Source organism: Streptomyces sp. NBC_00704 (assembly GCF_036226605.1).
In the GTDB taxonomy this organism is placed as follows: domain Bacteria; phylum Actinomycetota; class Actinomycetes; order Streptomycetales; family Streptomycetaceae; genus Streptomyces.
Genome location: NZ_CP109000.1, coordinates 7,755,896 through 7,811,300, shown reverse-complemented (window position 1 = coordinate 7,811,300; position 55,405 = coordinate 7,755,896). Strand labels below are relative to the sequence as shown.

The 55,405-nt window shown below is 70.5% G+C and carries 53 protein-coding genes and 3 pseudogenes (2 of these 56 cut by a window edge); 22 read left to right on the top strand and 34 right to left on the bottom strand.

The window, feature by feature from the left end:
- Positions 1 to 261, bottom strand: the 5' portion of a protein-coding gene (locus tag OG802_RS33945) for a BTAD domain-containing putative transcriptional regulator (RefSeq protein WP_329416685.1). Its footprint begins 3,315 nt before the window's first position; 261 of the gene's 3,576 nt are visible here — the first part of the coding sequence; the start codon lies at positions 259 to 261; the stop codon falls past the left edge of the window.
- A 141-nt stretch (positions 262 to 402) separates the two neighbouring features.
- On the opposite strand from OG802_RS33945, the gene OG802_RS33940 reads away from it, so the two are divergent.
- On the top strand, positions 403 to 855 hold the full coding sequence (locus tag OG802_RS33940; protein ID WP_329416684.1) for a hypothetical protein: 453 nt from the start codon (positions 403 to 405) through the stop codon (positions 853 to 855).
- Between the two features lie 606 nt (positions 856 to 1,461).
- Positions 1,462 to 1,818: an SH3 domain-containing protein gene (locus OG802_RS33935; protein ID WP_329416683.1), complete on the top strand. Its 357-nt coding sequence runs from the start codon at positions 1,462 to 1,464 to the stop codon at positions 1,816 to 1,818.
- Positions 1,819 to 2,002: 184 nt separating this feature from the next.
- Here OG802_RS33935 and OG802_RS33930 read toward each other — a convergent pair whose 3' ends face one another.
- The gene (locus OG802_RS33930) at positions 2,003 to 3,013 is read right to left on the bottom strand and encodes a helix-turn-helix domain-containing protein (RefSeq protein WP_329416682.1); all 1,011 of its coding nucleotides are present in this window, start codon (positions 3,011 to 3,013) and stop codon (positions 2,003 to 2,005) included.
- 152 nt (positions 3,014 to 3,165) lie between these two features.
- Between OG802_RS33930 and OG802_RS33925 the strand changes: the two are divergent.
- From OG802_RS33925 to OG802_RS33905, 5 genes and pseudogenes are all read left to right on the top strand, one after another.
- Positions 3,166 to 3,510, top strand: a pseudogene (locus OG802_RS33925) (transposase); the annotation flags it as partial.
- A gap of 177 nt (positions 3,511 to 3,687) precedes the next feature.
- A complete protein-coding gene (locus OG802_RS33920; RefSeq protein ID WP_329416680.1) occupies positions 3,688 to 4,068 on the top strand; it encodes a hypothetical protein in 381 nt (126 codons plus the stop codon).
- A 730-nt stretch (positions 4,069 to 4,798) separates the two neighbouring features.
- Positions 4,799 to 4,940 (top strand): annotated as a pseudogene (locus tag OG802_RS33915) (IS982 family transposase); the annotation flags it as partial.
- 244 nt (positions 4,941 to 5,184) lie between these two features.
- The gene (locus OG802_RS33910) at positions 5,185 to 6,312 is read left to right on the top strand and encodes a serine hydrolase domain-containing protein (RefSeq protein ID WP_329416679.1); all 1,128 of its coding nucleotides are present in this window, start codon (positions 5,185 to 5,187) and stop codon (positions 6,310 to 6,312) included.
- Between the two features lie 174 nt (positions 6,313 to 6,486).
- On the top strand, positions 6,487 to 6,885 hold the full coding sequence (locus OG802_RS33905) for a hypothetical protein (RefSeq protein ID WP_329416678.1): 399 nt from the start codon (positions 6,487 to 6,489) through the stop codon (positions 6,883 to 6,885).
- 410 nt (positions 6,886 to 7,295) lie between these two features.
- Here the strand turns inward: OG802_RS33905 and OG802_RS33900 are convergent, their stop codons facing one another.
- The gene (locus OG802_RS33900; RefSeq protein WP_329416677.1) at positions 7,296 to 7,934 is read right to left on the bottom strand and encodes an HAD family hydrolase; all 639 of its coding nucleotides are present in this window, start codon (positions 7,932 to 7,934) and stop codon (positions 7,296 to 7,298) included.
- A gap of 1,117 nt (positions 7,935 to 9,051) precedes the next feature.
- Between OG802_RS33900 and OG802_RS33895 the strand changes: the two genes are divergently transcribed.
- From OG802_RS33895 to OG802_RS33885, 3 genes are all read left to right on the top strand, one after another.
- Positions 9,052 to 9,921, top strand: a complete 870-nt coding sequence (locus OG802_RS33895; protein WP_329416676.1) for a helix-turn-helix domain-containing protein — start codon at positions 9,052 to 9,054, stop codon at positions 9,919 to 9,921.
- Positions 9,918 to 10,664, top strand: coding sequence for a MarR family transcriptional regulator (locus OG802_RS33890; RefSeq protein ID WP_329416675.1), 747 nt, complete (start codon positions 9,918 to 9,920; stop codon positions 10,662 to 10,664). The genes OG802_RS33895 and OG802_RS33890 overlap by 4 nt, the downstream gene beginning before the upstream one ends.
- A gap of 83 nt (positions 10,665 to 10,747) precedes the next feature.
- A complete protein-coding gene (locus OG802_RS33885; protein WP_329416674.1) occupies positions 10,748 to 11,638 on the top strand; it encodes an NmrA family NAD(P)-binding protein in 891 nt (296 codons plus the stop codon).
- Between the two features lie 906 nt (positions 11,639 to 12,544).
- Here the strand turns inward: OG802_RS33885 and OG802_RS33880 are convergent.
- The 9 genes from OG802_RS33880 to OG802_RS33840 all read right to left on the bottom strand — a co-directional run bounded on the left by OG802_RS33880 (position 12,545) and on the right by OG802_RS33840 (position 19,115).
- Positions 12,545 to 13,270 carry a peptidylprolyl isomerase gene (locus tag OG802_RS33880; protein WP_329416672.1) on the bottom strand — a complete coding sequence of 242 codons (726 nt, stop codon included), beginning with the start codon at positions 13,268 to 13,270 and terminating at the stop codon, positions 12,545 to 12,547.
- 644 nt (positions 13,271 to 13,914) lie between these two features.
- Complete coding sequence (locus OG802_RS33875) at positions 13,915 to 14,265, bottom strand: ArsR/SmtB family transcription factor (RefSeq protein WP_329417617.1); 351 nt, start codon at positions 14,263 to 14,265, stop codon at positions 13,915 to 13,917.
- Between the two features lie 532 nt (positions 14,266 to 14,797).
- On the bottom strand, positions 14,798 to 15,208 hold the full coding sequence (locus OG802_RS33870; RefSeq protein ID WP_329416671.1) for an anti-sigma factor antagonist: 411 nt from the start codon (positions 15,206 to 15,208) through the stop codon (positions 14,798 to 14,800).
- 36 nt (positions 15,209 to 15,244) lie between these two features.
- A complete protein-coding gene (locus OG802_RS33865; protein ID WP_329416670.1) occupies positions 15,245 to 15,670 on the bottom strand; it encodes an ATP-binding protein in 426 nt (141 codons plus the stop codon).
- Positions 15,670 to 15,867, bottom strand: coding sequence for a hypothetical protein (locus tag OG802_RS33860; protein WP_329416668.1), 198 nt, complete (start codon positions 15,865 to 15,867; stop codon positions 15,670 to 15,672). Before OG802_RS33860 ends, OG802_RS33865 begins: the two co-directional genes overlap by 1 nt.
- Positions 15,864 to 17,594 carry a SulP family inorganic anion transporter gene (locus OG802_RS33855; protein ID WP_329416667.1) on the bottom strand — a complete coding sequence of 577 codons (1,731 nt, stop codon included), beginning with the start codon at positions 17,592 to 17,594 and terminating at the stop codon, positions 15,864 to 15,866. The genes OG802_RS33860 and OG802_RS33855 overlap by 4 nt, the downstream gene beginning before the upstream one ends.
- Positions 17,591 to 17,932, bottom strand: coding sequence for an ArsR/SmtB family transcription factor (locus tag OG802_RS33850; protein ID WP_329416666.1), 342 nt, complete (start codon positions 17,930 to 17,932; stop codon positions 17,591 to 17,593). Before OG802_RS33850 ends, OG802_RS33855 begins: the two co-directional genes overlap by 4 nt.
- Positions 17,933 to 18,102: 170 nt before the next feature.
- Positions 18,103 to 18,462 (bottom strand): zinc ribbon domain-containing protein YjdM, encoded by a 360-nt coding sequence (locus tag OG802_RS33845; protein WP_329416664.1) that lies wholly within the window; start codon positions 18,460 to 18,462, stop codon positions 18,103 to 18,105.
- Between the two features lie 122 nt (positions 18,463 to 18,584).
- A complete protein-coding gene (locus OG802_RS33840) occupies positions 18,585 to 19,115 on the bottom strand; it encodes a GNAT family N-acetyltransferase (protein WP_329416662.1) in 531 nt (176 codons plus the stop codon).
- A gap of 371 nt (positions 19,116 to 19,486) precedes the next feature.
- Between OG802_RS33840 and OG802_RS33835 the strand changes: the two genes are divergently transcribed.
- The 4 genes from OG802_RS33835 (at position 19,487) to OG802_RS33820 (ending at position 23,204) form a co-directional block, all read left to right on the top strand.
- A complete protein-coding gene (locus tag OG802_RS33835) occupies positions 19,487 to 19,993 on the top strand; it encodes a SigE family RNA polymerase sigma factor (protein WP_329416661.1) in 507 nt (168 codons plus the stop codon).
- 11 nt (positions 19,994 to 20,004) lie between these two features.
- Positions 20,005 to 20,535, top strand: coding sequence for a cellulase (locus tag OG802_RS33830; protein WP_329416660.1), 531 nt, complete (start codon positions 20,005 to 20,007; stop codon positions 20,533 to 20,535).
- 120 nt (positions 20,536 to 20,655) lie between these two features.
- Positions 20,656 to 21,879: a glycosyltransferase gene (locus tag OG802_RS33825; protein WP_443055419.1), complete on the top strand. Its 1,224-nt coding sequence runs from the start codon at positions 20,656 to 20,658 to the stop codon at positions 21,877 to 21,879.
- Positions 21,876 to 23,204: a hypothetical protein gene (locus tag OG802_RS33820; RefSeq protein ID WP_329416659.1), complete on the top strand. Its 1,329-nt coding sequence runs from the start codon at positions 21,876 to 21,878 to the stop codon at positions 23,202 to 23,204. The genes OG802_RS33825 and OG802_RS33820 overlap by 4 nt, the downstream gene beginning before the upstream one ends.
- Positions 23,205 to 23,274: 70 nt before the next feature.
- Here the strand turns inward: OG802_RS33820 and OG802_RS33815 are convergent, their stop codons facing one another.
- Together OG802_RS33815 and OG802_RS33810 are read right to left on the bottom strand one after the other, a co-directional pair.
- Entirely contained in the window at positions 23,275 to 23,613 is a 339-nt protein-coding gene (locus OG802_RS33815; RefSeq protein WP_329416658.1) for a thioredoxin family protein, read from the bottom strand.
- Between the two features lie 176 nt (positions 23,614 to 23,789).
- Positions 23,790 to 24,230, bottom strand: coding sequence for a hypothetical protein (locus OG802_RS33810; protein ID WP_329416656.1), 441 nt, complete (start codon positions 24,228 to 24,230; stop codon positions 23,790 to 23,792).
- A 139-nt stretch (positions 24,231 to 24,369) separates the two neighbouring features.
- Here OG802_RS33810 and OG802_RS33805 point away from each other — a divergent pair, with 139 nt between their 5' ends.
- From OG802_RS33805 to OG802_RS33795, 3 genes are all read left to right on the top strand, one after another.
- Entirely contained in the window at positions 24,370 to 25,038 is a 669-nt protein-coding gene (locus OG802_RS33805; RefSeq protein WP_329416655.1) for a Type 1 glutamine amidotransferase-like domain-containing protein, read from the top strand.
- 656 nt (positions 25,039 to 25,694) lie between these two features.
- On the top strand, positions 25,695 to 26,660 hold the full coding sequence (locus OG802_RS33800; RefSeq protein ID WP_329416654.1) for a hypothetical protein: 966 nt from the start codon (positions 25,695 to 25,697) through the stop codon (positions 26,658 to 26,660).
- A gap of 188 nt (positions 26,661 to 26,848) precedes the next feature.
- Positions 26,849 to 27,367 carry a GNAT family N-acetyltransferase gene (locus OG802_RS33795; RefSeq protein ID WP_329416652.1) on the top strand — a complete coding sequence of 173 codons (519 nt, stop codon included), beginning with the start codon at positions 26,849 to 26,851 and terminating at the stop codon, positions 27,365 to 27,367.
- A 60-nt stretch (positions 27,368 to 27,427) separates the two neighbouring features.
- Here the strand turns inward: OG802_RS33795 and OG802_RS33790 are convergent, their stop codons facing one another.
- Positions 27,428 to 27,571 carry a hypothetical protein gene (locus tag OG802_RS33790; protein WP_329416651.1) on the bottom strand — a complete coding sequence of 48 codons (144 nt, stop codon included), beginning with the start codon at positions 27,569 to 27,571 and terminating at the stop codon, positions 27,428 to 27,430.
- Between the two features lie 160 nt (positions 27,572 to 27,731).
- Between OG802_RS33790 and OG802_RS33785 the strand changes: the two genes are divergently transcribed.
- On the top strand, positions 27,732 to 28,079 hold the full coding sequence (locus OG802_RS33785; protein ID WP_329416650.1) for a deoxyxylulose-5-phosphate synthase: 348 nt from the start codon (positions 27,732 to 27,734) through the stop codon (positions 28,077 to 28,079).
- Between the two features lie 169 nt (positions 28,080 to 28,248).
- Here the strand turns inward: OG802_RS33785 and ypfJ are convergent, their stop codons facing one another.
- The 3 genes from ypfJ to OG802_RS33770 form a co-directional block, all read right to left on the bottom strand.
- The gene (gene ypfJ / locus OG802_RS33780; protein WP_329416649.1) at positions 28,249 to 29,139 is read right to left on the bottom strand and encodes a KPN_02809 family neutral zinc metallopeptidase; all 891 of its coding nucleotides are present in this window, start codon (positions 29,137 to 29,139) and stop codon (positions 28,249 to 28,251) included.
- Between the two features lie 248 nt (positions 29,140 to 29,387).
- Entirely contained in the window at positions 29,388 to 29,984 is a 597-nt protein-coding gene (locus OG802_RS33775) for an NADPH-dependent F420 reductase (RefSeq protein ID WP_329416648.1), read from the bottom strand.
- Positions 29,985 to 30,025: 41 nt separating this feature from the next.
- Positions 30,026 to 30,844, bottom strand: a complete 819-nt coding sequence (locus OG802_RS33770; RefSeq protein WP_329416647.1) for an inositol monophosphatase family protein — start codon at positions 30,842 to 30,844, stop codon at positions 30,026 to 30,028.
- Positions 30,845 to 30,983: 139 nt separating this feature from the next.
- On the opposite strand from OG802_RS33770, the gene OG802_RS33765 reads away from it, so the two are divergent.
- Complete coding sequence (locus OG802_RS33765; protein WP_329416646.1) at positions 30,984 to 31,877, top strand: LysR family transcriptional regulator; 894 nt, start codon at positions 30,984 to 30,986, stop codon at positions 31,875 to 31,877.
- A 136-nt stretch (positions 31,878 to 32,013) separates the two neighbouring features.
- Here the strand turns inward: OG802_RS33765 and OG802_RS33760 are convergent, their stop codons facing one another.
- Both OG802_RS33760 and OG802_RS33755 read right to left on the bottom strand, forming a co-directional pair.
- On the bottom strand, positions 32,014 to 32,604 hold the full coding sequence (locus tag OG802_RS33760; protein ID WP_329416645.1) for a MepB family protein: 591 nt from the start codon (positions 32,602 to 32,604) through the stop codon (positions 32,014 to 32,016).
- Positions 32,605 to 32,832: 228 nt separating this feature from the next.
- Positions 32,833 to 33,576 (bottom strand): SOS response-associated peptidase, encoded by a 744-nt coding sequence (locus OG802_RS33755; protein WP_329416644.1) that lies wholly within the window; start codon positions 33,574 to 33,576, stop codon positions 32,833 to 32,835.
- Between the two features lie 266 nt (positions 33,577 to 33,842).
- On the opposite strand from OG802_RS33755, the gene OG802_RS33750 reads away from it, so the two are divergent.
- Positions 33,843 to 34,901 carry a hypothetical protein gene (locus OG802_RS33750; RefSeq protein WP_329416643.1) on the top strand — a complete coding sequence of 353 codons (1,059 nt, stop codon included), beginning with the start codon at positions 33,843 to 33,845 and terminating at the stop codon, positions 34,899 to 34,901.
- Positions 34,902 to 35,114: 213 nt separating this feature from the next.
- On the opposite strand, the gene OG802_RS33745 is transcribed toward OG802_RS33750, so the two are convergent.
- From OG802_RS33745 to OG802_RS33705, 9 genes are all read right to left on the bottom strand, one after another.
- On the bottom strand, positions 35,115 to 36,005 hold the full coding sequence (locus OG802_RS33745) for an alpha/beta hydrolase (RefSeq protein WP_329416642.1): 891 nt from the start codon (positions 36,003 to 36,005) through the stop codon (positions 35,115 to 35,117).
- Positions 36,006 to 36,069: 64 nt separating this feature from the next.
- On the bottom strand, positions 36,070 to 37,356 hold the full coding sequence (locus OG802_RS33740) for an FAD-dependent monooxygenase (protein WP_329416641.1): 1,287 nt from the start codon (positions 37,354 to 37,356) through the stop codon (positions 36,070 to 36,072).
- A gap of 174 nt (positions 37,357 to 37,530) precedes the next feature.
- Positions 37,531 to 39,135 carry a M48 family metallopeptidase gene (locus tag OG802_RS33735; protein ID WP_443055418.1) on the bottom strand — a complete coding sequence of 535 codons (1,605 nt, stop codon included), beginning with the start codon at positions 39,133 to 39,135 and terminating at the stop codon, positions 37,531 to 37,533.
- A gap of 312 nt (positions 39,136 to 39,447) precedes the next feature.
- Complete coding sequence (locus OG802_RS33730; RefSeq protein ID WP_329416640.1) at positions 39,448 to 40,134, bottom strand: response regulator; 687 nt, start codon at positions 40,132 to 40,134, stop codon at positions 39,448 to 39,450.
- Complete coding sequence (locus OG802_RS33725; protein ID WP_329416639.1) at positions 40,131 to 41,531, bottom strand: sensor histidine kinase; 1,401 nt, start codon at positions 41,529 to 41,531, stop codon at positions 40,131 to 40,133. Before OG802_RS33725 ends, OG802_RS33730 begins: the two co-directional genes overlap by 4 nt.
- A 20-nt stretch (positions 41,532 to 41,551) precedes the next feature.
- Positions 41,552 to 43,528 (bottom strand): APC family permease, encoded by a 1,977-nt coding sequence (locus tag OG802_RS33720; RefSeq protein ID WP_329416638.1) that lies wholly within the window; start codon positions 43,526 to 43,528, stop codon positions 41,552 to 41,554.
- A 370-nt stretch (positions 43,529 to 43,898) separates the two neighbouring features.
- Positions 43,899 to 44,663 carry a DUF2637 domain-containing protein gene (locus OG802_RS33715; RefSeq protein WP_329416637.1) on the bottom strand — a complete coding sequence of 255 codons (765 nt, stop codon included), beginning with the start codon at positions 44,661 to 44,663 and terminating at the stop codon, positions 43,899 to 43,901.
- Positions 44,653 to 44,877: a hypothetical protein gene (locus OG802_RS33710; protein ID WP_329416636.1), complete on the bottom strand. Its 225-nt coding sequence runs from the start codon at positions 44,875 to 44,877 to the stop codon at positions 44,653 to 44,655. The genes OG802_RS33715 and OG802_RS33710 overlap by 11 nt, the downstream gene beginning before the upstream one ends.
- A gap of 537 nt (positions 44,878 to 45,414) precedes the next feature.
- Entirely contained in the window at positions 45,415 to 47,997 is a 2,583-nt protein-coding gene (locus tag OG802_RS33705) for an excinuclease ABC subunit UvrA (RefSeq protein WP_329416635.1), read from the bottom strand.
- Between the two features lie 417 nt (positions 47,998 to 48,414).
- Here OG802_RS33705 and OG802_RS33700 point away from each other — a divergent pair, with 417 nt between their 5' ends.
- Positions 48,415 to 48,783: a winged helix-turn-helix transcriptional regulator gene (locus OG802_RS33700; RefSeq protein ID WP_329416634.1), complete on the top strand. Its 369-nt coding sequence runs from the start codon at positions 48,415 to 48,417 to the stop codon at positions 48,781 to 48,783.
- Between the two features lie 108 nt (positions 48,784 to 48,891).
- Here the strand turns inward: OG802_RS33700 and OG802_RS33695 are convergent, their stop codons facing one another.
- Positions 48,892 to 49,287 carry a nuclear transport factor 2 family protein gene (locus OG802_RS33695; protein ID WP_329416633.1) on the bottom strand — a complete coding sequence of 132 codons (396 nt, stop codon included), beginning with the start codon at positions 49,285 to 49,287 and terminating at the stop codon, positions 48,892 to 48,894.
- Between the two features lie 1,255 nt (positions 49,288 to 50,542).
- Between OG802_RS33695 and OG802_RS33690 the strand changes: the two genes are divergently transcribed.
- Positions 50,543 to 52,489 carry an RICIN domain-containing protein gene (locus OG802_RS33690; RefSeq protein WP_329416632.1) on the top strand — a complete coding sequence of 649 codons (1,947 nt, stop codon included), beginning with the start codon at positions 50,543 to 50,545 and terminating at the stop codon, positions 52,487 to 52,489.
- 301 nt (positions 52,490 to 52,790) lie between these two features.
- Here OG802_RS33690 and OG802_RS33685 read toward each other — a convergent pair whose 3' ends face one another.
- The 4 genes and pseudogenes from OG802_RS33685 to OG802_RS33670 all read right to left on the bottom strand — a co-directional run.
- On the bottom strand, positions 52,791 to 53,354 hold the full coding sequence (locus OG802_RS33685; protein ID WP_329416631.1) for an AAA family ATPase: 564 nt from the start codon (positions 53,352 to 53,354) through the stop codon (positions 52,791 to 52,793).
- Positions 53,351 to 54,163, bottom strand: a complete 813-nt coding sequence (locus tag OG802_RS33680) for a DUF6042 family protein (protein WP_329416630.1) — start codon at positions 54,161 to 54,163, stop codon at positions 53,351 to 53,353. Before OG802_RS33680 ends, OG802_RS33685 begins: the two co-directional genes overlap by 4 nt.
- Before the next feature lie 355 nt (positions 54,164 to 54,518).
- Positions 54,519 to 54,806, bottom strand: a pseudogene (locus OG802_RS33675) (MFS transporter); the annotation flags it as partial.
- On the bottom strand, positions 54,803 to 55,405 hold the end of the coding sequence (locus OG802_RS33670) for an NAD(P)-binding domain-containing protein (RefSeq protein ID WP_329416629.1). The gene runs 819 nt beyond the window's last position; the window shows 603 of its 1,422 coding nt (coding positions 820-1,422); its start codon lies beyond the right edge, outside the window; its stop codon occupies positions 54,803 to 54,805. The pseudogene OG802_RS33675 and the gene OG802_RS33670, both read right to left, overlap by 4 nt.

Here is a 55,405-nt window from a genome sequence, read left to right as displayed (position 1 = left end):
GAACCGCCGGACGATGTCCACCTCCTCGAAGACGGCCAAGGCGCGCCGCAGGCGGGAGAGGTAGCCGTAGAGGGTGTTGCGGACCCGCTGCGGGTGACGGTCGGCCCAGACGCGCTCGACGAGCTGATCCACCGAGACCACCCGGTTGGCGTCCACCAGGAGCACGGCGAGGACGCACCGCTGCCGGGCGTGACCCAGATCGATCACCCGGCCGTCCGCATGCGCCTCGACACTGCCGAGCAACTTGAACTCAACCGTCACAGCCCGCCCCCGAATCTACCCTGGCCACCCTGGCATAGCACCTTCGACCAGCGAATTCAACGTTTGTCCAAGGTTCGCCGACGGTCGGTCGCGCACCTTGGTCCCGTCCACACAACCGGACCGACGAACCCAGGAGACACCATGCGCAATCGCACAGGAGCCGACGCAGTGACCAGCGCGAAGTGGGCCGTACGGACGGGCGCACTCGTCTCCGGCGTGGCCTTGGCCGCCGCGCTGGGCGGCATCGGCCCGGCCCAGGCGGCGACGCCCCGGTCCTCCGCCGGCGTCCAGTCCATCGACTACATCTCCGGCAAGGACGTCACCGTCGGAAGCTGCAAGGGCTGGATGAACCGCCGGTCCACCGACGGCTACGTCCAGGGACTCGTGCAGTCCTGGAACGGTGCGGACTGCATCATGTGGCTGGAGCGCAAGGTCATCGGCTCCTACGACTACACGTCGGTGTCCGACGGCTACGAGGTGGTCAACACCAGCGCCTCGACCGGCTTCCACTGGAACGGCGCCAACGCCGGCTCGCGGGTCTGCGTCCACAACAACAGCACCGGGGCCGGCGGCTGCGGCGCGACTGCCTGGTGATCTCCCGTCACGTCGTCGGGCCGCACGGAGCGGTTCCGGCAGCGGCGTGATCGCCAGCGGAGTCGGAGCCGGGCAGGCGTCTGCGGCAGCCTGCCCGGCTCGCGGGGTGATCACGGCGTCGGAGCCGTCTGACGCGACCTGAGCACCCAACTCATCGCCCGCCTCCGTGCCGGCCAGGGGGCCGCCCTCGTCCAGGACGCGCAACTGCCAGGCCACGTCGGGTGTCGCCGCGTCGGGCGTCGATTCGGTGGAGTAGCGCGGGACCGTCGCGCGATGAGGCAAGGCGTGTGCTCAACGGGCGGCTCCCACCGGGACTCCCGTGCCGCAGGGTCCCGTCATCCTCGTCGTCGTCCTGCCCGAAGACGAGGACGACGGTGTCCTGGGCCGCCATTCCGGCCAGGACCGAGCGGGCTGCCTCACGACGTCCACGACCGCTGGCTGGTGGCTGTTCGCTCGCGGGTGCAACCTCCGGCACGAGAGTTTCGACGACGGGCTTCCCCATGTCGCAGTTCTGTAATGGCAGTTGACGGACCTCGTCTGCGTGATCTTGACTTCGTAGGTCGACTCGCACAGCGTCACACGATGCTCAACGCAAACGGGGAAACCATGCGTGTACGTCGAGCCATGACGGCTCTCTCCCTGACCGCCTCCCTCGCTGTTCCGGGGCTGCTTCTCGCTGCCGCTCCGGCCGAGGCGGCCTCGGGCTGCTACATCACGGCGAGCTCGGCCAACATCCGTTCCAAGGCGTCGACCGGATCCACCAGCCTTGGCGTGGCCTACAAGAACAACAAGTGCACCGAGAAGAGTTCCACCTACGTCGGCGGCTACGCCTGGTACAAGGTCAGGATGACCACCGGCAACGCCAAGGGCAAGACCGGCTGGGTCCGGGACGACCTGATTCACGTACCCGAGGAGGACGTCCACACCTGCACCCCTGAGGACACGGCCTGCCACACGGGCTGACTGGCCGGCGCGAGAAGGGGCCCCGTCGCCGTGAGCGGCGGGGCCCCTCGCGTGGTCTCGCGGACAGCGCGACCCTCAGCGGTCAGTCTCGCGTTACGCAGCGAAAAGCTGCTGGGACTCGTGCCCGCAGCGGTGGCCGGACCGGTCGCCCCTTTCGAAGAGACGGGGCAAGCGCGCAGCGTCGTCACTCCGGCTTCCCCAGCCCCCGTGCGAGCTCCGCCTGTGCCTGTCCGCGGTACTCCATGGGCGACACCCCGTACGCGCTGCGGAAGGCGCGCGTGAAGTCGGAGGCACGGACCAGGCCCCAGCGGGTGGCGATGGTATGGATTGGTGTGGAGGCGAAGTTCGGATCCGCCAGGTCGCGGCGGGCGCCTTCGAGACGCCGGCCGCGGATCCAGGCCGCGACCGTCTCGCCGGGGCTCTCCTCCTTGAAGATCTGGTGCAGGTAGCTCAGTGAGATGTGGTGCGCGGCCGCGATCACGGGCGGGGCCAGCTCCGGGTCGTGCAGGTTCCGGCGGATGAACGCCTGGATGCGCGTCGTCAGAGCCCGTCGGCGGGTTTCCGGCGCCAGCGCGTCCTCCGCCTCCAGCACCTGGGCGAACCAGGCGGACAGCAGGTCGATCAGGACGGTGCCGAGACGGGGTGCGTCGGACGGCTGGAGGGCGTCGGCCTGCTGCTCCAGCCCCGTGAGGAACCCCGTCAGCAGGGCGCCCACCCCCTCACGCCCGGACAGCCGCCGCCCCAGCAGATGTTGGACACGGGCGGGCGGCAGCGGCACCAGCGCCTTGGGGAAGTCCACGCCCACCCCGGTGAGCGGCTGACGGCCCAGGCCGGCCGGCACGTGCACTTCGTACGGCCGCGAGGTGTCGCTCACCCACAGGTCGCTCGGACCGTATGCCTCGGCTCGCCCCACATGCTCGAAGCCCAAGTCGCCGCCGAGCACCAGCGACAGGTGGTACATCTCCGGATCGGACTGCCGCACCAGCTTCTCGGTACGCCTGAATCCCGTCGGCAGGTACGACGTCGGCCAGGCCAGCACCGGCCCCAACTCCAACAGCCTCTGCCGCGCCCAGAAGTCGTCGGCGAACTGGCTGCTCATGTGGCTGGGGGCGATCGCCTGGTGCATCAACTCGCGCCAGTACTCGAACCGATGCTCCTTGGGCACATCGTCGCTCCGGTAGACCGTTCCGATCATGCCGGGGCCGGTGTGAGGCGGAGTACGGGACGAAGCCCGCCCGGGCAGTGGGAAGGAGGGAGCACCGGGGGCTGATGATGTTCTTGGACGGGCGATTGCGCCGCGCCCGGTGAGGCCGCGGCACCGGCGTTCCACACGCACCACACGTCCGCATCGAGGTCCAGGACGACGAGCCCGCTCCTCTGCTCGTCGAACTCGGCAACGGCGGAGAACACGAACCCCCGCTCCCTCCCCTGAGTTCCGAAACGAACGACACCGACCGCCACCACGATACTGCCCGCCGGCTGACCGGCCCGCGCTGGTCGCACCTGCGTCGTCACGAGTTTTCGGATGCCGAGTGGGCTGTGCTGCCCCGCTTGCTGCCGAGTTCGGGGACTGCGGGGCGGCCCCGTTCGGCCGACCGACTGGTACTGAACGGCATCGTGTGGAAGCTGCGGACCGGATCAGCCTGGCGTGATGTGCCGGTGCGTTACGGCTCTTGGCAGACCTCGTACACGCGTCATCGACCGGTCCGACACGGCTGTGTGGACGCCCCGGCAATCAACTGTGCGCTGATAGCCAACGACATCCCCGAGGCCATCCGGCAGTCTCTCTCCCACCTGATCGTTTCTGATGCGGAGGAGCTCCGGTCCATGAGGGGTAGAAACTTGTTCCGAACGAAGGCACTTCCGGTAATGACCGCTGTCGCTGCGGCCGTTCTCGTCGGAGTCAACGCGACCTCCGCCAGCGCCGGCACCGGACAGTTGTTCGCGCTGAAGATCAACAACTTCCGGGACTGGGGCAACTTCGAGCAGGACCCGTACCAGGACATACCCGGTGACTCGATCAGAGCGTGCGACGGCGACGCAGACGGCTGGGGCGTGACGGCTTACCTCGACTCCAACAACAACGGAGTCTTCGACCGTACCGCTACGACGAGCGGGCATCCTGCCGGTTACTGCAGCGCATGGGTGGGGGGCAATATCACCGAAGGTGCCACGGTGACCCTGAAGGTGTGCAACACCAAGTCCGGCTATACGCCCAAGAACTGCAAGCAGGAGGATTACACCGCCTAACCTCGAACTTTCGTGACGGTCCGCCGACGGAGTCGGCGGACCGTTTTCGCGCTGTGGGCTGAGGCTGTGCAGCCGAGGGGCCGAGTGTCGTCTCGGGGTGGCGCCGGGTCCACTGCTCCGGGTGTTGAGCTGCTGTCGTGGGGGCGGGAATCCATTGGTCAGCCGCAAGATCCAGATATCTGGGTCGACCTCGTATTCCCTGCTGGAGTCTGTGGCAGCACCGGAGAGTTCGTGAGCGGTTTCTATCCGTATGAGGAGGCAGGCGAGCTCTCCTTGTCCCTCGGGGGTCCCGATATGCAGGAGACGGACCGCATCTTCACCAAGGGGTGAAGTCTCCCTGTAAGGGCGATGGTGGCTCCACCGGATCCCCCCGGCCAGACCTCGCAGCGACATCAACACGCCCGCACGGCACAACTGACGAGCGTCCAAGATCACGGGCAGTTTCAGACCTCGCGTCGGAGCACTTCTTGTTCGCGCCGACACCCCAACAGGCCCGATGCTGTGGCCCTACCTTGCGGTGAGTGTCGCCGGTTTGGCAGGCGGCACGGCACGCGCCGTGACCGAAGCGTTCATCCGGACGTTTCGGCACATCCCCCGCCTTCGCCCAGCAGCGCGGCAGGCTCCAGGAACTCGCAGGCGGTGTCACGGAGTCTGAGCCATCGGTGCCCCTAACGCGGCGTCAGGCCGTTCGACAGCAACCTCAGTTGATCACTTCGCTCCATGGGGCGTCATCCGGCTGCTGTGGCCGATCCGCAAGGGCGACCTGAGCGGCCGGGAGCGCCCTTCTTCAACCGTTGCGGCAGGTCATCGAGTCGGTCAACGCGACCTTCAAGCGCCAACTCGACCTCGAACAGCACCAAGGGCGCACGCCCCGTCGTCCACCCAGCTCGGCGGGGGGTAACCCCACCTTCAAGCAGGTGGTTGGCGGTATCCCGGTCCGGACCTTGATCGAAAATACTGGGTCCAGATCAGGTCGTCCCCCACCAGTGACGGGAGTCTTTCTTGTACGAGCACGGATACGCAGCCAACGGGTCACCTACGTCCACGAGGTGTGGCCGCAGCCGGGGGCAGCACAGGCTGCGGGTCGGTGTCGTCGGGGCGGTCGCCACGGTCGTGATGGGCGCCGGTCTCGCCCTGCCGACGTCGGCTGTCGGCAGTGCAGATGCTTCCGCGACACGAGGCGGGCACGCGGCCACCCGGGCGGCCCTGGAGTCGGTCGTCCAGGACGGGGCGCCCGGGGGCATCGTGCTCGCCGAGCAGGGGCGCGACATCTGGGCGGGAGCTGCGGGCACTGCGGATCTGGCAACCGGCCGCAAGCCGCAGGCCGATGACCGCTTCCGGGTCGGTTCGATCACCAAGACGTTCGTGGCCACGTTGATGCTCCAGTTGGAGGAGGAAGGGAAGCTGAGCCTGGACGACACGGTGGACCGCTGGCTGCCGGGCCTGGTGCAGGGCAACGGGCACGACGGGGGCAAGATCACGCTACGGCAGATCCTCAACCACACCAGCGGCGTCTACAGCTACACCGATGACGAGGAATTCAAGCGCGAGGAGTTCGGTACCGACTTTCTCAAGTACCGCTACGCCACCTGGACGCCCCGCCAGATCGTCCGACTCGCCATGACACACCGGCCGGCCTTTGCCCCCGGCGACGACTGGAGCTACTCCGACACCAACTACGTCATCGCCTCCATGGTGATCCGGAATGCCACCGGCCACTCCTACGCCCACGAGATCGAGCAGCGCATCCTGCGCCCCCTGCACCTGGATTCCACCAGTCTGCCGGGCACCCGCGCCCGCGTCCCCGGCCCCAGCGGACGCGCCTACTCGAAGCTGACCGGGGAGCTTGCCGGGGCGGGAGAGCCGAACGGCGCGATCTACGACGTCACCGAACTCAACCCCTCATTCGCAGGCGCCGCAGGAGAGATGATCTCCAGCAATCAAGACCTCAACCGGTTCTACCGGGCCCTGCTCTCCGGTCGGCTCCTGGACGAGCCTCAACTGAAGGAGATGATGACGACCGTCTCGATCACGAACATGCCCACCTTCTCCTACGGCCTGGGACTGATGAGGATGACGTTGTCGTGCGGTACCGAGATATGGGGGCACAACGGCGGCATTCAGGGCTCCATCTCGCAGACCATGGCGACGACAGACGGCGAACATGTGCTGTCGCTGAACTTCAACGGCGACTGGAACATCCACGAACAGCGCCTCGTCGATGCCGAATTCTGCGGTGTCTGAACTGACTCGGGGATCTTGAAGGCGTCGAGGCCAGATGCCACGGCGTCGCCAGGAGGTGGGCGAGGGATCGATCTCGTGCTGGTCGAGGTCCATCTGAAAAGCAGTCGGCTGACGGTACGGGGGCTCCCCCGTAGCCGATCTCGAGGTGCGCGCGTCGGACGGAGTCTCGATCGTATGGCCGCACAGCCGCCGCCGGTCAACTGGGCCATGCACTTCAGCCAGGCCGCCCTGCTCGGCGTCCCGCGCTCGCTCATGTCCCAGGCCGGCCTGCGCGGGCCGCTCGCTTCAGCCAAGTTCACCGCCATCCGCCTCACCAACGACCAGATCTTGGAGAGCGCGACCGGCGTCGGAGCCCAGCCAGGCCACCTGGTCGCACGCCGAACTCATCGTGGGCCCCTGTACGGGGCCGTGTACGCCTTCACCACCGGCGCCGCGACGACGGCCGCGCCCGGCACCGCCGACGCGCTCGCCGCCAGGAACCGACTCGGCCCGGGCCAGGCCCACGCAGCACTCCGCACCGGCCGCCGCAGCGGCATCGGCCCGCTGCCCCGCAGTGACGCCTCCGCACGGTGATCGCCTCACTCCTGCACGGCAATTGCGGCGCCCGAGGCCGGACGTGAACGGCTACCACGTCGCCGTCATCCGCGGCACATGACGTCTGTCGGCGCTCAACCTCCTACCCGACGGCTTCCTCGGCGAGCACAGCTGCCCCCTGCGCGGTGACGAGCCCAACCCACCGTCGCCAGTTTGCGCAGACCGGCCCGACCACGGCCTTCTTGCTCGGCCTACGCCTCAACGGTGGCCGGCCCTGCCTGGAGGGCTCAGCGGCCGGCGAAGCAACCACCGTCGAGAAAAGTGTGGCTCCCGAGACCTGACCGTCATACCAAGCGAATGCGACGGGCCCCGATACGCAGGCGCTGCGCTTCACACCCGACCTCTTCACCGCCTGGCCGACAACGGGCGCAGGCCGGCCACGCCCGACGTCATCCGAGCGGGAAACGTCCTGCGACTCGGGGACCAGCGTCCAGATGAGCTGCGATGCGCCTGATCGTCCGGGCGTTGTCCTCGAACAGATGCGCCTGCATGCCCATCGCCTGTGCAGCCTCTACGTTCCCTGCGGAATCGTCGATGAAGAGACAGTTCTGCGGCCGCACCTCCAAGCCGGCGCATGCGGCCTCGAAGGCACGCGGGTCGGGCTTCTCGACGCCGATCTCGTGCGAGTAGACGATCTGCTCGACCAGTTCGTCGAAGTGGTACAGCGACGTCTCTCGCTCGCGGGCGCCGACGAAGCTGTTGCTCAGGATGCCCAGCCTGCAGCGTCCCCGCAGCCCTCTCAGATAGGCGATGAGTTCCACGTTGGGCGTTCCCAGATACTCCGTCCAAAGATCCGCCATGAAGGCTTCCACCTGGGGCGCGTCGAGCCCCAGGCGGGCTGCTGTCTCCCACTGCACGTCGTGTTCGCTGATGTGGCCGACGCTCCCGGCTCGCCACACGTCGTGCATCCGCTCGTGCACCGTGCCCGTCGGCAGCGCCAGCCGCTCTTCCCACTGCTGCACCCACCCCGTTTGCGGCGTGATCTCCAGCACGCCGCCGATATCGAGGATGACGCAGGTCGCCGTCATTCGAACTCCCCCTCTTCGTCCCGTCGGCTGGCGGGCACACACCACCCGGCCATATGACCCATGGAGACACTGTTCTCCCTCCCTCTGGGGCAAGGTCAAGCGATCTTGGAGCCTTGTGGCAGCCCTGTTGCGAGCCGCCGACACGACTCGGCTGTAGCACCAGGCGCCTCCACAACTCGGACCCCGGCCGGACCACGACGTCATCACTCGGTTCTGGCGCAGATCTTGGGGAGCGGTCGCGCAGAGTCATGGCCGTGTTCGAGATGTTCGCGGCGCAGGTGCTCAGAGCGGGACTGCAAAAATGTCCACGGCCTCATGGATCGAGCAGCCGACGTGGTCTCGGAACAGCTTGATGGCCTTGATGGTCATGCCGCTGAGGATCCCTTCGTCTGCGAAGGAGAGCGGGCCGGCCGTCCAGAGCGCGGAGGCGGGTCTCCGCCTGGCGGGTCGACGTCGGTCAGGGTGGCGACCGGGCGGCCGTCCGAGAACGCCACCGCCACGTCCGTGCCGCGGGCCGCCATCTCCGTGAAGGCAACGGGTGCAGTGTGGTTCAGGAGGAAGACGAAGTGCTGGGCTCTTGGCCGGCGCCACTCATCGAGCTGGCCGTCGCCGTCCGGCGCAGGTTGGAGTTCCAGGCTGCCTGGGCGAGAACCGATACGAACAGCCTGGGGAAGTCCGACTTCAGCAGGCCGTTCGCCGCCGGCCGGCGCATGGCGTGCGGCACGATCGCCTCCCCGCGCAGCCTGGCACAGCAGCTTGTAGGGCTTGGCCGCGACCTGGCCGGAGAAGCCGACAGGTCCGGGTCAGGCGCCGGGCGTCCGGTGTCGCGGACCAGCGGGTGCAGTCGCGCGATCAGGAAGCGCCCCCAGCCCGGCCGTGCTGTCGCCGCGGCAACTGGACCAGTACGTCGCCGGGGCGGGCAAGCGCGGTCACCCCACGGTCCGCAAGAAGATCACCAGCATCGGCCTGTACTTCGCGCTCCTCGAACAGCGATACGCCGGGCTTGGGAGTGGGGCAATCCCCGAAGATCGCCTCCGGCCCTGCTGTGGGAGACCCCGCGGTGAGGGGTACTGACAGGGACCCCCACTGAGCGCCTCGTTTTCCTACGCTGGGCTCCATGGACAACCGGGCCGAAGTCAGCGCATTCCTCACGTCGCGCCGCGCCAGGATCACACCGGAGCAGGCGGGCATGCCGGTGTACGGGCAGCGTCGGGTGCCCGGGCTGCGCCGTGGTGAGGTCGCGATGCTGGCCGGGATGAGCGTCGAGTACTACACGCGTCTGGAGCGCGGCAATCTGACCGGGGTCTCCGACAGCGTCCTGGACGCCCTCGCCCAGGCTCTGCGGCTGGACGACACCGGACGGGATCACCTCTACGCCCTGGCGCGGGCGGCCAACACCAGTGGGGCCCGGGTCCGACGCCGCCCGAAGAAGGCGACGGTGCGGCCCAGTGTGCTGCGCATCGTCGAGGGCCTGCACGATCAGCCGGCGTACGTGCGCAACAACCGCATGGACATTCTGGCGGCCAATCCGCTCGCCCGCGCTTTTCACGGCAGCGCCTGCCGAGAAGGTCAGGCTGCCGCCGGTGGTGTGGCTGCTGGGTGCCATCACCTTCATCATGGGCACCAGCGAGTTCGTCGTCTCCGGCTTGCTGCCGGAGATCTCCGGCGCCCTGGGCGTCAGCGTCTCCAGCGCCGGGACGCTGATCACCGCCTTCGCCGTCATCATGATGATCGGCGCGCCCGTGTGTCGATGGCGACCCGGCGCCTGCCGCGTCGCTCGGCGCTGATCGCCGCGCTGCTGGTCTTCGTCGCGGGACACGTCGTCAGCGCGCTCAGCTCCAGCCTGGGGCTCGCGCTCGTCGGCCGGGTCGCCGCCGCGCTGGGCAACGGCACCTTCTGGGCCGCGGCGCCCTGGCCGGCACCACGGTCGGTGGACGCCTCGGCGACCGCCGGCCCTACACCACGCTCATCCCGGCCACCGCAGTGACGGTCGCGATCCTCGGCACCATCACCCTGTGGGCGACCCACAGCGTCGTGGCCGTGGTCCTGGTCGTGCTGCTCTGCGCAGCCGGCTTCGCCGACAACCCCATCGTCGTCGGCGAGGTCGTCCGCATCGCCGGAGCCGGCCGGTCCCTGCCCATGGCCCCGGCCACGTCCGCCTTCCAGGTCGGCATCGCCACAGGTTCCTGGCTCGGCGGCATCGCCCTGACCTCCAGCCTGGTGGGGACGACCCCGACCAGCGCGGCAACGAGTAGGCTGATCGTTCGTCATCGGACCGGGGAGGTCGGCGTGGACTATGGCGACAAGCTCTTCTGGCTCTCGGTTGTGATTCAACGCAAGTACGCGCAGATCTGCGCCGAGTTCGACCTGACCCCCTCGCAGGCCACGCTGCTCTGCGCAGTCAGGGACGAGCCGCGGCAGATGGCTGACCTCGCCGCGTCGTTGGGTATGACCAAGAACGCATTGAGCCAGCTGGTCGATCGCACCGCGCGGCGAGAGTTGGTCGGCCGGGCAAGCTCGGCGCAGGACCGACGGGTGGTGATGCTCAGTGTGACGCCCACGGGGAAGGTGCTCGCCGACGCCCTTTACGCCGAGGTCGCCAAGCGCCTGCCCGAGATCGCGAGGAACCTCGACGCCGACGACCAGCGCGACTTCGAGCGCGTGGCCACCACCATCGTGGACACCTCGGACCTCTCTGCGCCCACCCCGGACCAGCCCACCACACCGTGAGGTCCCGCTACACCCGCGCCTTGACGAAGTTCATGCCGTGAACTAATTTGGTTCACGTCATGAACTAATGAGGGGTGGCGGCGATGAGCACACAGACGACGGGCACGATCGCGGTCTTCGGCGCGACGGGGCAACAGGGCGGGGCGGTGGTCGACGCGCTGCTGGACCAGAAGGCGCGGGTGCGGGCTTTGGTCCGCAACCCGCAGTCCGACCGGGCTCAGGCGCTGGCCGCCCGCGGCGTCGAGCTGGCGGCCATCCGGGCCGACGACCCGGCGTCGCTGGCCGCCGCGCTGGCGACGGTCGAGGGGTTCTCCTTCATGACCCCGGAGGCGAACAGCCTCGAGGAGGTCGAGGCGGAGATCCGCATCGGTACCGCGCTCGTCGACGCGGCGGTCGAGGCGGGCGTCCCGCACGTCGTCTTCAACTCCGTCTTCGGAGCGGACCGGGAGTCGGGTGTGCCGCACCACGACTCGAAGCACTCGATCGAGGAGCACCTGAGGAAGTCCGGCCTCAGGGCCGCGATGGTTCGCGCGACCGCCTTCATGGAGAACTTCGCGAGCGTGATGGCACCGAGCCTGGAGCATGGGGAGATCGTGCTGAGGCTGCCGCTGCCGGAGGACGTCGCCCTGAAGATGATCTCGGTCAGGGACGTCGGCCGGGTCGCCGCCGCGCTCCTGCTCGACACCGCGGAGGCGCCCGGCGGAGCCGTCGAGCTCGTCGGCGACGAGCGGACGGGCCCCCAGATCGCCGCGGCGTTCGGCGCGCGCGCCGGGCTCCCGGCACGGTACGAGACCCTCCCGTTGAGCGTGCTTCCCAACGACCTCGACAGGGCGATGTTCCGCGAGTTCGCGCAGGCGGCGGAATACCCTTCGGACCTCGCGGTGGTGCGCTCGATCGAGCCGGCCACCCTGGACCTGGTCGAGTGGATCCGGGCTACCGGCTGGACCGCGCCCACAAACGTGGCTGGTTCCTGAGCGTCCGGCCGCGATGAACGCCCCGCGATCGTGCCCACGTCTCGGCGCTCCGGGCACGGCAACGCATCCGCCACCGGTCCGTGGCGCCGACGCGCGAGATGGACGGTGATGTCGGCAGCCATCCCGACTCCGTCCGGCAGTACCTGCATGATCTGGCGGAATACCTGCTCTCGCTCCGCGGTCGGCAAGACGAGATAAGCCGAGACGGTGGAGAGATGACCAACGTAGTCGCGAGCGCTCATCGTCACACGCCGTTCGATCACGGACTGCTGAACGCCGGTGAACCACTCAGGCTGTTGCAGCTCCGTACCCGGCCACTGCATCTCATGATCCGGAGGCGTCCCGTCAGGCGACGGAATCTCGTCACTCTCCAAGGATGGTGCTCGCGCCGCGCGGACAGCTTCCTCCACAGCCGGGTCAGCCAGTTGAAATGGCCCGCCGCATGAGGCGAATACGCCACCCGGTTCCAGCAGCGCGGCCTCGCGCGACCACCGGCCCTCCGGGTTCGTCCGACTCCGAGGGCGCACGCGTATCGAGAAGACGGGCGCGGGCTACCGATGTTGACCGGGCAGCGGAGCCGCGTCGGCGACCCACCGGGCGTGCGGAGGTTTCGGTCACGCGTGGAGGGCGGGCGGCGCCGTGCGAGGCCGGGCATGGGGCGGGCGCCCGCCGAGCCTGCACCTGCGCAGCTCCCGCAGGCGCTGGACCGCTCCTGCGGGGATGGCGGCGCGCAGGCCGATGGTGTGGTGCCGGGTCGGGCACGGCTGCGGCCTGGCAGGGGCCGATGCCATGCAGGGTGCCGACCGGGGGCGGCCACAGCGGGGGTGGTGGCCGCGACGGTGTCGGAAGGCTTTCGCGTGTCCACGCGAAGGCACAGCTGCACCCGCGGCGCCCCCACCACGGTCATCAGGGCCGACAGGTCGGCCGGACGCGGAGCAGCTCGGACCGCGCCACGGGTGTGCCGTCGACAGGCGCCGGGTCCTGCGACGTCGGCTCGATACCACCGGCAGCGATCTTGTCGAGCGTCTTCAGACCAGCGGGGCCGACGGTGCCGAACACCGTGTAGTCGGGCCGCAGCACCGAATCGCCGTAGACGACGAAGAACTGCGAACCATTCGTGTTCGGACCGGCGTTGGCCATGGCAAGGACACCGCGCGCGTACACGCGACGGACGCCGGTCGGATCGGTCGGCGCCGGCGGCAGGTCGACCGGCAACTCGTCCTTGTACGCATACCCCGGCCCGCCCTCGCCGGTGCCGGTCGGGTCGCCGCACTGCAGGACCTTCAGCGTCGGATACGCCGTCAGCCGATGGCACACGGTTCGGTCGTAGAACCGATGCCGCGCCAGGTGCATGAAGCTCTGGACCGTGCACGGTGCCTTCGCCCGGTCCAGGAGCAGCGGGAGCGGGCCCTGGCTGGTCGGCACCGTCATGGCGACCGTGCCGTGGCGGGGGGTGTGCCGCGGGTCGGGAGGCAGGGGAACCGGCCGCGCCGGCGGCTCATCGGGGGTCCGGGCGTACTGGCACGGGCCGTGCGTGGTTCGCGGCGGGCCATCGTCGGCCGATGCGGTGGTGCTGCCCACGGACACGACCAGAGCGGCTGCCAACGATGCGGTCATGATGGCTCGGTTCATCCTGCACACCCTCCAAAAGATCGCCAGTTCGGAGCGGTCGCAGCCTAAAGCGCCGCCCGGTGGCTCGAGAACCCGCCCGCAAGCCACATCCGCCTCCCGGATTTCGGCCCACAACGGCTCGCCACTTCGCTCGGATGCAGCACAACGTCGGCCGGCCGAGCGTCACTTGGTCCGTCAGTTCGCCCTCGGTCGTTCCAGCCCGCCGACGAACGTGCAGGGCAGCCGGCGAGCAGCCTCTCGCAGAAGGTGACTGTGCGGAGCCGACGCGCTCACGGTCTCCCCGTGGCGGCCGGTACGACGCGTCAGCCTGGCAGGGCAAGTTCTCAGCTTCTTCTGAACCCGGGCAGCCTTTGGGCACAGCTCACGACGTCGTGCGGCGTCCGCGTGATCGACGACGGTCCCGGCATGTCCGGCGAGGCGGAGGCAGTCGCCTTCCCTCTGTTCGGCGATGCGGAGGCCCGCGGCGCCGGTCTGGGGCTCGCCGTGCCACCACGACGATCTCCGGGTCCGCACCGAGAGAGGACTGCCTGAAAGGATCGCCGCTGTGGGACACCCCTGAATCTCACCTCGCCCACGCTGACCACGCTCGAGAGGAGCTGCGCAGATGGCTGACCGGGGTGGCGACCGTCGACCGAGGGCTGTTGCTACGACGGCGGCTTCGCCCCCCGCTGGGCGGCCTGGAGATCGGCGAGCAGCTCGGCCTGCCCGGCCAGCACCCCGGACAAGATGGTGCGCGCGACCCGCAGCAGCTCGGCGATGTGCGGGCTTGTCAGCGAGTAGTACACGGTGGAGCCCTCCTTGCGGGTCACCACCAGGTTCGCCCGGCGCAGCACGGCCAGCTGCTGGGACAGGTGCGCCGCCTCGATGCCCACCTCGGGCAACATCTCCGCCACCGCGTGCTCGCGCTCGCTCAGCAGCTCCAGGACCCGGATCCGGGCCGGATGGCCGAGCGTCTTGAAGAACTCGGCCTTCAGCTGGTACAGCGGTGTGCTCATCGTGCCGTCCCCTCCCCGGCGGAGCAGCACGGCCGTCCCGGCCGGTCCTCGGCGCATCGCGTCCGCGTCCACCTGTTCGTCCCACACATGCGGCCCGTCCTCGCCCGCGTCGGCGGCTGCGCCGAATCGATGCACGAGAAACCGATCCGCCCCAAACCAGCGGTGACGGCCTCAACAATTGCCGATATTAGCAACTCTGTACGTCCGAGGAAGGCCGGTGTGTGCGAGGGAGGACGCCGGAAGAACGCACCTCGGAAGGGTCCGAAGCTCCCGCCGCGGGCCGCGGACGCGGCTGGAGCGCCCGGCGTCCGCCGCCTCACGTGCCGGTCCGCCGCCGTCGGCCTGGGCGGTTCCCGGCCGCGGTGCGGCGAGGCGCATAACGAGCCGGTCGAGTTCGAGTCGGTCGAGTTCGAGTCGGTCGAGTTCGAGTCGGTCGAGTTCGAGCCGGTCGAGTTCGAGTCGGTCGAGCAGGATCCGGTTCCCCGGAGCATGCCATCGGCAGTGCAGCCGTCGCTGACGTCGAAGCGCGGGATCACTCCCCGTCCGGCCATCCCGTCGTACGCCACTCGTGACGTGCCTCCGCCGACTCCCTGTGCCCTGCGCCGTGCGCGCCGTGCGCGGCGAGTGCGGCGGCCAGGTCGGCGTGCACGGGGACGGGCGGGCCGTCTCCTTCGGCGACGAGGGATCCGTCGGGCGGGATCGCGGCCAGCTCCACGCTCCGCCCGACCGCGGCGAGCCGGCGGGCGGCGTCGGTGATCGCCAGCTGTCCCTCGGCCGACCAGCCGCGCAGTTCCGTGAGGTCCACGATGACCGGTCCCTTGCCGCGGGCCAGCGCCCAGCCGACGGCTCCGGTGAAGCGGCGGACGGCCTCCGGGCCCAGATGTCCCGCGACGGAGAGGACGCCGAGGTTCTCCTCGACGGTGTAGCGCCAGTCGATCGTCATGATGGTGAACTTCCCTGCGTGTGCGGCCTGTTGGGTTCAGAGGGGGAGAGTGATCCAGATGCTCTTGCCGCCGCCGTCGGCATCCGCGCGGACGACGGCGCTACCGCCCATGCCGAGGACCAGTTCCATCACCGTGCCGATGCCCCCGGCGCCGGCCCCCGTGACGGCGCCGTACAGCGGGGGCTGGTAGGGGTGACGGTCGTGGACGGCGAAGGCCAGACAGTCGTGGCCCGCCGCGTAGATCACCGTGACGTGCGGGGAGAGGAGAGCAGCGTGCCTCACGGTGTTGGTGACCAGCTCGCCGAGGATCAGCAGGGCGGGGTCCACCGTGGGGTGGCGAAGGCCTATCCCCCATTCGAGCAGCGCGTCTTCGGCGGTCTCACGGGCCAGACGGACGGCGGACGGTGTGTTGGGCAGCGTGAGCACGTGCCGGTGGGGCAGAGCTTCGAGCTGTGTGGACATCACGCCTCCGCACGGGCGAGGCGGAAGCCGGTGACCGGCCGCCTGGCGTGCAGGTGGGGCGGGGTGTCGTGCGGGCCGCGGCTCCAGCCGCCGGGCGTGCGCCGCACGGGGGCGCCTCTCACGCCCTCGACGCGGTGAGGGAGGGCGGCCTCGCCGGGGTGGGTGATCACCGTCGGTACGGTGAGCTTGACCGTCACAGGGCTTCCTCACTGGACGTCCGGGACGTCCCGGACGTCCGGGCGGCAAGGGCGGGCAGCACTCCGGCCGTCTCCAGGTGGTCGCGGGCGGCCCGGATCGCCTCGGGGGTGGTGGCGTACTCGTGTCCCGCGTGGCGCAGCAGTTCCAGCGCGCCGACGGACTCCAGGACCTGACGCTGGCCGGGGCGTATGGCGGAGGCGAGGACGAGAATGCCGCGCCGCTTCAGCTTCTCCACCGCGTCCTTGAGGACCAGGGCGCCGGTGGCGTCCATGGTCGACACCCGCGACATGCGCAGGATCACCACGCGGACGTCGGCGACCTCGGTCAGCTCCAGCAGGAAGCGGTGCGCGGCGGCGAAGAACAGCGGTCCGTCGATGCGGTACGCCACGATGTGCTCGGCGAGCAGGGCGTGTTCCTCGGCGCTGTGATCACCCGTCTCGAGCGGCACCTGGTCGATGCGGGCCTGCTGGGCGACGGCGCGCAGCGCGAGGGCGCCCGCGACGACGAGGCCGATGATCACCGCGTAGACGAGGTCCAGGACCAGGGTCGCCACCGCGGTCAGGACGAGGATGAACGCGTCCGAGCGGGTGGCCTTGGCCATCGCCCGCAGCGAGCCGACCTCGACCATGCGGATGGCGGTGGCCAGCAGCACGCCGGCCAGCGCGGCCAGCGGGATCCTCGAGACCAGCGGCGCCGCCGCGAGGACGATCACGGCGAGGACGGCGGCGTGGGTGAGGGCGGCGAGGCGCGAGCCGGCTCCGGTGCGGACGTTGACCGCGGTGCGGGCGATCGCGCCGGTTGCCGGTACTCCGCCGAACAGCGGGGCGGCGATGTTGGCCAGCCCCTGCCCGAACAGCTCACGGTCCGGGTCGTGCCGCTGGCCCACGGTCATGCCGTCCGCGACCGACGCCGACAGCAGCGACTCCAGCGCGGCCAGGGCGGCGACCGCCACGGCGGGAGCGAGCAGCGTGCCGAGGGAGCCGGGGTCGAGGAAGGACAGGGACGGGGCGGGCAGGCCCGAGGGGAGGTCACCGATCGGCTTCGCCGCGTCCAGGTGGGCCAGCCGTGCCACGATCGTCGCCGCGATCACGGCGACGATCGAGAACGGTACGGTCGGCCGCCACCGGGCGCCGAGCAGCATGAGCGCGGCCACGGCGACCGCGAAGCCGACCGCCGTCCAGTTCGGGCTCTGCGCGAACTCCCCGACCGCCCGCCACGTCACCACGAGCACGCGGTCGCCTTCGGGTCTGGGCACGCCGAGCGCGTTCGGGACCTGCTGAAGGCCGATCACGCAGGCGATGCCGAGGGTGAAGCCCTCCACGACGGGGGCGGGCACGTACTGCATGTACTTGCCGGCCCGCAGCACGGCCAGGCCGACGAGCATGACGCCCGCCATCAGGCCGACGGTGAGCACCCCACCCGGGCCGTACCGGCCGACGATCGGCACCAGGACGACCGTCATGGCGCCGGTCGGGCCGGACACCTGGAGGCTGGACCCGCCGAACACCGCGGCCAGCGCGCCCGCGACCACGGCGGTCGCGAGGCCCGCCTCGGCGCCGAGCCCGGAGGAGACGCCGAAGCCGAGCGCGAGCGGCAGCGCGACGACCGCCACGGTGAGGCCGGCGAGCAGGTCCCGGCGCGGGTCGCGCCGGATGTCCGCGAGGTCGGCGCGACCGGGCAGCAGGGACGTGATCCGGGCCCACACCGTGCTGAATCCCGTGGTCATCGTGCGACAGCCCCGTCGTCCCGCAGCTCGGCCAGCAGCTCGCCCTGCCCGGCCAGCATCTCGGTGAGGATCCGCCGCGCGGCCTTCATCAGCTCTGCCACGTCCCCGCCGGCCAGCTCGTAGACGACCGTCGAGCCCTGCCGGGTGGCGCCGACGATCCCGGAGCGGCGCAGGACCGCCAGCTGCTGGGACAGACCCGCGGGTTCCACCTCGATGGCGGCCAGCAGGTCCCGTACCGGCATCGGCCCGTCCTGCAGCAGCTCCAGCACTCGTATCCGTACGGGATGACCGAGCATGCGGAAGAACTCGGCCTTGGCCTGGTAGAGCGGAACGGACACGATCCCTCGGCTTCCCCTGGAAGGCCCCTCCCGGGGGCGGACACGAAGGCTGCACTGCGACTGTCTGCGAGCACAGCCAATACAGCATCTTACCAATTGCGAAATTTTGCAATTGAGCATCAGGCTGCATCCCGTGCACCCCCTCCACGAAGGGGGCCTTCCTCGAGGGGTCAGGCCTTCTTGACCACGCTGGACTTGAGCTGCATCGCCCCGAAGCCATCGATCTTGCAGTCGATGTCGTGGCCGTCGACGCCGTCGACGAGGCGGATGTTGCGCACCTTGACGCCGGCCTTGAGGCCCGAGGGGCTTCCCTTGACCTTGAGCGCCTTGACGATGGTCACCGTGTCACCGTCCTGCAGCACGTTGCCGACGGCGTCCTTGACGACCCGCTGCCCGGCGGCGTCGGCGGCCTCCGCACCTCTTTCGGCGGGAACCCACTCATGCCCGCACTCCGGGCACACCGCCAGGGCGTTCATCTCGTAGGTGTACTCACAGGAGCACTTCGGACAGGGAGGAAGAGTCTCGATCATCCGGCCAGGGTAGCGAGCCTGCGCTTGTGCCCGGACAGGACGAGAAGGGACGGAGGTCGCGAGGCCGTGGAACGCGTGCTGCCGCGGGCCACCCGGGAAGTTCCTCCGCCGGTGACGATGCCTCAGAAAGTGACCCAGTAGCGGCGTTTGACCCCGGCGGCGGTGCTGCGCACGTCCTCAAGGACGCCGCCGTTGCGTTCGATGGTGCGCGCCGAGCCGACGTTGCCGTCGTCACAGGTGAGGAGGACCCGGTCCAGGCCGAGCGAGGGCGCCTTGAGCAGAACGGTCCCCAGCGCCCGTGAGGCCAGTCCGCGTCTCCTGGCAGAGGGCCGGACGCTGTATCCGATGTGCCCGCCGCCTTCCAGGAGGAGGGCGTTCAGGTAGTGCCGAAGGTCGATGGCCCCGAGGTAGGTCTCACCGTCGACGATCCACCAGTGCGTGGCGTGCACGCGTCCTTCGCCGACGGGCAGCGACCGGTCGGCTTGCTGTCGCAGGCGCTGGACCCATGCGGCGAACCCGTCGGGGCTGTCGAGGTCATCGTCACCGGCCAGACGCAGGCCGGCCCCGTCCTGGTGAGCACCGGGCTGCCACTCGGCACGCGCTGCGAGCCATGAGGCGTGCAACTGTGCTGTGGGAGCGATCAGTTCAGCCATGCGTGGGACGATAACACCCGCATCCGTTACGTGATCAGGCGTCTTGAGTCGGGCCAAGGGTTTCGCTCCCTGGGGAGCGGATGCAGGGCGGGGCCGGCTCGGGGGCGGGACCGCAGGGCGGCGCGGGGCGCCACGGCCCGGCGCGGACCTCGGCCCGGCTCGGCGCGGCCTCGGTCCCGGTCGGCCCGTCCGCCCGGCCCACCGTCGCTCATGCGGGTGGGTGTCGTCCTGTCCGGCTTCGGTCTCCTTGCGGTCACACGCCGCCCTCGGAGGGTGATGTGACCTGGATCATGTGCAGCGGGTGCAGCGTCGCGCGGGGGCCGGCGTCTTTCTCCAGGTGTAGGGGGACGGCCGGAACGAGGACGGTGGGGATGGAGCAGAGTCGAGCCGATGCGTTCGACGGGTTCGTGGCGGCCCGCTGGTCGGCGTTGTTCCACCTGGCCCGTCTGCTCGTAGGAGGTGATCGGCACCGGGCCGAGGATCTGTTGCAGGAGGCCCTGGTCAAGCTCTGGTTCGTCTGGCCGCGCATCGCGGAGGAGGCCCCCGAGGCGTATGTGCGCAAGGTGCTGGCCCGGGCGGCGGCGCGGTCGGCGCGTCGGCGGTGGTGGGGCGAGCGCCCGGCCGAGGAACTGCCCGATGTGACGGAGGTGGGTGACGTGTCCGCCTCCGTGGCCGAACGCACGCGGCTGGAGGCCGCGTTGGTCCAGCTGCCGCCGCGGCAACGGGCCGCGGTCGTACTGCGCTACTACCAGGACCTGCCGGAGAAGCAGGTCGCGGAAGCACTGGGATGTCCGGTGGGCACCGTCCGGTCCCACGCTTCGCGCGGCGTGGCCCGGCTGCGCCGGATCCTCGGCGATGTCATCGAACCGGTCGGATGAAGGGGAGGGCCATGGACCATTTCGAGCGGGAGCTGGCGCGGATGATGCGCGACTCCCAGGAGCACACTCCCTTCGGGCCCGAACACCGCACGGGCCTCCGGGCCCGGGTGCGGGCCCGACGCCGCGCACGCGCGGTGCAGAAGGCCGTCGGTTCGGTGCTGGCCGTGGCCGGACTCGGCCTCGGCTTCTTCCTGCTGCCCCGCGACTCCTCCGAGACCAGGCCGCAGGCCCCTCTCCCCCGGCCCGCGGTCGGCCCGACGTCCCCGCACGCGACTCCGGCGCCGACACCGGACGCCTCGCCGAGCACGCTCCCCACCGCCGGCCCCACCGCGACCGCCGGAGGGACCGCCGCAACGTCCACGGCCCCGGCCACGACGAGCAGTTCGCTCACACCGCCGACCGCGACCGGCAACGAGACCGGCACCGCGTCACCCTCCAGCACCGGCACGGCGAACGTCTCGGCCACCACGCCGGCGGCGCCGACGACGACACCTCCGACGATGAGGGCCTCGTCCCACGGCGGCTCCGCCGACTCCGGATAGACGCAGCAGCGCCGAACACCCCCGCCCGGCAGTGGCCCCCGCCCCCTTCGCCCCCTGCCGTGCGTGACCTCAGCCTGCCCTGCGACAGCACACGAAAGCGGATGAACAGTGACAGAACTGGTGAGCCCACTCCCCCTGCGTACACCGTTGCCGGTGCACCATCGCGAGCCCGTCCTGGACGTGGTCGTGCCGGTGTTCAACGAGGAGAGGGATCTGGAGCCGAGCGTCCGGCGGCTTCATGCCCATCTGTGCGAGACCTTTCCGTACGCGTTCCGGATCACCGTCGCGGACAACGCCAGTGCCGACGCGACCCCTTCGATCGCGGCTCGGCTGGCCGCGGAGCTGCCTGAGGTGCAGTGGACACGGCTGGGCCAGAAGGGGCGCGGGCGGGCGCTGCACGCCGCCTGGTCCGGTTCACGGGCACCGGTGCTCGCCTACCTGGACGTCGACCTGTCCACCGATCTGACGGCGCTGCTGCCACTGGTCGCACCGCTGATCTCCGGGCACTCCGACATCGCCATCGGCACGCGCCTGGCCCGCGGCTCGCGGGTGGTGCGCGGCCCCAAGCGCGAGATCATCTCCCGCTGTTACAACGCCCTGCTGCGCTCCGCCCTCGCGGTGGGATTCTCCGACGCGCAGTGCGGCTTCAAGGCGGTGCGACGGGACGTGGCCGAACGGTTGCTGCCCCTGGTGAAGGACTCGGAATGGTTCTTCGACACCGAACTGCTGGTGATAGCCGAGCGGGCCGGGCTGCGGATCCACGAGGTGCCGGTCGACTGGGTGGACGATCCTGACAGCCGGGTGGACCTGGTGGCCACGGCGCTGGCAGACCTGCGGGGCATCGCGAGGCTCGGCCGCGAGCTGGCCCGTGGCACTCTGCCGACAGCGGGACTTCGCCGCGGCGCCGCCGACCAGGTGCGCGCGGGGCTGGCCGGCCAGTTGCTGCGCTTCGCCACCGTGGGCGCCGTGAGCACGATCGGCTACGTGCTGCTGTACACCGCGCTGCGCCCGGTCTGCGGGTCCCAGGGCTCCAACGCACTGGCGCTGCTGGCCTGCGCCCTGGCCAACACCGCCGCGAACCGGCGGCTCACCTTCGGGCTCCGCGGCCGCGACGACGCCCTGCGCCACCAGGCCAAGGGCCTCCTGGTCTTCGTGATCGGCCTCGTCCTGACCAGCGGATCGCTTGCGGCACTTCAGCATGCGGCGCCCCGGGCCTCGCACGGCACGGAGGTCGGCGTCCTCGTCGCCGCCGGCCTTGCCGCGACCCTGCTGCGCTTCCTGCTCCTGCGGGCCTGGGTTTTCCCTGCCGCTCGCCACCGTGGGACGGGGGACATCGCCGCATGAACCACCCGACGACGCTGAGCCCTCCTCCCGGCTCAGGCGCAGAAGCAGGCGCACCCGTAGCTGCCGCAGATGCCGCCGATGCCGACACGGACGCCGAGGCCCTCGGACTCCGCCACCGCGTCCCCGACGCGGACCGCCGCTCGCGCCTGTACCGCGCGGCCGGTCGCTACGCCCCGGTACTGGCGCTGTACGGCGGGCTGAAGCTCATCGGCTTCACCGTCTTCATGTACCTGCTGGACTCCGCCGGGGACTTCCGGCACAAGCACCCGCGCTTCGGCGGAGGCGCACACCCCTGGGACGTACTGGCCAGCTGGGACGGCTGGTGGTACCAGCAGGTCGCCGCGCACGGCTACACCCCCGCGCTGATCCCGGATCCCAACGGCACGGACCTGATCACCCTCAAGGGAAACTCGGCGGCCTTCTTCCCTCTGTACCCGGCCTCGATGCGGCTGGTCTCCGACTGCACGGGGCTCGGTCTGTACGGCTCCGGGATGCTCGTCTCCATCCTCGCGTCGTTCGTCGCCGCCCTCGGCATCTACGCCGTCACCGCCCGGTTCGGCGGCGGACGGGCCGGGCTGGCCGCGGCCGGGCTGTGGGCCGTGTGGCCGGGCTCCGGCACGGAATGGTCGGCCTACTCGGAGTCCCTCTACGTCGCCCTCGCCGTCTGGGCCTGTCACTCCGTGATGAACGACCGCTGGCTCACCGCCGGCGTCCTCACCTTCGCCGCCGGCCTGGGCCGCCCCACCGCCGTCGCCCTCATCGCCGCGCTCACCGTCGCCGCGCTGCTGGCGCTCCATCGTCGCCGGGAGGATTTCGCCCGCCCCTGGACCGCGATCCTCGTCGCGCCACTGGGGCTCGTCGGCTACCTGCTGTGGGTCGGCAACCAAATGGGCGATCTCGCAGGCTACTTCACCTTGCAGAAGGGCGCGTGGGCCCACACCTTCGACTTCGGTGAGCAGACGCTCGACGTCTTCGCCTCTCTCGCCGTCGGCCGGTCCGACTACCTCTTCGCCTGCCCCGTCGAGGACATGATCGGCGCGATGACCGTGCTGCTGGGTCTGCTCCTGCTGCCCCTTCTGATCCGGCTGCGGCCGCCGGCCGTCCTGACCGTGTACACGATCCTGACCTTTGTCCTGGTCCTGGGCAGTCAGCAGATCTTCGGCAACGTCTCCCGCTACCTGCTGCCCGCCTTCCCCCTGCTCATCCCGCCGGCCGTCAAGCTGCGCGGACTCGGTCTGCCCACGCTGACGGCGCTGCTCGCCGTCACGGCCGTCGCGTCGGGCTCGTACGCCGGGTACGCGCTCTTCGAGCTGGGGGTCCCGTAGAAGCCGCGGCCCGCGGCGGCTCCGAAGCCCCCGGCGGCTCCGAAGTCCTAGGCGGCTCCGACGGGGACGTTCAGAGGTGGCCGTCGAGGATCTCGCGGACCGCGGCGTCGGTCATAAGACCCGCGCCGCGCGCCACCGCCTCGCCGTCCTTCAGCAGGACACAGGACGGGGCGCCGGTGATCCCGTACCGCTCCGTCGCAGCCGGGCAACGAGTGATGTCCGCGCGGACGGCCGTCAGACGGCCCTTGTAGTCGTCGGCGACGCCCTCCACGACACGGTCCATCTCCCGGCAGGGCTCGATCGCCTTGGGCCATGTCCCCGTGAAGTACGCGAGGACCGGCACGTCGCTCATCCGCAGGATGAAGGCGAACTCCGCGTCCTCACGGGCCTGGTGGACCCGATGCGCCATGAAAGGCTCCTGACCTCGCGTTCCGTCGTTCCGTCGTTCCGTCGTTCCGTCGTTCCGTCCCCATGATCCCCCGTACGAGGAGGCCGGCATGTCCGCCGGGCGGGAGCCCGGCGCCGTCGCGCGACCGCGGTCGCCCCGCCGTGGACCCGGCGGGCCCTCCGCCACGCGAGCCCCGCTCAGCGGCGGCCGGTGGACAGGACGACGAGGAACTGGCCGCCGCCCGCCTGGACCTCGGCGGTCACCGGCAGCCCCGGAACCAGTCGGGAGAACCGGTCCACCAGCCACTCCGCCGCGTCCTGAGCGTCCTGTCCGGTCGGGCAACGGCCCACCGTCTCGCGGCCCCCCTTGCGCTCCAGCCTCGCGGCGACGGTGATCAGCGACGCGGGTTCGACCACGTACAGGTGGTCCGGCCAGGCGATGACCGCCTTGACCGCACCCTTGCGGGTGTTGCAGGCGCGGTGGGCGAGCCGCTCGGCCACCTTCGCCTTCCGGTCGGCGGTCCGGCTGTCCACGCTGGGCCCTCGCGGGTCGTTCACGGACTTGTCGGGGTCGACCGGCTCGTCGCACACCCAGCACCGCCAGCCGTCGCGCTCGGCCACATCATCAAGGAGACTCATCCGAGCAAGCTAGCCTGCCCGGCCGTCTCCCCGCGCACCAGGGCCCCCGGCGACAGGCGCGCCGTGGTGTGCCGCGGGGCCCGGGCGCCGCTCGAGTCGGTTCGTTGCGCGCCCCCGCCGGCCGTGCTTGGCTCGCCCGATGAACCTTCTGCTGACGGCGAGCGGCCTGCGCAACGAGACACAGCGGGAAGCGCTGCGGGACATGCTGGGAAAGCCGTTCGGATCGGCGAACGTCGTGTACGTCCCCACGGCGTCGGTCGCCGAGCCCGGAGACCACGGCTGGTTCGTCGCGAACATGAACCGGCTGCACGGCCTCGGCTGGCGGGAGTTCGACGTCCTGGAACTGAACGGACTGCCCCGGCAGATGGTCGTCGACCGGCTGCTGCACGCCGACGTCGTCCACGTCGAGGGCGGCAACCACTACCACCTCGCGCGCAGCATCACCGGCAACGGTCTGGCCGACGGCTTCCTGGAGGCGCTGCGGGAGCGGGTCTACGTGGGGGTCAGCGCCGGATCGATGATCTTCAGCCGTCATCTCACCACGCACTCCGCCGACGTCATCGGGGACAGTGCGGACCTCCATGTGCTCGGCGCGACCACCGTGGAGCCGCCGTTCGGCCTCTTCGACTGGTATCTCAAGCCCCATCTGTACTCGCCGGACTTCCCCGAGCGGGACGACGCCTGGGCCGATCGCATCGCTGCCCGAGCGGATTTCCCGGTCTACTTCATCGACGACGACACGGCCGTCCGCGTCGCCGACGGCAAGGTGGACGTCGTCTCCGAAGGCCGGTGGCGCTTCCATCCGTGACCCGGTGCGCGCACGCTCCCGTCGTTCGCCCTGCCCGGTCGTGGCCCCTGTCCCTCGTGGCCCCGACCGGCTTCCCGAGGACTTTCCGCATCGCGCGGCGAGGCCCACGGGTCGCCGTCGGGCCGGCCGGTGCCGGTGCTGCGGGAGGCCCCCCTGGCACAGCGCCGGTTTACGGGCCTCATCGGCCACGCTGACGTCGTCCCCGCACACTCCCGCTCCCCCGCTCCCCCGCCCCGCCGGCCGTCGGCCGCTCATGAGGATGACGATGGTGCATCCGAGATCCCCCTACCGGCGAACAGGCGACAAGGGTTCCGGAGACGTTCCCGTTCGAGTGTCAGCCGCACGAGGGATACGAGTGGCGTGGCGCTCCCGGGTCCCACGCGGCGGCGTCGGGACCCGGCCCGCGTGACAGGCATCCGCCCGCGGCCGACTCCGGCCCGGCCGGTCGCCGCGCGTGGCCGCCGAGCGGCGATCCAGGGGGTGGACAGCCGGGCGTCCGCCGCTGCCGTCGGCGTTTCCGTCGCGCGCCGCCGCAAGCGATCCGGGCGACCCTCCCGCAGGATGGTGCCGGCGGCCCGGCACCGCGAGTCCGTGAAGCCGGCCCCTTCCGTGTGCGGCGGGACGACACCACCCGCCCTTCTACGAGGGAGCACCTCATGGCAGCGATGACGGAGGAACTCGTACCGGTGCTGGAGAACGTCCGCCAGGCACATGCGGCGCTCCTCGACCGGCTCGGGACGGACGCGCTCGTCACTCCGCCGGGCCAACATCGTCAGACGCTGGAACGCCAGGCCGCCCAGATCCACATCGGCCTGGGGCGCGTCCACCGTCTGGAGCGCTCCCTGCACCCTCGTGGCCTGCTGGAGTCCGCCGTCGGTGCGACGATGTCGGTCTCGCGCGGCGCCCTGCGCACGGCGATGCTGCCGCTGACCATCGGATCGGTCGTCGTCCGCGGACTGCTCCCCGGCGGGGGCCCGGTCGATCCGCGACACCTGCTGAAGAACACCGAGGACGAGTACGCGGCCGTCGCGCGGGCCCTGGCGGCATGCCGGGCCGGGGAGGCGCTCGCCGACCAGCTGGACGACCGGCGCACCGCCGACCTGCTCGGCTGGCTCCGCCGCCAGGACGAGGAACTGCTGCGTGAACTGGACGGCCTGCTCGTCGAGCACGCTCGCGACGTGGCGCGGAACGTCGCCGAGCGCGGCATCCGGGAGGCCCGGGGCACGGGCGAGGACGCGGCGCCTCAGCGGCCCGAGCCCGGACCCATGGCAGAGGAGGTCCTGGGCGCGGTCAGGCGGGAGGAAGACCTGCCGATTCCCGGATACGGCAGCCTCACCGCGGCACAGGTCGAGGCACGGCTGACGGTGCTCTCCCAGCTCGAGCTGACCGTGGTCGAGGGCTACGAGCGTGCGCACGCCCGGCGCAGGGAGGTCCTGAAGGCCATCGAGCGGCTGCGGGCATCCGAGCCGTGGACCGGATATGACGCCCTGGACGCGGCCGGGATCACCGCGAGCCTGCGGGACGCACCTCCTGAAACGGCGCGCCGGGTGCTGGAGTACGAGCAGCTCCACCGGCGACGCCAGGATGTGGTCGCCGCGGCGGCGGAGCGCGCCTGCGCCTGAGCACGGAACGCGAGATCCAGCAGACCGACACAGCTCGAGGGCCGACGGCAGACGCGTGACGCACACGACCGAAGTGCCGCGGGGGTTGTCACGCCGCGACGCGCCGCCTTCACCGCTCGCTGACCAGTACGGACGTCACCTGAAAGTGGTTTGCCGACGCGGGGGCCGCGTGGGTAGCGTCACCGTTCGTGACCCGGATTCTGCGCACCGAGCGGCTGCTCCTGGAGCCGTACGTCCCTGAGGACGAAGAGGACTTCGTCGCTCTGTTCCAGGACGCCAGGGTGTCGCGGTGGATGGGCGACGGTCCTGCTTCCGAAGCCGATGACCGGGCGCTGTTCCAGCGGATCTTCACGAAGGTGTACGCCCAGGACCTGTTCGACGTCTGGGCTGTGCGCCGGAACGGCCTTCTCGTCGGGCATGCCGAGATCAAGCCGACCGACGTCGTCGCCGGCCACGAGATCATCTACGCCCTGGCCCCGACGGCCTGGGGGCTGGGCCTCGGGACCGAGGTCGCGGAGGCGATCGTCGCCCACGGCTTCGACGCCCTCGGGCTGACCGAGGTCCACGCGACCGTGGCCGCCCCGAACACCCCCTCACTGACCCTGCTCAACAGGCTCGGCTTCGAGCACGTCCGGGACATCACCGAGGACGACGGCAGCACCACGCGTGTGCTGGTGCGCCATCGGGGCGCGGGCGACGAGTCGTAAGGGCGCGAGCTGACAGCGGCGCGGGCCGACAGCCCGAAACGCCGCCCCCGGGCGCGCCGTTCACGCTTGTGCGACGCGCATGGAGACCTCGGCGACGCGCTCGGCCAAGAGGTCGGGAGGCAGGACCGGCTGGACGAGATGGCTGACCGTCAGGCGCACCACCGCCTCGACGACCAGGCCCGCGAGTGGCGTCGGTGTCGGCACGGACGACAGCCGGCCACCGATCACCTGGCGGTCCCCTGGTCCTGGACCGACCAGTACTCACTGGGGCCCCGGGGCCGGAGCGGCGGCCGAGGCGGCCGCCTGATACCCGCGGTGCCGAAATCCCGTCGAGATCCGCGCGGACGGGGCCTACTCTGCGGGCATGGCCCACGCGAAGACCTCATACGTCTGCCTGCCCTGCCGGGCCTCGTACAAGCAGCCCTACGACACGAGCAGGGAGCGGATCTGTCCCCGCTGCGCGCGACCGCTGATCCACGTGGGCTCCGCCTTCGCCGCACCCCGACGCCGCGACACCACGGCCTGGCGGACGCTGTCCGTGCTGCTGCACGCCGGTGTTCGCTTCCACAAGAGCTGCTGCTGGGGGCCCGGCTACCGTCCGCGCACCCTGCGGGAGGTACGCGAGCGGATGACGTACGCCCGGCGCAGCGGTGAGCCCTTCGCGCGCTCACTCGTACGGTACGAGCTGCCCGCGGGCCCGCCTCGCGGCTGACGGCGTCCGGGGTGCACGGGGAGGGATCCACCGTCGCCGCGTTCGCTCCCGGACGGCGCGCCGTGGCTGAGGCGGGTGCCGGCCGCCTGTCCGAGACCGTCGCAGGAGACAGGTGTGACACCGATCGGGAGCGTGCCCCGAGAGCCGCTTCGCGGGCGTGGGACCACGCTCAGCGGAACGTGTCGCACCGGGCCATGTCCCCGGTGCGGTAACCGAGGCCGAACCACTGCTGCCGTTGCTCGGACGAGCCGTGGGTCCAGGTGTCGGGGGTCACCCGCCCCTGGAACTCCTCCTGGATACGGTCGTCGCCGACAGCCGCGGCCGCGTCGAGACCGTCGTTGATGTCCGCGCCGGTGAGGCTGGTGATCAGCGGCCTGCCGGTGGACTCGTCCTTGACCGTCGTCGCGTGGTGCGCCCAGACGCCCGCGTAGCAGTCGGCCTGCAGTTCCGTCCTGACCGAGGCGCTGTCGGCACCGGTCAGCCCGTTGTGGGACTTGCCCAGCGTCCCTTGGAGGTCCTGGACATGGTGCCCGTATTCGTGCGCCACCACATAGGCCTGTGCGAAGGGCCCGCCGCTCGCTCCGAACTTCGTCCGCAGATCGTCGAAGAAGCCGAGGTCGAGGTACACCGTCCGGTCGCCGGGGCAGTAGAAGGGCCCCACCTCGGAGGTGGCGTTGCCGCACGCCGTGTCCACCTGCCGGCTGAACAGTACGGTCGGCGCCTTGGTGTAGGCGACCTGGCCGCTGCGGCCCAATTCCTGTGTCCAGTAGTCCTGGACGCTGTTGACCACGGCCACGATGCGGCAGTCGTCCTTGGTGTCGGCGTCCTGTCCGGTGCGGCACGCCTGCTCGACCCGGGCGAGCGAGGACGAGGCCGGCGCCGACTGGTCGCCGGACGAGAGGCCCGACTGGCCGGGGCCGATACCGAGCACGAGTCCCACGACCAGTACGACGAGCCCGACGACTCCGCCGCCGATGGTCGCACCGCCACCGGGGATCCGACTGCCGCGCACGTCCTGCACCTCGGAGGTGTCCAGACGGGCGTTGTCGTCGAACTGCATGAGGCGCCGCCTTTGCCGTATGTCGTCAGGGTCGCTGCTCCTTGTACCCGCTTTGCCGTGCCTGGTGCCCTGCGAGCGGTCGGCGCTGCGCCTCGCGCGAGAGGATCCCGTGCACTGCGCCGCGCGGTCCGCCGTGTGGGAACCAGTGCCCGTGAGCGAGTTGCGCCGGGGCGAGACCCAGCAGGGCGGTGAAGAAGTCGACCGCGTCGATGTCGGTGCTCGCCCGTGGCTTGGTTCTTCAGCGACCGTCAGCGGGCGATGGAGATCGCGAAGGGCGTGAATCCGGTGGAGCGGATGACGTGCGGTACGAACAGGATCGCGGCCTCCGTGGCGCGGGCGGTCCGGATACCGCCGAGGTCGGTGATCCATTCCTGTTGCCAGCCGAGGTCGGTGAGCAGGTCGTGGACGGTCTGCTTGGCCTGCGGGTCGTCACCGGAGAGGAACGCGGTCGGCGTCTGCGCGAGGGTGGCCGGCGAGGTCATCACCGGGAAGAGCATGGTGTTGAGCGTCTTGACGACGCGCGTCTCGGGGAGCGCGTCCTGGAGTTGCTCGCCGAGGCTCGAGCCGGGGTAGATCAGATCGGCGGGCAGTCCGTCCGGTCCGTCGGCGGTGGCGTTCGAGACGTCGACGAGGATCGTGTCCTGGAGTTCTTCGCGCAGCGCGGCGAGCCGTTCGAGCGAGCCGGCGCCCGGGGTGGCGTTGATGACGATCCGGGCCGTGCTGGCCGCGTCGCCGGCGGCGCCGGGCGTGCGGTCGGCCACGGTCACCTCGTGTCCTGCCCGGGCGAGGGCTGCGGCCAGGTTGCCGCCGACTCGGCCGTTTCCGAGAACTGCGATCGTGGTCATGGTGATCCGGTCCTTCCGTGCGTGCGGGCGGTGGTGTGCAGTCAGCGCGAGAGCGTGGACACGGCTTCGGCGTGGACGCCGGGCGCCGCAGCCAGGAAGCTCCGGCTCCGAGGGGTCCAGGGGCGGCCCTCGGCGTCGGAGATCCGTCCGCCGGCCTCGGTGACGAGCAGCGCGCCGGGAAGCAGGTCCGCGCGGGCGCCGGCGAACTGCCAGAAGGCGTCGATCCGGCCGGCGGCCACGTTCAGCAGGTGCAGGGTCGCGGGCACGGCGGCGCGGACGACGAGCGCGTCGAAGAGCATCGCGGTGATCGAGGAGCCGACGCGCCGCACGACCTCTTCGTCTTCGTCCGGCCGGGCCTGGCTGGTGGCCACGATGCTCAGGCCGAGGTCCGCGGCCCGGGAGACGTGCAGCGGCCGGCCGTCGAGGTGGGCGCCCGCGCCGGTGAGCGCGGTGTAGGTCTCGCCCGTCAACGGCAGGTGAACCGCGGTGAGCACCGGCTGGTTCTCCCGCACGAGGGTGGCGGTCACGGCCCACTCGGGCAGGGCGTGCAGGTGGTTGACGTTGCCCTCGGCCGGGTCCACGACCCACCACTCGCCGGCCGGCAGCGCCCCGCCGTCCAGTTCGTCCTCCACCCAGCCTGCGCCCGGGCGCAGGCTCGAGAGGCGGGGGCGCAGGATGTCGAGGGCCGTGTCGTCGTTGGCGGCGAGCGCGCGCATCAGCTCTTCGCGGCTCTGGTGGCGGACCACTGCGCCGAAGCGCTCGCGCAGCGCCGAACCCGCCTCACGCACGGCGATCACGCTCTGGGCGAGAAGGTCGGCGTCGGAGGCGGCGACATCAGTGGTCTGGAGCGTTTCGGACATGGCGGTGTTCCCGTCTGAGAAGGGGTGCTGTGGCCGGTCGAGGGCCGAACTGCGCGTTGTTCCTTGCGCTTTCGCCCCAACGGTATGCAGCACCGCCATTAACCTCAAATGCATGTCAGGCACGTCTAGGATTACTCGCATGCAACTGGATCTGAACCTGCTCGCGGCCCTCGACGCACTGCTGGAGGAGGGCAGCGTGACCGGGGCGGCGGCGCGCCTGCACGTCACCGCCCCGGCGATGAGCCGGAGCCTGGGCCGGATCCGGCGCACGACCGGGGATCAGATCCTGGTGCGCACCGGCCGCACGATGACCCCCACGCCGTACGCGATCGCCGTCCGGGAACAGGTGCATGAGCTGCTGCACCAGGTCCAGGGGGTGCTGGCGCCGAGCCGCGAACTCGATCTGGCAACGTTGGAGCGCACGTTCACACTGCGCTGGCACGATTCCCTGGTCGCCTTGAGCGGTCCCGCACTGCTCGCTGCCGTGCGCGGGCAGGCTCCGGGCGTGCGACTGCGCTTCGTCGCGGAATCGAGCACCGACACCCCCGAGCTGCGGCGTGGCGAGGTCGACCTGGAGGCGAACGCCAACCGCCCCGGCGCACCGGACATCCGTGCCGAGAACGTGGGCGAGACCCGCCTCGTCATCGTCGCGCGCCAGGGACACCCCCTCACCCGCGTCAGGACCGTCACCGCACAGCTGTACGCCGCCGCTGAGCACGTCGCCGTCTCGCGACGCGGAAACCTCGGAAACGCCGTCGACGACGCCCTCGCGCGGCTCGGCCTCACCCGCCGCGTGGTGGCGACCGCGCCCACGGAAGCGGCCGCACTGGAGTTCGCGCGCGACTCCGACATTCTGCTCAGCGTCCCCGAAGCCACCACGCGGTCAGCGGTCGCCGACCTCGGCCTGACCGTCCTCCCCCTCCCCCTCGAACTGCCGTCGGCGCCGGTATACCTGTCGTGGCATCAGCGCTACGACACCGATCACGCCCACGCCTGGCTGCGCGGACTGGCGCGAACCGCGCTGGCCATGTGAGGAGTGCCGCCACCGGAGTGCGGCCTGACCGGCGTCCTCAGGGTCGAGACGTCCGCTCCACCGACCTCCGACAGGCACTGCCAGGACCTGTTCGGACGGACTTCTCCGGGATGCGGTGAGGTCGTAGGCGACCGGGTCACCCCGGCTGGTCGTCCGTCCTGGGGTGATACAGCGCTTGGGCGCGGGCGCAATCGACGGGTCGGTCCTGGGGCAGGTGCAGGAAGTAGTCCAGCTGCCACGCCTGGGCAGTGTCGGCTTGGCGGTTGGTGGTGGTCACCCAAGGCGGATAGACGCGGAAGGCTCGTTTGCCACCGGAACCGTCCGCTGACACGACACCGTTCCTGCGGAGCGCGTCCATGGAAAAGACGAACTGACCGAAGTAGTGACGGTCGCGGGTGCTGACGACGAAGAGGTCGACGGGGTCGGTGGCGTCGAAAGGCCGGATGGGCCCGCCCGGGGACCTCTTCCATACGGTGACGAACTGGCCGACCTTGGTCGGGGTCGTCTTCGCTGCGCGGAATCGGACGGCGAGTCCGTCAAGGGTGAAGGCGTGGGCGGCGTATGCGGCGCTCTCCTCCTCCGGGGCAGGCTGCGAGCAGGTGAACCCGCAGGGGTCGTAGACGAGCGCTTTTGCCGCGAGGAGATCCCTGTGGGCCGGGACGGTGTCCGACCACGGTGTGAATCCGGTGGGTGGGAGATCGGGTGAGCGCCCGCGGTTCGTCGCCATTCGTTCACCCTGTCACGCATGCGGGAACGGTCGCCGACCGAACCAGCGGCGCGACTCTCCCTACGGCGGTCGACCCGGCCATCGGGGCCCTCCGGTCTCGTCGCCTGTGCGTGTGCGTGTGCCTGTCCGTGCCCCTGGTGTGCGACCCGACCGGGCGGGAACGGTCATCGGCAGGCAGGCACACGCTCCTTCACCGCCTACGGCCGCTGATCACCTCGAATGACCCGTTCAGGAAGCGAGTTCGTCCAGAAGCCGGGGGCCGTTGTTACGGACGTTGTTCACGGCGGTGGAGACGGGGCGGGCGTCCAGGCGGCCGTCGGCCGGCCGGACGAGCAGGGCCCGCAGCTCGTCCGGGTCCCGGTGGGCGGGGTCGAGCCAGGCTGCGTAGTCCTCAGGGGTGAGGGCGAGCGGCATCCGAGGGTGGACGCGGCCGGCCGTGTCGGTGGCTTCAGTGGTGATGATGGTGCAGGTCATCAGCCAGGCGTCCGGGTCGTCGTCCTGTTTGACGGCCGGATCGCGCCAGTACTCGTACAACCCGGCGAGCGCCATCACCTGGTCGTCTTCGGGGTGGATGAAATACGGCTGCTTGCGCGCCGTGCCCGTGTCGGGGTCCTTGGCCTGCTGCCACTCGTAGAAGCCGTCGGCGGGCAGCAGACAGCGGTGCCGGGTGAACGCCCGTCGGAATGCGGGCTTTTGGTGCACGGTCTCGACCCGCGCGTTGATCATCCGGGCGCCGATCTTCACGTCCTTCGCCCAGGACGGCACCAGGCCCCAGCGCAGCGGCCGCAGCGCCCGCTCCACCGGCGCGGCGTCGCCCTTGTCGCGGGGCGCACGTTCGAGGACGGCCCATACGTCGTCGGTCGGGGCGACGTTCCAGTTCGGCGCGAGCGTCTCCTTCGCAGGTACGTCGGGCACCTGGAACAGCGGGGCCAACTCCTGCGGGCTGCGAGCGGATACGTATCGACCACACATGACGTCACTCTTGCACCTCCCCGATGCCGCGCGACCGCACGACGCCGTGTCGCGTCAGGCGGCGGCCGGGACGGCGTGCGAGGAAGAGGCGGGGCCGGAGCGCCGCACGTCACCCGCTCGTTCCACGGTGGCATCCGCGCACGAGGAGTCGCATCCGCCCCCATCCATCGGCTCGCCCGGGACGGATTCGCAACCGTTGCCCGTCATCCGACCTCGCCGACGCCGGTCAGCCGACAGTGTCAGTGCCCGGTCGCATACTGACGCCCATGCAGATATCGGCGTACGCCCTCAAGCAGGCCTGGAACCAGGTGGCCGCAGGCTCTGACGTGCTCGACGAAGCGATGCTCCCGCCCATCGGCACCTCACCCGACCAGTACGAGCGGTACATGGGCGAGCCGCACGGTCGTCTCTTCCTGGTGCTGGACGAAGACGGGACGGTGCGCGGCCACATCGGTCCCTACCGGGAGGTCTTCGCCACTCGGGACCTGGACCAAGTGCTGTATTTCGCCGCCGAGGACGCGGTCCGCGCACTCGCCGAGCACATCGCGGCCCGGTCACCGGGTCGCGGCCCGGTGGCCAACCTCGTCTCCGGGCAGGCCGAGCTGCTGGACCGGATCAACCCCGACTGGGGCAGCAGATTCCGCAGCGGCGGCGTGGACGGTACGCAGCCCTCGACGGCGTGCGGACGCGACCCGCTGGAACGCCTCGCCTGGATCGCCGGCAGCTGGCGCGATCAGGACCCCTACACCCACCTCGCCTTCTTCCGCGGCGAGAACGTCAGCGCCGAACAGATCGCCCTGCTCCACGGAGCCGACCCCGCACAGATCGCCGCCGGGACCCGTCTCGCGGATCTGCGCGGCATGGACGGCGGGACTTTCGACCACTGGGACATCGTCTGGGAGAGCTGCTGCTTCGGGCAGGCCGGCGGCTGGGCGTTCCTCATGTACCACGAGACGCCCGGCTTCGGGCCCGGCCAGGAGGCTCTCGCTCAGCTCGGCGTCACCGAGACGGTGCACCTGAGCGCCACCTCCGCGAAGGCCATCTACACCTTCACCTACACGCGCGACGGCCGGCGTGTCGACGACGACTGGGGCGTTCTGGAGCTGATCTGGTACGACCGCGGCCGCGCCCCCTACTTCCGAGGCGGTCAGCTCGACTTCCTTAACCAGGCCGTACGCCGCGCCGAACTGGACCACCCCGAACTGACCAGCGAGTTCGAGCTGTACTTCCACGCCCTGGAGGACGCGTTCGGCCTCCAGCTGCCCCGGCAGGACATCCAGGAGGGGACGGTGCGCGCCGCGCAGTGGGCACGCCGCGACAGTTGACGGTTGCGTCCCTACAGCGCGCCGGGGGCAGTCGGGCTGCCGGCGAGCTGTCCGGTAGTGGAGACGGGGCCGGGCGGGGCGGATGCCGCGGACGGCCTGGCGGACCACCGCGCGCACCGTGATGCTCATCAAGGGTTCGCGGGCCGTCCCTGGAGCGGCTGTGATCCACGCAGGAACGTGGCGACCTCATCCGGGACCCGGCTCGTCAATGGGTCAGACGGTGAGTGCCGTGCGCAGGGTGGTGGCCATCAGATCGATGGCTTCCCTCCCGGCCGGTGCCGGACCGGTGTGGGTGAAGTAGTGGTCGACACCCTCGAAGCAGCGATGGGTGACCGGAACGCCGGCGGCTTCCAGGGCTTTGGCGTACGCGTCGCCCTCGTCGCGCAGGCGGTCGTTCTCCGCGGTGATGACCAGGGCGGGCGGCAGACCGGCGAGATCGTCCGCGAGACCGGGCGACACCAGCGGATGGGCGAGGTCGGCGGGATCAGGGACGTAGGCGGCGGTGAACAGCCGCATGAGCTGAGGGGTGAGCAGGGGCTTGGGGACGGGTGACCGTTTGGCGGCCGGGTCGGCGAGCTGGTCGAGGGGTGCCGAGTCGATGATCTGGAGACGGGGCGTGAAGGTGCCGCGGTCCCGGGCCGTGCGGCAGACCGCGGCGGTCAGGTTGGCCCCGGCGCTGTGTCCGCCCACAGCGATGCGCGAACCGTCCCAGTCGTTGGCCGTGCCGCTCTCGACCGCCCAGGCGGTGACGTCGTACGCCTGGGTGACGGGCACGGGGTACGGCCGCTGCGGGGCGACGGCATAGTCCACGTTGATCACCACGCAGCCGGCCGTAGCGGCTATGTAGCGGCAGATGTGGTCATCCTGCTGAGGGCGGGCTACCACGAACCCGCCGCCGTGGAAGTTGACGTACACGGGGGCTGGGGCCACCGCGGCCGACGGGCGGTAGACGGTGCATGTCACCGGCCCGGCGCCGGTCTCCACCCGGATCGATTCCGTGCGCTTCGGGATGTCGGTGAAGCGCAGATCCTCGTGCACGCGGCTCATCATTCGGCCGAGCAGCAACTGAACCCCTCTGGCCTGGATCCTGCGGCTGAATGACATGACTGAGTCCCATCACTACAAACTTAAAGTATCAGGATTCCTGATAATGGATGCTCGTCACTGATCACGCAAGGGGCAGCCGCGAGCCGGATCCGGCCGGGCCGGCGGAGTCGGGCACTTCCGCGTAGTCGGGCAGCTCGACGCCGTTGATCGCTCGTCCGACCAGCTCGGTGAACCATTCGCCGGCGAAGTCCGGGCGCGGCTCGGCGTCTGGGGCGGGGACGTCCCGGCTCCGGGCGTTCAGCCGGCCGATCTCCTGGTTGGCCTCGACGTACGGGCGCATCCGCGCCTCGTAGCGGGCGAACCCGGCGTCGGGGTCCCATCCGGCGGCGGCCAGTTCACCGGCCAGCAGGTAGGCGCCGACCAGGGCCAGGCCGGTGCCCTGCCCGGACATCGGCGAGGAGCTGAACGCCGCGTCCCCGAACAGCCCCACCCGTCCACTCGACCAGCGGTCCATCACCACCTGGGCGACCTGGTCGAGGTAGAAGTCCGGGGCGTCGTCCAGGTGGGCGAGGATGTCCGGGGTCAACCAGCCCAGGCCGGCCATCCGTTCACGCAACAGGCGCTTCTGGGCCGCGACGTCACGGTGGTCGACGGCGAAGTCGGCCGAGGCGAAGGAGAACATGGCCATCGCCCGGGTGGCGTCCTGGATGGGCCGCAGGAGGGCCGAGCGCCCGGATTCCTGGTCCTGGTGCTCGAGCAGCCAGCGGTCCAGCCCGAACTCGTTGGGCACGCTGTAGAACGCCAGCACCTGCCCGAGGTGGCGGAGGAACCGTTCGTGCGGCCCGAAGACCGTCGTCCGCAGTTCCGAGTGCAGTCCGTCGGCCCCGATCACCAGGTCGAAGCGCCGCCGTTCGCCGCCCGCGAAGGCCACGTCGACCCCGTCCGTGTCCTGGGTGAGGCCGGCGATCCGGTCGCCGAAGATGTACTCCACGCTGTAGCGGGTGTCGTCGTAGAGCACCCGGGACAGGTCCCCGCGCAGGATCTCGATGTCCGCGATGAACCCGTCGCCACCGTCGTCGTCGGCACGGAAGGTCTCCAGCACCTGCCCGTCCGCGTCCACGGTGTGGGCGCCGGCGGTGTCGGTGCACGCCGCTCGCACCGCCGCGTCCAGCCCCATGCGCCCGATGACCTCCCTGGCGACCCCGCGCGCGTCCACCGCCTGTCCGCCGGGACGCAGTTCGGGGGCCCGCTCCACCACGGTCACCTCGGCTCCCCGCCGACGCAGCCAGTGGGCCAGCGCGGGTCCCGCGATGCTCGCCCCCGCCACGAGCACTCTGGGACCGCTCACCGGCGTCCCCTGTTCGCCGGTCCGGACGGTGTGCTCCTGCTCGAAGTCGCCCACGCTCATCGCTGCCTCCATGTGCCCTTCCGCGCCGGAACGTGCCCAGCACGGCCCATCGCCGTCGGTGTACCAGCCGTATCGACCGCGGACGCGCACAGAACTCATCGGCGCCATGCCCGAAGCACGCGCACGGCGAGTTCAGGGTGCTTGAGGGAGTCGGACGCGGTTTCGGACCGGCGGCTACGCGGACACGCGGTTGGCGGCGGTGAGAAGGGCGCGCAGAGGCGCGGTGTCGGGCGTGTCGGCGACGGCCGCGTCGAGGGCGTCGTCCATGTCCCTCTCCCACACCTCGGGCAGAGTGAGTCCGGGCTGCCCCGACCACGCGATGTCCGGGGCGACCTGTCCGGTTGCCGCGAGGCGCAAATGGACCATGCCTGCGAGCCCGTCGAAAACCGTGGGCCGGACGAAGTTGCGGGCCGACGCCCCGGTGAGCCGCGCCGCCTGCGCGGGCTTGGGTATGCGGTCGGTGATCTCCGTCCACAGCAGGCCTCGGTCGAACGCGTCGAGCACATCCTCCAGACCGGGCAACTCGGCGTCGCCCGCGGTCCGGGTCGCCGAGGCATCCCGGCGTACGACGGGCGCGGTTCCCTCCGAGGGGTGCCCCGCGGAGCGCAGCGACCTGGCCACCGCGAGCCGCAGCGGGCGGGACCAGCCCTCCGCGTCGGCGACCGCGCGGGCCATGACCAGGTCGTCCCAGCTCATGCGTGGCAGGCCCATCGCCTCGCGGGTCAGCGTGCGTGCCTCCAGTGCGGCGAACACTCGGCCGGGGTCGCGTAGCAACGTGAGCGCGGCAGGCTCCTCGGCCGAGCCGTCGGTTCGGCCGTCGGCGGGCAGTTCCTCGATCAGGGCGATCCGTTCGCCGGTCGGCGGGTGGGAGTCGTAGGGGTGCGGCCGCGGCGGACGCACTCCGGCGGAGAAAGCGGCGAGCCGCTCCCCCGTGCGGGCGGCGAGCAGCCGTGGGAAGCCGCCGTGGAACTCGCCCACCGGCGGCAGCGCTCCGCACGGCATGCCCATCGAGGCGTACGTCTCCAGGTAGTGGGTGTGGGCGGCGTCGAGCACCGGGAGGGCGCGCAGCGCGGCTGCCGTCGCCTCACGGCCCGCGTGCCGCGCGGCCATCTGGTCGGCTGCCAGCTCCTGGTGGCGGGCCACGGCCTGCGAGGTCCGCAGGAACATCCGGGCGTAGCCGATGTACAGGGCGCCGATCGCGTGATGCATGGCGGTACTGCCCTCGCGGAACACCGCCACCGTGTGCAGCACCGCCTCCCGGCCGCGCATCGTGATCCCGCCGAGCCGGGTGCCGAGGTGGCCGTAGTGGCCGAACTCGTGGGCGAGGACGGCGCGCAACCGCGGGACTGTCATCCCGGCGAGCAGCGGCAGGCCCAGGATCATGCGGCGCCGTCCGGGCAGCAGCCCGAGCAGGCGGCTCTGCTCGGCGACCCCGGCGTTGACCTCGGCGACCAGGTACAGCTCGTCCGGCGGCCGCTCCCCCGTCGCCTCGGCGGCGGCACGCACCTGTTCCCACAGCTCGGGCTGGTCCTGCTGCGTGATGGCCACCCCGTGCGGGACCGGGCCGAGGCGCCCGGCCCGCAGAAAGGCGTACATGCCCCGCAGGACGGCCACCGCGAGGAGGGCGGTGACGGTCAGGACCGTGCCCTCGAACCAGGCCGCCCGCGCGGTGAACCACCGTGTGACCAACAGCCAGTCGAGCAGCGCCATGGCCGCCAACAGGACCACGCCGATCAGATAGAAGCCGACCAGCAGCACGAGCGCGCGGGCAGCACGCAACCGGAACATCATCAGAAGAATCCCTCGTGGCTCGGCCGGCCCGGACAGGTCGACGGCGCCCGCAGATCGTACCGTCGGCCTTCCGCCGGGTTCTCGGCCCTCGTCGAGCACGGCGCGTACCGCGCCCGCGCAGCCCGCCCGCATGGACTCGCCACGAAACCCGCGGCGCGGGCCGGTGCGACGCCCGCCCGTCCGGGAGCCCTCGGCACAGCCCTTGCCGTCTCTGCGCCGGCGGACGTCCCGTCTCAACGCCCGCTGACATCACCGGAGTTGGAGCTGCGCGGGCCTCGGTCCGGTCCCGCGGCCGCCGGGTCACGTCGTGGTGTCGGGGGTGAATCGGTAGCCGATGCCGGGTTCCGTGATGAGGTAGCGGGGTCTTGAGGGTTCTGGTTCCAGCTTGCGGCGGAGATTGGCCAAGTGGACGCGCAGGTAGTTGGTCTCCTTCTCGTATCGGGGCCCCCAGACCTCCTGGAGGAGCTGACGTTGGGTCACCAGGCGTCCTGGGTGACGGACGAGGAGTTCCAGCAGGTGCCATTCAGTGGGAGTGAGACGGATCTCGCCGACCGCGGTGGTGACGCGCTTGGCGGCCAGATCGACGGTGAACGCGGCTGTCGTGATCACGGGCTGTTCGTCGGCGGGGGTGGCGCGACGCAGGGCGGCACGGATACGGGCGAGGAGTTCGCCCATGCCGAAGGGTTTGGTGACGTAGTCGTCGGCGCCGGCGTCCAGGGCGTTGATCTTGGCGGTCTCGTCGTGGCGGGCGGACAGGACGATGATCGGAGCGGTGGACCAGCCGCGGAGGCTTTCGACGATGTTGATGCCGTCGAGGTCGGGCAGGCCGAGGTCGATGACGGCCAGGTCGGGGGCGGCGGTGGCGGCGGCCCGCAGGGCGGTGGTGGCGTCGGAGGCGGCGCTGGTCCGGTAGCCGCGGGCGGTCAGGGCGATGGTCAGGGCCCGCAGCAGGTGAGGGTCGTCGTCGACGATGAGGACGCGGGTCATGGCGCTGTGGGGAGCGTCAGGGTCATGGTCGTGCCGCCGCCGGGGGTGTCGGCGGGGGTGAGGGTGCCGTTCATGGCTTCGGTGAAGCCGCGGGCGATGGCCAGCCCCAGTCCGAGGCCGTGGTCGGTGGTGCGGTCGTCCAGTCGCTGGAAGGGCGCGAAGACGCGTTCGCGCTGGTCGGCTGGAATGCCGGGGCCGTGGTCGACGATCTGGATCCGGATCGTGCCTCCCTCGTGGCGGGCCCATACGTGGACGGGTCGGTCGGGTGGCCCGGCATGGAGGGCGTTGGCGACCAGATTGGCGAGCACACGTTCCAGCAGGCCGGGATCTGTCCAGGCGGGCGGCAGATCATCGGGGACGTCGACGTCCACGGCCCGTCCGGGAGGTGGAGGGGTGTGCAGGAGGGCCGCGGCAGCGATCTCGTCGACGGCGGTGGGGCGGGGCTGGACGCTGAGGGCGCCGGCTTGCAGGCGGCTGAGCGCGAGGAGGTTCTCCACCAGGTCGTTCATCTTGTCGGTCGAGGCGTCCACGGTGGCCAGGAGTTCGGCCTGCTGGGCGTCGGTGAGTTCCAGGTCGGGCTCACGCAGGCTGGACACGCATGCCTTGATGCCGGCGAGCGGCGTCCGCAGATCGTGGCCGACGGCGGCCAGCAGAGCGGCCCGCAGTTTGTCGATCTCGGTCAGCTCGCGCGTCCGGGCGGCCTCGGCGGTCAGGCGCTCGGCCTGCAGCGCCCGGGCCGCGGCGGTGGCCAGCAGCGCGAGGAAGCGTTCGTCGGCGGCGAAGACGGCGGGGCCGTCGGCCACCAGACGCAGGTGTTCCCCTGCCGATGCGGACAGCGTCGGACGGGCTGACGGCGGCTCGCCGACGGCGGCGACCGGCCGTTCGCCGTCGGCGTCTCGTTCCAGCAGTGCGGCGCCGGTCATGCCGAACGTGTCCCGGACGTGCTCCAGTACCGCGCTCAGCGGCCGCTCCTCCAGCGGCGCCTCGGTGATGCGGGCCAGGAGGGCGGCTTCGACGCCGCTGCGGGCGGCGGCGGCGCGTTGCCGGGCGGCCAGGTCCACCGCGACGCTGACGGTGGCGGAGACCGCCACATAGACGGCCAGAGTGATCACCAGGTCACGGTTTTCGACGGTCAGGGTGTGGAAGGGCGGCACGAAGAAGTAGTTGACGAGCGCGTCGGAGGCCACCGCGGTGACCAGCGCCATGGGCAGGCCGCTGGTGGCGGCCACGAGGACCACGGCGGTGAGGTAGATGAGCACGATGCTGGCCAGCGACAGCGATGGCCTCGCCGGTACCAGAACCGCGGTCAGGACAGCCAGGCCGGCCGCTCCGGCGAAGGCCGCGGCGGGCCGGCGGATGGCGGTCCTCCGGCGTCGGCCGGCCTCGTGCGCATGCATGCCTTTCATACTGCGGAACGCTAGCCGACCTGGGACCCGGCGCCGCGGGGGTCGTCGTGTGCGGGTACCCGGTCGCTGGAGTCCAGCTGCCACGGCACGCTCGTCACCATCACCCCGCGCTGGAACAGCAGTCGTGCCTTGAGCCGCAACGCGGACTGGTTGTGCAGCAGGTTCTCCCACCAGTGCCCGACCACGTACTCGGGGATGTACACGGCGATGAGGTCCTGGGGGTGCTCGTCGTGCAGGCAGGCGATGTACTCCAGCACCGAACCGGTGATGTCGCGGTACGGGGAGGCCAGCACCGTGAGCGGTACCGGGATCCGGCGCTCCTCCCATTCGGCGCGCAGCGTGCGCACCTCTTCGCCGCTGACCTCGGCGGTGAGCGCGGTGAGGGTGTCCGGTCGCGTTGCCCTGGCGTAGCCCAGCGCGCGCAGGGTGGGCTGGTGCACCTGCGAGACCAGCACCACGGCGTGGGTGCGGCTGGGCAGCACGATGCCTCCCGGCTGTGGCCGGAGCTCCCGGGCGACCCGGTCGTAGTGGCGACGTATGCCGAGCATCATCACGTACAGCACCGGCATGGCGATGACCACCAGATAGGCGCCGTGGCTGAACTTGGTGACCAGGACCACGCCCAGCACCAGTGCCGTCAGGCCGGCGCCGATCGCGTTGATCAGCCGCGAGCGGTGAATGCGTCGACGCTGCCGAGGATCGGTCTCGGCCGCCAGTCGACGGTTCCAGTGCCGCACCATGCCGGTCTGGGAGAGCGTGAAGGAGGTGAAGACGCCCAGGATGTAGAGCTGGATCAGTCGGGTCACCGATCCTTCGAAGGCGTAGATGAGGGTTGCGGCGATCACCGCGAGGATGATGACGCCGTTGGAGAAGGCGAGTCGGTCGCCGCGGGTGTGCAGTTGCCTGGGCAGGTAGCGGTGCTCGGCCAGGATCGCCGACAGCAGAGGGAAGCCGTTGAAGGCGGTGTTGGCCGCCAGGATCAGGATGAGCGCGGTCGCGGCCTGGATGTAGAAGAACATCACCGTGTCCGTGCCGCCGAACACCGCCGCGGCGACCTGTGCGATGACGGTGCGCTGCGAGCCGGTCTGACAGTTGCCGGGGAAACCCACCAGCCGGCAGGCGTCTTCGGCGTAGCGGACGTCCGTGATCAGGGCCAGCGCCGTGATCCCGGCGAACATGATGATCGACAGTCCGCCCATCACCGCCATCGTGGTGGCCGCGTTCCGGGCCTTCGGCGGCTTGAACGCAGGCACCCCGTTGGAGATCGCCTCGACGCCGGTCAGCGCCGTACAGCCGGACGAGAACGCCCGCAGCATCAGCAGGACGAGCGCCATCCCGGTCAGCCCGGCGCTTCCCTGCTCGGCGTGAACCTGCCACCCGGCGCTCTCCGCCACCGGCGCACGGCCGAAGGCCGTCTGGAGCAACCCGGTCACGACCATGGCCAGGACGCCGGCGATGAACAGATACGTCGGCACGGCGAACAACCGCCCCGACTCTCGGACGCCGCGCAGGTTCATCGCGGTCAGCAGTGCCACGAACCCCAGATTGACCGCGACCCGGTGCGCGCCCAGCGACGGCACCGCGGAGATGATGTTGTCCACGCCGGCCGCCACGGACACGGCCACTGTCATCACGTAGTCCACCAGCAGCGCCGAGGCGACCACCAGTCCCGCCCAGGGGCCCAGGTTGCGGGTGGCCACCTCGTACGAGCCGCCGCCGGACGGGTAGGCCTGCACCACCTGCCGGTAGGACAGGACCACCACCGCCAGCAGCACCACCACCCCGGCCCCCACCCAGGGCGCCAGGTGCAGATACGCCAGCCCGCCGAGCGTCAGCACCAGCAGTATCTCCTGCGTCGCATACGCCACCGACGACAACGGGTCGCTGGCGAACACCGGGAGGGCGATCCGCTTCGGCAGCATCTGCTCGCCCAGGCGGTCACTACGGAGCGGACGGCCCACGATCAGCCGTTTGAGCGGTATCGACATGTCCGCCAGCCAACGCGCTCACCGCGGCGGCGCCTGAATCTTCGCGCGTTCTTGACGCCGCCGGCAGCGATCTTCGCGCCTTCTTGGCGCGGATCCGGGCTGGACGCGGTAGGTCATCAGCGCCCATGCGATCGCTCCACCCCGCCGGCCCGCGAACAGACCCAACGCCGGTGCACCCGTACGCCCCCGGCGACGGCGACCGCCCGACGCCGCCCTCGCCGACGCCTGCGGCTGCGGCTGCAAGGGAGATCAGCCCCGGCGCCTCTCGCTGCGGATGCGAGCGCGTTCCTCGCGCTGCTCGGCGTTTCGCGGACTCACGTCACCTGGAGAGCCGAACGGGACGAGCGTTGATCCTGTCGGACGGGTCGGACTACTGCCTGTGGCGGCGCGTGGCCTGTCGGGGTGGCAGGGTCAGCGTAATTTGCCGGACGAGTTGCTGAAAGCACGCAAGGGAGGCGAGGGCGGGCAGGGTGGCTCCGGCGATTCCGGTGAAGGTCTTGTCCGCTTGTGCCACGCACAGCATCATCGCGACGGAGGAGAAGAGCAGGACGATGAACCATGAATGCACCGCCCGTCGTTGGTGCAGGGCGGTGCGCAGGATGGACAGAGACGCCACCATCCACGGGCCGTACACGAGGAGAGGCCAGGACGGGGCGATTCCGGTGCCCGTTCCGGACGTGATGTTCTGCAGCGGCCGGTAGGCCACCATGCCACCGAAGACGCTGACCATCGCCACGATGACGGAAACGAGGGCGACAAGGGCGAAGCTGCCGGTCTGCAGCCATTTGAGCCGGCCTTTCCGAATCTGCATTTTGCGATGCCCGGCAGGGGAGTGTCGGGGAGGCGGTTGCGCACCAGCCAGACTCTCCAGCGGCTCATCGAAGTCGACGCCGGACGGGGGCTCCCTGCGCATCGGCGGGACCCTCGCCGACGGCTCCGCCGGAACGGCTTCCTGCAGGAGATAGGCGAGTTCCTCGACCGGGTCCCAGCCTCCGGGAGCGGCAGCAGTCAGCGGAACACCTGCGTGGACGCTGCCGTCGGGCGTCCCGCTCCAGGCCGGTCCTGTCTCATAGGAGTACGCGTCGGAGTACCACTCGCGCTGTGCCGAGACAGGATCGCCGTAGTCATGATTCATGGCACTCTTCCGTCACGCACTGTTCACGGTCGACGTTTCCTTGACCCGTCCACCGGGCATCGAATTCCTTCTGAATCGACTCCAGCAGCCCGAGGAAATCACGAAGCAGCGGCTCGGTAACTCGATGCCCGCCCCATTCCGAATCCGCGCTCGTGGCCTCTTGTTCCGCGAGCGCCGAGTAGATCACGCCGGACGACCAAGCGTATTTCCGCACCGTCGGATCATGGGCGGCGGCTACGTTCCCCGGTCTGGCGTTGCGTCGAGGCATACCGGGAGGCATTGCTTGTGTCATATCCCGATAACGGCGTCCTGTTCGCTCCGGGTGCGCGGGCAGATGAGTGGCCGCGACACCGTTACGAGTGAAAGATCCTTGATCAAGTCCTACATGTCTCACTTGGCACTTCATGAACCAAGAGGCTTGTCATCGGAGCCGACGAATCGGCGTCCAGGATGCGCCGCCCTCAGATGGACGAGGGTCCCGACGGCGGGTCGGACCGGACAGGGCATCCTCACCGGCCGGGGACGAGTGCGGCCGCGGCGGGGCCGCGCAGGACGTGAAGGCCCGCTGAACCGTCTCGCGCGTCACGCACGCCTTCCTTCCTGAACGAGAAGGATGGCCGGTCGGATGCGGGCAGGCGGCGTCAGCGAGGTGCCGCCTCAGCACGGCCGAACCGCGGAATCGGCCCGGCGGGCCGGGTCCGGATGGAACCGGCAGGCCGCGGCCGGCAGCCTGGCCCCGGCTCCGCCCGGTCTACCCCTTCGCCGGGCGCAGATGGCGGCCCAGATAGCGGGCGGTGACGCTGCGCGGATCGTGTACGAGGTCCTCCGGTGTTCCGGTGGCGACGACGGCGCCGCCGGCGGTGCCGCCTCCGGGGCCCATGTCGATGACGTAGTCGGCGTTGGCGATCATGTCCAGGTCGTGTTCGATGACGATGACGGTGGCGCCGTTGTCGCTCAGTCGCTGGAGGACGCCCAGGAGCGTGCGGATGTCGAGGGGATGGAGCCCGACGCTGGGTTCGTCCAGGACGAAGAGGGTGTCGGACTGGTTCCGGGTCAGCTCGGTGGCCAGCTTCAGCCGCTGTGCCTCGCCACCGGAGAGGGCCGGGGTGTCTTCACCGAGGGTGAGATATCCGAGTCCGAGGTCGATGAGGGCTTGGAGCCGGGTTCTCACCCGGCGAATGTCCCCGACCTGCTCGATCGCCTGCCTGACGGTGAGGGCGAGGAGCCCGGGCATGGACAGGCCGGCGTCGGGGTCTCCGTCGGCCGGGCGGAGGATGCCGGCGGCCGCGGGGGCGTACCGGGTGCCCTCGCACGCGGGGCAGGCGATGTCGACGTCGGGCAGGAACTGAACGTCCAGGGAGACCTGGCCGGTGCCTTCGCAACGGGGGCAGCGCAGGGAGCCGGTGTTGTAGGAGAAGTCGGCGGCGGTGAGCCCCCGCTGCTCGGCCGCATCGGTGGCGGCGTAGGCGCGGCGCAGGTCGTCGAGGATGCCGCTGTAGGTGGCGACGGTGGAGCGGACGTTGACGCCGATGGGGGTTGCGTCGACCGTGTTCACCCGGGTGATCGCCTGCGCGTCCACCGCGACCACGTGGTCGGGCAGCGCTCCGCCCGCGGCTTTCGCCTGGAGCGCGGGGATCAGGCTCTCGAGGATCAGCGTGGTCTTGCCCGATCCGGAGACGCCGGTCACGGCGGTCAGGCGGCCCTGGGGGATGTCGACGTCCAAGGCGTGCACCGTGTGCAGGGGCCGGGTGGAGAGGCGGATGCGGCCTTGGTCGAACATCTCGTCGCGGTCGGCCCGCCGGCGGCGGAGGACGGGTTCGCGGCCGGTGAGGAATCCGCCGATCAGCGAGTCGGGGGCCTCGCCCACAGTGGTGACGTCGCCGGTGGCCAGGACGGTCCCGCCTTCGGTGCCGGAGCCGGGGCCGATCTCGATGAGCCAGTCGGCCTCGCGCAGGACCTGGACGTCGTGGTCGACGAGGACCACGGAGTTGCCGTCGCGGAGCAGGTCGCGCATGACGCCGAGCAGACCGTCCACGTTCGAGGGGTGCAGCCCGATGGAGGGTTCGTCGAGGACGTAGAGCACGCCGGTGGTCTGGTTGCGTACGGCGCGGGCCAGTTGGACGCGTTGCCGCTCGCCGGTCGACAGGGTCGAACTCGCCCGGTCCAGGGCAAGGTAGCCGAGGCCGAGTTCGACCAGTCGGCGGGCGGTCTCGAGCAGCGTAGCGACGATGTTCCGCGCCATCGGGCGCATTTCGGACGGCAGGGCGTCCGCGAGGGTCGGGGCCCAGGCGATCAGTTCGTCGAGGGTCTTGGCGGTGGCGTCGGCGAGGTTGACGCCGTCGACGACGGTGCCGCGGGCCTGCTCGCTGAGCCGGGTGCCGTTGCAGGCCGGACACACCTGGGCACTGATGAACCGGTTCACCCGGTTCAGCCCGCGTTCGGTGGTGGCCTTGTTCAGGGCCTCCTCGACGGCCCGGCGGGCGTTGCGGTAGGTGAAGTCGAGTTCGAAGAACTTGCCGTTCTTGGACCGCACGCTGATGTGCCGCTGCTCTGCCGGGCCGTGCATGACGATGTCCCGCTCGTGCGCGGTCAGTTCGGCGTAGGGCACGTCGGTGCGCACCCCGAGCTCGGCGACGACCTGCGGCATCACGGTCAGCCCGAACATCGACCAGGGAGCCACGGCCCCCTCGGCGATGGTGCGTCGGGGATCCGGGACCAGAGCCGTTTCGTCGACCTCCCGGACCGTGCCGGTGCCGGTGCACTGCGGGCAGGAGCCGTCGGAGTTGAAGGCCAGCGACTCGGCGCCCGGCGGATAGAAGGTCACGTCGCACACCGGGCAGGTCAGGTCCAGTCCTGCGGCCACATCGATCGTCGGGTCCTGCCGGTGGCCGTTGGGGCACAGGTGTGATCCCAGTCGGGAGAACAGCAGACGCAGCACGTTGAGCAGTTCGGTCGACGTGCCGAATGTGCTGCGCACCCCGGGCACCCCGGGCCGCTGCCGCAAGGCGAGGGCCGCGGGCACGTGCTGGACGCTGTCCACCGACGCTCGCGGCGCCTGCGCCATGCGACGCCGGGTGTACGTGGACAGCGCCTCGATGTAGCGCCGCGAACCCTCCGCATACAGCACGCCCATCGCCAACGACGACTTGCCGGAGCCGGAGACCCCTGCCACCGCGACGAGTCGGCGCAGCGGCACCGTGACGTCGACGTTCTTCAGGTTGTGGACCTTCGCCCCGCGTACCTGGATGGACAGCGGCGGATCGGCCGCGTCCGCAGCCCGTGCGCCGAGGACCCCGGCCCACTGGTTCCCGCCCGCCACCTCGTCGTGCGCCATCGCTTCTCCCGTCCCGCCGCGTCGTCCGACTGAATGCCAGGCAGACGAAGTCACAGCTTGCCCCGATTCTCCGTGTTCCGTAGTTCCCGGGCGTGCGGCACCGGCTGCACGCCGACGAAGCCGAGGATGGTCGGCAGGCCGCAGGAGGGGTGGACCAGCTTCTTCCTCCTCGCGCCGACGCAGCCGACGCGCCGACCTGCGCACCGCACCGGACCCGACGCGCCGCGCCGCGCCGCGCCTGACGGCCTGCCCTTCCAGCCCCTGCAACCGCTGGCGTCCTCCGGCGCGGCGGCGGCTGCCGCAGAAGGGGAGGGTGCCGGGCTGGCGCCCGGCGACGTCCTCGGGTGAGGATGCTGCCTATCCGGTCCCCGCACATACCACCGGTACCAGTCGCCTCACACGACCAAGGGCGTTCACGTGCCACAGTTCCCGGCCTTCGATGTCATGACGGCGACCTGCCCGTCCCGTACCTCGCTCGCCCGCATCGCCAACAAGTGGACGGCCATGGTGGTCATCGCGCTCAGTGCGGGCCCCCTGCGCTTCGGCGACCTGCGCACCAGCGTCGGCGGCATCAGCGCCAAGGTCCTCACCGAGACGCTCCGGGACCTGGAACGCGACGGGCTCCTCACCCGGCATGTGTACGGCGAGGTGCCGCCCCGGGTCGAATACGAGTTGACGGCACTGGGGCGCACTCTGCATGTCCCGCTTCAGGCGCTGGCCCTCTGGGCCGAGCAGCACTTCGCCGAGGTCCTCGCGGCACGCGAGAACTATGACGCCCGCCAATGACCGGTCCAGATCACCGACAGCCGTTTCACCGGCGCCGAGACGGCGGTCAGGGCCCCGCGCCCGGAGCTCGCCGGACGGCGGCTTCCGCCCGGGAGGGGTGCGGACGGCCTATTCCCCCCAGAAGGCGTCCTCGGCGTCCTGGTCGGCGGAGAACAGCCACATCTCGACGATCTTGCCGTCCTGGAGGCGCAGGACGTCCACGCCGTCCATGCTCATGGACGCGCCCTCGCGCCGCCCGGCGAAGTGGATCGAGGCGGCCACCGTGTCACCGTTGCCCATGAGGGCGTGGATCGCGTCAATAGCGAAGGAACCCTGGCTGGCCGCCATCATCCCGCCGAGCATCGCGAAGACGGCGTCGTGCCCCTTGTGCTCACCGGAAAACCGGTTGGCGCCCGGCTGATGCCAGACGATCTCCTCGTCCAGCAATCCGCCCACCCTGGCCAGGTCGCCCTTCTGGACGGCCTGGAAGTACTCACGGGCGATGTCGACGTTCTTACCGGTCATGACAAAACTCCTCACGCCTCCGGCATGGAGGCGGTGCGACTACCGATACGGGGTGGATGCGGGGCGCGACGCTTGCGCGACTCGGCACGGTTCAACGGTGCGCGGCCCTGCTGTGTCTCCATCCTCACCGTCGACACCCCGGTCACCTCAACGTAACCAACGGGACAATGTGACGCACGTCACAGGTTCGGCTCACACCCGGGCTCCGCCGACCGCGCTTCGACCCACCACTCGCGCGGACACCGAGCGGACCCGGCGAGAGCGCACCGTCACCCGCGTCCCCGGCCCCGGTGCCGCCCGGCAAGGGCCCCTCCCGTGTCGCCACCGGCGGACGGCGCGCAGGGCCGGCTTTCTCCGGACCGCCCCGAGGTTGCTCACCAAGGCGCGACCGCCCAATTCACCCGACCTATCGCCGCTTCTCACCCTCGCGCCTCGAGGGCCTGCTCCGAAGACGGGGGGCGTCAGCAGCGATAATCACGGGTTTTCGGTCAACCCTCTGGACAGACTCCACGCTCCAGCTCCTTAATAGATCCGATGTTGCTCCAGCGAAGACGCACCCGTGGGTGACCTGTCCTGTCATCTGCTCGCCGTCAGCAAGCGATGAGTCACTCCGTTCAGCCCGGTGATCGAGCCGCAGCATGGTGCGTCGGTCCAGGAAAATTTGGAGATCACGTGATCAGAGCGGATCAGCTGCACAAGGGACACTCGCCGGTATGGCGGTACGCCGAGTGCGGGGTTCGCCCTCCGCCTGCGCCCTGCCCGTGCCGGAGCTCCTGATGCCCGAGCCTCCGCGACGGCCGCGCCGACCTCCCTTTTGAGTGTCTCCCCACCGCTCGACACCCGATGGCGCCCAAACCACCCCCTCTCCGTGACCGGCACACCCCGCCGACGGCCGACACCGCCGACGGCGGTCACACCTGGCCACGCAACTTCCGGCCCGCCTTCGAAAAAGCGCTGTCCGTCCTCCGCCGTGGCACCCCGCCAGTCGCCTCCGGCCCGACCGGTGAGGAGCACCTGGCAGCCGGACCCGCGCCCCTGCCGCTCGATGCCGAGCCGGTCGAGCCACGCCCCGACAGCCGGCCGCCAACCCCGGGCGGTCACTTTCCCCTTGACGGCCACCCGGCCTGCAGTTTCCCGCGGGACGTCGGTTTCACAGCCGCTTCGCCCATCCCTGCGTGCCCCGGTGCCCAGGCCGTCGGCAACCGCCTGAGACGTCGTCACCGCAAGCGATCCCATCGATCCACAGGAGTGGACCATGCCCTCACCAAGAATGTCCCGCCGTACGTTTCTCGGCGCAGCGGGTGCGGCGACCGCCGCGACCGCCCTGCCGGTCCTCCCCGGCTTCTCCGGCTTTCTGCCGCAGGCGGCCGCCGCGGACACGCAGACCAACCTGAGCAAGTTGGTCGACATGCGGTTCGGCATGTTCAACCACTTCAGCATGGGCACGTTCACCAACCAGGAGTGGGCCGAACCCGGCCAGAGCCCCACCCTCTTCGCTCCGCCGAGCGTCAACTGTGCACAGTGGGCCGACGCCGCGGCCGCCGCGAAGATGAGTTACGGCATCCTCACCACCAAGCACCACGACGGCTTCGCCCTGTGGCCGAGCCACTACGGCACCCAGAACGTCGCGAACAGCTCCTACAAGCAGGACGTCGTCCAGGCATACTGCGACGCCTTCCGGGCCAAGGGGCTGAAGGTCGGGTTCTACTACTCGATCTGGGACCGCACCTTCGGCGTCGAGGCATGGGAGAGCCGGCACAAAGTGACCGGTCTCGAGATCACCGATGCCGTCCAGCCCGGCGACATGACCTTCATCCTCGGCCAGATCACCGAGCTGCTCACCGACTACGGCACCATCGACATGTTCATGACCGACGGTTACGCATGGCAGATGGGGCAGCAGGCCGTCTCCTACCAGCGGATCCGTTCGCTGGTGAAGCAACTCCAGCCGGACTGCGTCATGATCGACATCGGCGGACTGTCGGAGCCCTTCCTCAGCGACGCGATCTTCTTCGAGGAGCCGCTGGGCATCACGTCGCCGGCGGGCAACACCCACGCCGGAATGCAGGGGCAGACCATCAGCAACGGCTGGTTCTGGCACCCCTCCACGCCGACCGAGAGCCTCATGAGCAAAGCCGCGATCCTCTCGCACCTGGCCGACCTGGAACCGAAGTACACCTCGTTCATCCTCAACTGCCCGCCCAACCGCAACGGCCTGCTGGACACCAACGTCGTCAACCGGCTCGCCGAAGTGGGCGCCGCCTGGAACCCCAACGCCTCCCGGCCACCGTTGCCCACGCAGCCACTGCGCGCCGAACACCCGATCACACCGGTCAACGCGTACGCGACCGCCTTCCACACCGGCGAGGGACCCCTCAACGCCATCGACGGACTCAGCGACGTCCGCTACGAGACCTGCTGGTCCACCTGGAGCCTGCCGCTGCCGCAGTCCGTCACCATCGACCTGGGCGGGGTGTGGAGCAACGTCTCCACCCTGGAGTACCTGCCCAAGCAGTGGAACCGCACCGAATCCACCGACGGTGACATCACCTCGTACACCATCTTCGCCAGCACCGACGGGGTCACCTTCACCCAGGTCGCCGCGGGCGCCTGGACCGGTGACCGCACCCTCAAGCTTGCCGAGTGGCCGGCCAGGAACGTGGGCTTCGTACGCATCCAGGTCAACGCGGCAACCGGTGGCTACGCCAACGTCGGCGGCGTCAGGATCGGCGGCCGGACGGCCAAGCCCGCGCTGGTGTCCGGCACCCTTCCCGGTAACGGCACCGTCTACCGACTGGTCGCCCGGCACAGCGGCAAGGTCGCCGACGTGGAGGGGGCGGGCACCGCCAACGGCACCAACGTCGATCAGTGGCCATGGCTCAACCGGGCCAACCAGAAATGGACGTTCAGCAGCACCGGCGACGGCTACTACAGGATCAAGGGCGTGGGCAGCGGCAAGCTGCTGGAGGTCGCGGGTCTGTCCCGCGCGGACGGCGGCAACGTCGGCATCTGGGCAGACGCCACCGCCCCCCAGCAGCACTGGGCCGTGACGCCCACCGGTGACGGACACTACTTCCTCATCAACCGCTACAGCGGTCTCTGCCTCGGCGTCGACGAAGGAAGCACCGCCGACGGGGCCAATGTCGAACAGCAACCGTACGCGTCACAGACGCGGCAACAGTGGCAGATCATCCCGTCCTGACCCGCCCTCCGCCCCTTCCCCCCTCTCGACCGGCTGTCAGTGGATCGCCGCCTCGCGGTCCGGAGGCGGCGCTCCGCAACCAGCGGCCGGATCGCTCGAGCGTGATCGAGCGGTCCGGCCGCACTCCTGTCGCGGAGAACTCACCTCCGGCTGTCCGTCAAACGCCCTGTTCCTTCTCATGTGTTCAGTCCACTGAAACGACCGACCGACCGGCGGGCTGGCGGGCTGAGGGCTGGCGGGCCGAGACAGCGGTCTCACGGTGCCGCTCCCCCTGGGCATGCGAGAGCCGGCGGGAGGGGCGTCAGCGGTCCGTCGGGAGCACCTGGTCCAGACCGCTCTCGCGCAGGATCTGCTGGATGGTGTCGTCCAGCGTGCTGACCGTGTCGATCACGGTCTCCAGGCCGCCGGGCAGCAGGTCCTTCTCCCGGTACCAGTCGCGCAGGTGGACTTCGGTGACCTGCTCGAGGTATTCGGCGTCGGCTTTCGTCGCGTGTCGCAGCAGTGTCTCCGTATAGGGCACGTCGAGGTAGTAGCAGCGTGAGACACCACGGTGGGCGCGCACGAGGTCCTTCAGCATCGTGCCGTAGCGGTCGGCGTACAGGAGGCCCTCCACGACGACATGGAAGCCGTTGCTCAGCGCGTAGCGGGCGGTCAGGTCGATCAGGCCGATGTTGGCGCCGCCGGGCCGGTCGCGTTCGCGCAGTACGACGCGGCGCAGGTTGTCCTGGCCGACGATCGCGAGGTTGCGGCCGAACTTCTCGCGCAGCCCGGCCGCGACGGACGACTTACCCGAGGCGCTGTTGCCCCGGATCACGATCAGGCGTGTGTCTTGCGATCCCACTGTGCCCGACAGGCTGTCCGTCACGCGTCGTCGTCCTTGATGCTCAACTGCAGCCGGTTTTCGTGGAAGTGGTCCCAGTTCATGATCAGGCGGAAGCGCTGATGTGCCTCCAGGCGTTCCGCGTCGGCCGGTTCCTGGCCCCGCTGTACGCGGGCGTCCCCGGACTGCACGAGTTCCGCGAGGGCGTTGCGGACGTCGTCGGCCTGCCGGCCGGTGGCGGCCGCCAGTCGGTCCAGGGAGGTGAGAATCTCCTGCGGTTCGCCCAGATCGTCGACCAGGTGGTCGACGAGCGCGTCGACGAGCGGGCCGGTGCGCAAGGTCCAGCGGATCCGGTCGAGCCGCTTGGCGAGGTCGGCGTCCAGAGGCAGCAGGTCGTCGGGCAACGGCAGTACTTCAGGCATCGACCACCGGGTGCCGTCCGGTGTCTCCTCGCGGCGCGCCAGGCCCCACGTCAGGTACAGCTCGGAGAGGTCCCGTACGGTCTTGGGAACCGGGTGGCCGGCGGCGGTGAGCATGGCGCCGAACCTCTCCCAGCGATCTGCCTCGTTCGCTTCGCGCTCCTCCGGCGCCTCCTCGTGGTCCCCTTCCTCGTCGGGCCACGAGAACGTGAGCGCGCCGTCGAGATCGCCGCCGATCATCTCCCAGTGGCCCTCGAAGATCTCCTGAAGCAGGTCGTCCAGAGAACCGGTGAAACCGGGCTGACTCGCGGTCCCGATCAGCATCGTCAGCGGGAAGCCCTGGCGCGGCAGGACGTGGTCCCATCCCGAAGCCCACCAGTCGTTGTGCATCGCCAGGTCCCGGCGCGGTCCGGGCGTAGACAGGTTCTCAGACATCCGCAGTTCTTCCTCGAGGAACGGTCGAACACTCGCAGCGCACGCACTGTGGTGCGCGAAGCTGTGCCACTTGCGCCCGCCCCGGGCTTGAGGCGGGACGCGACGTGCCCGACCGTACCCGCGGTCGTCCCGTCCCCGATGGGCATCGTGCGTTTCGGTACTCCTTGGGGTGAACCGGTCCTGTCGGCTTCCTCATGTGCCGCCGTCGATGGGCACGTAGGTGATGTCGCCGACGTACTTCGTGTCCGGCTTGTCCGGCTTGCGCGCGGTGAAGTCGCGGCGGATCAGGTCCGGAGCCTTGGCCGCAGCCGATCGAGGACGGTGGTGCGGTGCCGGCGACGCAACCGGACCTCTTCGCCCCGACGGTCATCACGGCGCGTGACCCGCGGTGGTCGATGATCCGACCGACGCGGATCCCGGCGAGCGCGCAGACGAGCGGGGCGGCGGAGCACGCGGCCGTGGTCACCCCGGCCGGCCACCTGGTGACGTGGGTGATCTGCGGGTTCAGCACGGGGGACGCGTAGTGGACGATGCCCCGGCTGGTGATCCGGGTCGCGCACAGCGCCAGGAGGGCGGCGCGGGGCCGCGACCGGGCCCCTGTTCCGGTCGCGGCCCCGCGCTCAGGGGAGTTGAGGCCGGTCACGAGCCGCAGCAGCCGCCCGCCGGTGCCACATCGACCGCCGTGACCGCGGGCGCGCCGACCTCCGTGGCGGTGGGCGCGCCCACGCCGATCTGTACGAGCGCGGGCGCCGGGGCGCAGCAGCCGCCGCCGTCGGCCTGCCCGGCGGCCGGGTCGTCGAACAGTCCGGCTCCGCCGCAGACGCCGGTCTCCGGGAGGGTGAGTTCGACGCGGTCGGCGGACTCGAGGTCGCCCGCGATCGCGGCGGTGACGGAGCGGACCTGCTCGTAGCCGGTCAGAGCCAGAAAGGTGGGGGCGCGGCCGTAGGACTTCATGCCGACGAGGTAGACGCCGGGTTCGGGGTGGGACAGCTCGCGGTGGCCGTGCGGGTAGACGGTGCCGCAGGAGTGCTGGTTGGGGTCGATCAGCGGCGCCAGTTCCACCGGTGCCTGGAGCCGTTCGTCCAGGCCGAGTCGGAGTTCGGACAGGAAGGACAGGTCAGGGCGGAGGCCGGTGAGCACGATGACCTCGTCCACCGGCTCGAGGCGGTGGCCGTCCTCACCGGCCAGGACCAGGCGGCCCTCGCCGTCGCGCTCGATGGCTTCGGTGCGGAAGCCGGTGAC

What these genes read in the sequence shown, in the direction of transcription:
- OG802_RS33940 (WP_329416684.1), top strand. Translation starts at nt 403, where the DNA reads ATGCGCAATCGCACAGGAGCCGACGCAGTGACCAGCGCGAAGTGGGCC.
- OG802_RS33935 (WP_329416683.1), top strand. Translation starts at nt 1,462, where the DNA reads ATGCGTGTACGTCGAGCCATGACGGCTCTCTCCCTGACCGCCTCCCTC.
- OG802_RS33930 (WP_329416682.1), bottom strand. Translation starts at nt 3,013, where the DNA reads ATGATCGGAACGGTCTACCGGAGCGACGATGTGCCCAAGGAGCATCGG.
- OG802_RS33920 (WP_329416680.1), top strand. Translation starts at nt 3,688, where the DNA reads ATGACCGCTGTCGCTGCGGCCGTTCTCGTCGGAGTCAACGCGACCTCC.
- OG802_RS33910 (WP_329416679.1), top strand. Translation starts at nt 5,185, where the DNA reads ATGGGCGCCGGTCTCGCCCTGCCGACGTCGGCTGTCGGCAGTGCAGAT.
- OG802_RS33905 (WP_329416678.1), top strand. Translation starts at nt 6,487, where the DNA reads ATGGCCGCACAGCCGCCGCCGGTCAACTGGGCCATGCACTTCAGCCAG.
- OG802_RS33900 (WP_329416677.1), bottom strand. Translation starts at nt 7,934, where the DNA reads ATGACGGCGACCTGCGTCATCCTCGATATCGGCGGCGTGCTGGAGATC.
- OG802_RS33895 (WP_329416676.1), top strand. Translation starts at nt 9,052, where the DNA reads ATGGACAACCGGGCCGAAGTCAGCGCATTCCTCACGTCGCGCCGCGCC.
- OG802_RS33885 (WP_329416674.1), top strand. Translation starts at nt 10,748, where the DNA reads ATGAGCACACAGACGACGGGCACGATCGCGGTCTTCGGCGCGACGGGG.
- OG802_RS33880 (WP_329416672.1), bottom strand. Translation starts at nt 13,270, where the DNA reads ATGAACCGAGCCATCATGACCGCATCGTTGGCAGCCGCTCTGGTCGTG.
- OG802_RS33875 (WP_329417617.1), bottom strand. Translation starts at nt 14,265, where the DNA reads ATGAGCACACCGCTGTACCAGCTGAAGGCCGAGTTCTTCAAGACGCTC.
- OG802_RS33870 (WP_329416671.1), bottom strand. Translation starts at nt 15,208, where the DNA reads ATGACGATCGACTGGCGCTACACCGTCGAGGAGAACCTCGGCGTCCTC.
- OG802_RS33865 (WP_329416670.1), bottom strand. Translation starts at nt 15,670, where the DNA reads ATGTCCACACAGCTCGAAGCTCTGCCCCACCGGCACGTGCTCACGCTG.
- OG802_RS33855 (WP_329416667.1), bottom strand. Translation starts at nt 17,594, where the DNA reads ATGACCACGGGATTCAGCACGGTGTGGGCCCGGATCACGTCCCTGCTG.
- OG802_RS33845 (WP_329416664.1), bottom strand. Translation starts at nt 18,462, where the DNA reads ATGATCGAGACTCTTCCTCCCTGTCCGAAGTGCTCCTGTGAGTACACC.
- OG802_RS33840 (WP_329416662.1), bottom strand. Translation starts at nt 19,115, where the DNA reads ATGGCTGAACTGATCGCTCCCACAGCACAGTTGCACGCCTCATGGCTC.
- OG802_RS33835 (WP_329416661.1), top strand. Translation starts at nt 19,487, where the DNA reads ATGGAGCAGAGTCGAGCCGATGCGTTCGACGGGTTCGTGGCGGCCCGC.
- OG802_RS33830 (WP_329416660.1), top strand. Translation starts at nt 20,005, where the DNA reads ATGGACCATTTCGAGCGGGAGCTGGCGCGGATGATGCGCGACTCCCAG.
- OG802_RS33820 (WP_329416659.1), top strand. Translation starts at nt 21,876, where the DNA reads ATGAACCACCCGACGACGCTGAGCCCTCCTCCCGGCTCAGGCGCAGAA.
- OG802_RS33815 (WP_329416658.1), bottom strand. Translation starts at nt 23,613, where the DNA reads ATGGCGCATCGGGTCCACCAGGCCCGTGAGGACGCGGAGTTCGCCTTC.
- OG802_RS33810 (WP_329416656.1), bottom strand. Translation starts at nt 24,230, where the DNA reads ATGAGTCTCCTTGATGATGTGGCCGAGCGCGACGGCTGGCGGTGCTGG.
- OG802_RS33805 (WP_329416655.1), top strand. Translation starts at nt 24,370, where the DNA reads ATGAACCTTCTGCTGACGGCGAGCGGCCTGCGCAACGAGACACAGCGG.
- OG802_RS33800 (WP_329416654.1), top strand. Translation starts at nt 25,695, where the DNA reads ATGGCAGCGATGACGGAGGAACTCGTACCGGTGCTGGAGAACGTCCGC.
- OG802_RS33785 (WP_329416650.1), top strand. Translation starts at nt 27,732, where the DNA reads ATGGCCCACGCGAAGACCTCATACGTCTGCCTGCCCTGCCGGGCCTCG.
- ypfJ (WP_329416649.1), bottom strand. Translation starts at nt 29,139, where the DNA reads ATGCAGTTCGACGACAACGCCCGTCTGGACACCTCCGAGGTGCAGGAC.
- OG802_RS33775 (WP_329416648.1), bottom strand. Translation starts at nt 29,984, where the DNA reads ATGACCACGATCGCAGTTCTCGGAAACGGCCGAGTCGGCGGCAACCTG.
- OG802_RS33770 (WP_329416647.1), bottom strand. Translation starts at nt 30,844, where the DNA reads ATGTCCGAAACGCTCCAGACCACTGATGTCGCCGCCTCCGACGCCGAC.
- OG802_RS33765 (WP_329416646.1), top strand. Translation starts at nt 30,984, where the DNA reads ATGCAACTGGATCTGAACCTGCTCGCGGCCCTCGACGCACTGCTGGAG.
- OG802_RS33760 (WP_329416645.1), bottom strand. Translation starts at nt 32,604, where the DNA reads ATGGCGACGAACCGCGGGCGCTCACCCGATCTCCCACCCACCGGATTC.
- OG802_RS33755 (WP_329416644.1), bottom strand. Translation starts at nt 33,576, where the DNA reads ATGTGTGGTCGATACGTATCCGCTCGCAGCCCGCAGGAGTTGGCCCCG.
- OG802_RS33750 (WP_329416643.1), top strand. Translation starts at nt 33,843, where the DNA reads ATGCAGATATCGGCGTACGCCCTCAAGCAGGCCTGGAACCAGGTGGCC.
- OG802_RS33745 (WP_329416642.1), bottom strand. Translation starts at nt 36,005, where the DNA reads ATGTCATTCAGCCGCAGGATCCAGGCCAGAGGGGTTCAGTTGCTGCTC.
- OG802_RS33740 (WP_329416641.1), bottom strand. Translation starts at nt 37,356, where the DNA reads ATGAGCGTGGGCGACTTCGAGCAGGAGCACACCGTCCGGACCGGCGAA.
- OG802_RS33730 (WP_329416640.1), bottom strand. Translation starts at nt 40,134, where the DNA reads ATGACCCGCGTCCTCATCGTCGACGACGACCCTCACCTGCTGCGGGCC.
- OG802_RS33725 (WP_329416639.1), bottom strand. Translation starts at nt 41,531, where the DNA reads ATGCATGCGCACGAGGCCGGCCGACGCCGGAGGACCGCCATCCGCCGG.
- OG802_RS33720 (WP_329416638.1), bottom strand. Translation starts at nt 43,528, where the DNA reads ATGTCGATACCGCTCAAACGGCTGATCGTGGGCCGTCCGCTCCGTAGT.
- OG802_RS33715 (WP_329416637.1), bottom strand. Translation starts at nt 44,663, where the DNA reads ATGAATCATGACTACGGCGATCCTGTCTCGGCACAGCGCGAGTGGTAC.
- OG802_RS33705 (WP_329416635.1), bottom strand. Translation starts at nt 47,997, where the DNA reads ATGGCGCACGACGAGGTGGCGGGCGGGAACCAGTGGGCCGGGGTCCTC.
- OG802_RS33695 (WP_329416633.1), bottom strand. Translation starts at nt 49,287, where the DNA reads ATGACCGGTAAGAACGTCGACATCGCCCGTGAGTACTTCCAGGCCGTC.
- OG802_RS33690 (WP_329416632.1), top strand. Translation starts at nt 50,543, where the DNA reads ATGCCCTCACCAAGAATGTCCCGCCGTACGTTTCTCGGCGCAGCGGGT.
- OG802_RS33680 (WP_329416630.1), bottom strand. Translation starts at nt 54,163, where the DNA reads ATGTCTGAGAACCTGTCTACGCCCGGACCGCGCCGGGACCTGGCGATG.